The 57,671-nt window shown below is 42.5% G+C and carries 51 protein-coding genes, 1 tRNA gene, 1 other RNA gene and 2 pseudogenes; 48 read left to right on the top strand and 7 right to left on the bottom strand.

The genetic code is table 11. From position 1 onward, the window contains the following. Nucleotides 1–81: 81 nt before the first annotated feature. Genes BFU02S_RS02485 through BFU02S_RS02470 form a run of 4 tightly spaced genes read left to right on the top strand, consistent with a single transcriptional unit; the run spans nt 82 to nt 3,905 of the window. A complete protein-coding gene (locus BFU02S_RS02485; RefSeq protein WP_066366143.1) occupies nt 82–1,113 on the top strand; it encodes a sulfate ABC transporter substrate-binding protein in 1,032 nt (343 codons plus the stop codon). Between the two features lie 15 nt (nt 1,114–1,128). Then, on the top strand, nt 1,129–1,965 hold the full coding sequence (gene cysT / locus BFU02S_RS02480) for a sulfate ABC transporter permease subunit CysT (RefSeq protein ID WP_066366117.1): 837 nt from the start codon (nt 1,129–1,131) through the stop codon (nt 1,963–1,965). Nucleotides 1,966–1,972: 7 nt separating this feature from the next. Continuing rightward, nucleotides 1,973–2,818: a sulfate ABC transporter permease subunit CysW gene (cysW, locus tag BFU02S_RS02475; RefSeq protein WP_066366115.1), complete on the top strand. Its 846-nt coding sequence runs from the start codon at nt 1,973–1,975 to the stop codon at nt 2,816–2,818. A 4-nt stretch (nt 2,819–2,822) separates the two neighbouring features. Then, nucleotides 2,823–3,905: a sulfate/molybdate ABC transporter ATP-binding protein gene (locus tag BFU02S_RS02470; RefSeq protein WP_066366113.1), complete on the top strand. Its 1,083-nt coding sequence runs from the start codon at nt 2,823–2,825 to the stop codon at nt 3,903–3,905. Nucleotides 3,906–4,112: 207 nt separating this feature from the next. Here the strand turns inward: BFU02S_RS02470 and BFU02S_RS02465 are convergent. Then, nucleotides 4,113–4,775: pseudogene (locus BFU02S_RS02465) on the bottom strand (HAD family hydrolase). A gap of 182 nt (nt 4,776–4,957) precedes the next feature. On the opposite strand from BFU02S_RS02465, the gene BFU02S_RS02460 reads away from it, so the two are divergent. Beyond that, nucleotides 4,958–5,725, top strand: coding sequence for a cytochrome c oxidase assembly protein (locus BFU02S_RS02460; protein WP_066366111.1), 768 nt, complete (start codon nt 4,958–4,960; stop codon nt 5,723–5,725). 200 nt (nt 5,726–5,925) lie between these two features. Here BFU02S_RS02460 and BFU02S_RS02455 read toward each other — a convergent pair. Together BFU02S_RS02455 and BFU02S_RS02450 are read right to left on the bottom strand one after the other, a co-directional pair. Beyond that, a pseudogene (locus tag BFU02S_RS02455) lies at nt 5,926–6,319 on the bottom strand (SRPBCC family protein). Between the two features lie 299 nt (nt 6,320–6,618). Then, nucleotides 6,619–7,317: a YqjF family protein gene (locus tag BFU02S_RS02450; protein WP_066366110.1), complete on the bottom strand. Its 699-nt coding sequence runs from the start codon at nt 7,315–7,317 to the stop codon at nt 6,619–6,621. Between the two features lie 102 nt (nt 7,318–7,419). Between BFU02S_RS02450 and BFU02S_RS02445 the strand changes: the two genes are divergently transcribed. The 3 genes from BFU02S_RS02445 (at nt 7,420) to BFU02S_RS02435 (ending at nt 10,878) form a co-directional block, all read left to right on the top strand. Further along, the gene (locus BFU02S_RS02445) at nt 7,420–7,791 is read left to right on the top strand and encodes an ArsR/SmtB family transcription factor (protein ID WP_066366108.1); all 372 of its coding nucleotides are present in this window, start codon (nt 7,420–7,422) and stop codon (nt 7,789–7,791) included. Beyond that, nucleotides 7,784–9,844 carry a heavy metal translocating P-type ATPase gene (locus BFU02S_RS02440; protein ID WP_235841968.1) on the top strand — a complete coding sequence of 687 codons (2,061 nt, stop codon included), beginning with the start codon at nt 7,784–7,786 and terminating at the stop codon, nt 9,842–9,844. The genes BFU02S_RS02445 and BFU02S_RS02440 overlap by 8 nt, the downstream gene beginning before the upstream one ends. A 110-nt stretch (nt 9,845–9,954) precedes the next feature. Beyond that, nucleotides 9,955–10,878, top strand: a complete 924-nt coding sequence (locus BFU02S_RS02435) for a cation diffusion facilitator family transporter (RefSeq protein WP_066366103.1) — start codon at nt 9,955–9,957, stop codon at nt 10,876–10,878. 41 nt (nt 10,879–10,919) lie between these two features. Here BFU02S_RS02435 and BFU02S_RS02430 read toward each other — a convergent pair whose 3' ends face one another. After that, a complete protein-coding gene (locus BFU02S_RS02430; protein ID WP_066366101.1) occupies nt 10,920–12,158 on the bottom strand; it encodes a C40 family peptidase in 1,239 nt (412 codons plus the stop codon). A 783-nt stretch (nt 12,159–12,941) separates the two neighbouring features. On the opposite strand from BFU02S_RS02430, the gene uvrB reads away from it, so the two are divergent. The 4 genes from uvrB to BFU02S_RS02410 all read left to right on the top strand — a co-directional run bounded on the left by uvrB (nt 12,942) and on the right by BFU02S_RS02410 (nt 19,479). Further along, on the top strand, nt 12,942–14,921 hold the full coding sequence (gene uvrB / locus BFU02S_RS02425; protein ID WP_066366099.1) for an excinuclease ABC subunit UvrB: 1,980 nt from the start codon (nt 12,942–12,944) through the stop codon (nt 14,919–14,921). 7 nt (nt 14,922–14,928) lie between these two features. Further along, a complete protein-coding gene (gene uvrA / locus BFU02S_RS02420; RefSeq protein ID WP_066366098.1) occupies nt 14,929–17,805 on the top strand; it encodes an excinuclease ABC subunit UvrA in 2,877 nt (958 codons plus the stop codon). 180 nt (nt 17,806–17,985) lie between these two features. Beyond that, nucleotides 17,986–19,089 (top strand): DUF4097 family beta strand repeat-containing protein, encoded by a 1,104-nt coding sequence (locus tag BFU02S_RS02415; protein ID WP_066366096.1) that lies wholly within the window; start codon nt 17,986–17,988, stop codon nt 19,087–19,089. Between the two features lie 24 nt (nt 19,090–19,113). Then, entirely contained in the window at nt 19,114–19,479 is a 366-nt protein-coding gene (locus tag BFU02S_RS02410; protein ID WP_066366093.1) for a phage holin family protein, read from the top strand. A 58-nt stretch (nt 19,480–19,537) separates the two neighbouring features. Here BFU02S_RS02410 and BFU02S_RS02405 read toward each other — a convergent pair whose 3' ends face one another. After that, nucleotides 19,538–20,431: an N-acetylmuramoyl-L-alanine amidase family protein gene (locus BFU02S_RS02405; RefSeq protein ID WP_066366090.1), complete on the bottom strand. Its 894-nt coding sequence runs from the start codon at nt 20,429–20,431 to the stop codon at nt 19,538–19,540. A gap of 558 nt (nt 20,432–20,989) precedes the next feature. Between BFU02S_RS02405 and hprK the strand changes: the two genes are divergently transcribed. From hprK to BFU02S_RS02310, 19 genes are all read left to right on the top strand, one after another. Beyond that, nucleotides 20,990–21,919, top strand: coding sequence for an HPr(Ser) kinase/phosphatase (gene hprK, locus BFU02S_RS02400; protein WP_066366088.1), 930 nt, complete (start codon nt 20,990–20,992; stop codon nt 21,917–21,919). A 12-nt stretch (nt 21,920–21,931) separates the two neighbouring features. Further along, nucleotides 21,932–22,750, top strand: a complete 819-nt coding sequence (lgt, locus tag BFU02S_RS02395) for a prolipoprotein diacylglyceryl transferase (protein ID WP_066366086.1) — start codon at nt 21,932–21,934, stop codon at nt 22,748–22,750. Between the two features lie 27 nt (nt 22,751–22,777). Then, nucleotides 22,778–23,422, top strand: a complete 645-nt coding sequence (ppaX, locus tag BFU02S_RS02390; protein ID WP_066366083.1) for a pyrophosphatase PpaX — start codon at nt 22,778–22,780, stop codon at nt 23,420–23,422. A 5-nt stretch (nt 23,423–23,427) separates the two neighbouring features. Beyond that, nucleotides 23,428–23,967 carry an acyltransferase gene (locus tag BFU02S_RS02385; protein ID WP_066366081.1) on the top strand — a complete coding sequence of 180 codons (540 nt, stop codon included), beginning with the start codon at nt 23,428–23,430 and terminating at the stop codon, nt 23,965–23,967. Between the two features lie 172 nt (nt 23,968–24,139). Further along, a complete protein-coding gene (locus BFU02S_RS02380; RefSeq protein WP_066366079.1) occupies nt 24,140–25,312 on the top strand; it encodes an ATP phosphoribosyltransferase regulatory subunit in 1,173 nt (390 codons plus the stop codon). Further along, nucleotides 25,305–25,943, top strand: a complete 639-nt coding sequence (hisG, locus tag BFU02S_RS02375; RefSeq protein ID WP_169797567.1) for an ATP phosphoribosyltransferase — start codon at nt 25,305–25,307, stop codon at nt 25,941–25,943. The genes BFU02S_RS02380 and hisG overlap by 8 nt, the downstream gene beginning before the upstream one ends. Next, nucleotides 25,943–27,220, top strand: a complete 1,278-nt coding sequence (gene hisD, locus BFU02S_RS02370) for a histidinol dehydrogenase (protein ID WP_066366139.1) — start codon at nt 25,943–25,945, stop codon at nt 27,218–27,220. Before hisG ends, hisD begins: the two co-directional genes overlap by 1 nt. Nucleotides 27,221–27,356: 136 nt before the next feature. Then, complete coding sequence (gene hisB, locus BFU02S_RS02365) at nt 27,357–27,944, top strand: imidazoleglycerol-phosphate dehydratase HisB (RefSeq protein WP_066366077.1); 588 nt, start codon at nt 27,357–27,359, stop codon at nt 27,942–27,944. Between the two features lie 19 nt (nt 27,945–27,963). After that, nucleotides 27,964–28,590 (top strand): imidazole glycerol phosphate synthase subunit HisH, encoded by a 627-nt coding sequence (gene hisH / locus BFU02S_RS02360; protein WP_066366073.1) that lies wholly within the window; start codon nt 27,964–27,966, stop codon nt 28,588–28,590. Then, nucleotides 28,587–29,321, top strand: coding sequence for a 1-(5-phosphoribosyl)-5-[(5-phosphoribosylamino)methylideneamino]imidazole-4-carboxamide isomerase (gene hisA, locus BFU02S_RS02355; RefSeq protein WP_066366071.1), 735 nt, complete (start codon nt 28,587–28,589; stop codon nt 29,319–29,321). The genes hisH and hisA overlap by 4 nt, the downstream gene beginning before the upstream one ends. Beyond that, nucleotides 29,318–30,079 (top strand): imidazole glycerol phosphate synthase subunit HisF, encoded by a 762-nt coding sequence (hisF, locus tag BFU02S_RS02350; RefSeq protein WP_066366068.1) that lies wholly within the window; start codon nt 29,318–29,320, stop codon nt 30,077–30,079. Before hisA ends, hisF begins: the two co-directional genes overlap by 4 nt. Continuing rightward, entirely contained in the window at nt 30,076–30,702 is a 627-nt protein-coding gene (gene hisIE / locus BFU02S_RS02345; RefSeq protein WP_066366066.1) for a bifunctional phosphoribosyl-AMP cyclohydrolase/phosphoribosyl-ATP diphosphatase HisIE, read from the top strand. Before hisF ends, hisIE begins: the two co-directional genes overlap by 4 nt. Before the next feature lie 207 nt (nt 30,703–30,909). Next, on the top strand, nt 30,910–32,397 hold the full coding sequence (locus BFU02S_RS02340) for a tetratricopeptide repeat protein (protein ID WP_066366062.1): 1,488 nt from the start codon (nt 30,910–30,912) through the stop codon (nt 32,395–32,397). A 111-nt stretch (nt 32,398–32,508) separates the two neighbouring features. Next, nucleotides 32,509–33,459, top strand: coding sequence for a thioredoxin-disulfide reductase (gene trxB, locus BFU02S_RS02335; protein ID WP_066366060.1), 951 nt, complete (start codon nt 32,509–32,511; stop codon nt 33,457–33,459). Between the two features lie 311 nt (nt 33,460–33,770). Next, complete coding sequence (locus BFU02S_RS02330; RefSeq protein ID WP_066366057.1) at nt 33,771–34,229, top strand: 8-oxo-dGTP diphosphatase; 459 nt, start codon at nt 33,771–33,773, stop codon at nt 34,227–34,229. A gap of 39 nt (nt 34,230–34,268) precedes the next feature. Beyond that, entirely contained in the window at nt 34,269–35,162 is an 894-nt protein-coding gene (gene rapZ / locus BFU02S_RS02325; RefSeq protein ID WP_066366055.1) for an RNase adapter RapZ, read from the top strand. Beyond that, nucleotides 35,159–36,142, top strand: a complete 984-nt coding sequence (gene mgfK, locus BFU02S_RS02320) for a gluconeogenesis morphogenetic factor MgfK (protein ID WP_066366052.1) — start codon at nt 35,159–35,161, stop codon at nt 36,140–36,142. The genes rapZ and mgfK overlap by 4 nt, the downstream gene beginning before the upstream one ends. A gap of 79 nt (nt 36,143–36,221) precedes the next feature. Next, nucleotides 36,222–37,172 carry a DNA-binding protein WhiA gene (gene whiA / locus BFU02S_RS02315; RefSeq protein ID WP_066366049.1) on the top strand — a complete coding sequence of 317 codons (951 nt, stop codon included), beginning with the start codon at nt 36,222–36,224 and terminating at the stop codon, nt 37,170–37,172. A gap of 27 nt (nt 37,173–37,199) precedes the next feature. Next, nucleotides 37,200–37,457, top strand: coding sequence for an HPr family phosphocarrier protein (locus BFU02S_RS02310; RefSeq protein WP_066366048.1), 258 nt, complete (start codon nt 37,200–37,202; stop codon nt 37,455–37,457). A 1,281-nt stretch (nt 37,458–38,738) separates the two neighbouring features. Here the strand turns inward: BFU02S_RS02310 and clpP are convergent. Further along, nucleotides 38,739–39,344, bottom strand: coding sequence for an ATP-dependent Clp endopeptidase proteolytic subunit ClpP (gene clpP, locus BFU02S_RS02300; protein WP_066366042.1), 606 nt, complete (start codon nt 39,342–39,344; stop codon nt 38,739–38,741). A gap of 202 nt (nt 39,345–39,546) precedes the next feature. Between clpP and BFU02S_RS02295 the strand changes: the two genes are divergently transcribed. Beyond that, nucleotides 39,547–39,618, top strand: a tRNA-Arg gene (locus BFU02S_RS02295). Nucleotides 39,619–40,148: 530 nt separating this feature from the next. Here the strand turns inward: BFU02S_RS02295 and BFU02S_RS17205 are convergent. Then, a complete protein-coding gene (locus BFU02S_RS17205; protein WP_501193338.1) occupies nt 40,149–40,328 on the bottom strand; it encodes a hypothetical protein in 180 nt (59 codons plus the stop codon). 1,196 nt (nt 40,329–41,524) lie between these two features. On the opposite strand from BFU02S_RS17205, the gene tatC reads away from it, so the two are divergent. From tatC to ssrA, 16 genes are all read left to right on the top strand, one after another. Further along, nucleotides 41,525–42,256, top strand: a complete 732-nt coding sequence (tatC, locus tag BFU02S_RS02285; RefSeq protein ID WP_066366035.1) for a twin-arginine translocase subunit TatC — start codon at nt 41,525–41,527, stop codon at nt 42,254–42,256. A 274-nt stretch (nt 42,257–42,530) separates the two neighbouring features. Beyond that, complete coding sequence (gene rpoN, locus BFU02S_RS02280; RefSeq protein ID WP_066366032.1) at nt 42,531–43,859, top strand: RNA polymerase factor sigma-54; 1,329 nt, start codon at nt 42,531–42,533, stop codon at nt 43,857–43,859. Nucleotides 43,860–43,878: 19 nt separating this feature from the next. Then, a complete protein-coding gene (locus BFU02S_RS02275) occupies nt 43,879–44,136 on the top strand; it encodes a glutaredoxin family protein (RefSeq protein ID WP_066366031.1) in 258 nt (85 codons plus the stop codon). A 134-nt stretch (nt 44,137–44,270) separates the two neighbouring features. Beyond that, the gene (locus BFU02S_RS02270) at nt 44,271–45,293 is read left to right on the top strand and encodes a sugar-binding transcriptional regulator (RefSeq protein WP_066366029.1); all 1,023 of its coding nucleotides are present in this window, start codon (nt 44,271–44,273) and stop codon (nt 45,291–45,293) included. A 48-nt stretch (nt 45,294–45,341) separates the two neighbouring features. Beyond that, a complete protein-coding gene (gap, locus tag BFU02S_RS02265; RefSeq protein WP_066366027.1) occupies nt 45,342–46,349 on the top strand; it encodes a type I glyceraldehyde-3-phosphate dehydrogenase in 1,008 nt (335 codons plus the stop codon). 134 nt (nt 46,350–46,483) lie between these two features. After that, on the top strand, nt 46,484–47,668 hold the full coding sequence (locus tag BFU02S_RS02260) for a phosphoglycerate kinase (protein WP_066366025.1): 1,185 nt from the start codon (nt 46,484–46,486) through the stop codon (nt 47,666–47,668). Nucleotides 47,669–47,765: 97 nt separating this feature from the next. Continuing rightward, nucleotides 47,766–48,527 (top strand): triose-phosphate isomerase, encoded by a 762-nt coding sequence (gene tpiA / locus BFU02S_RS02255; protein WP_066366023.1) that lies wholly within the window; start codon nt 47,766–47,768, stop codon nt 48,525–48,527. Next, a complete protein-coding gene (gpmI, locus tag BFU02S_RS02250; RefSeq protein ID WP_066366022.1) occupies nt 48,520–50,052 on the top strand; it encodes a 2,3-bisphosphoglycerate-independent phosphoglycerate mutase in 1,533 nt (510 codons plus the stop codon). The genes tpiA and gpmI overlap by 8 nt, the downstream gene beginning before the upstream one ends. 62 nt (nt 50,053–50,114) lie before the next feature. After that, nucleotides 50,115–51,413 carry a phosphopyruvate hydratase gene (gene eno, locus BFU02S_RS02245; protein ID WP_066366014.1) on the top strand — a complete coding sequence of 433 codons (1,299 nt, stop codon included), beginning with the start codon at nt 50,115–50,117 and terminating at the stop codon, nt 51,411–51,413. Nucleotides 51,414–51,570: 157 nt separating this feature from the next. Continuing rightward, on the top strand, nt 51,571–51,759 hold the full coding sequence (locus BFU02S_RS16600) for a DUF6241 domain-containing protein (RefSeq protein WP_268872885.1): 189 nt from the start codon (nt 51,571–51,573) through the stop codon (nt 51,757–51,759). A 108-nt stretch (nt 51,760–51,867) separates the two neighbouring features. Then, nucleotides 51,868–52,101: a preprotein translocase subunit SecG gene (gene secG / locus BFU02S_RS02240; protein WP_066366012.1), complete on the top strand. Its 234-nt coding sequence runs from the start codon at nt 51,868–51,870 to the stop codon at nt 52,099–52,101. A 71-nt stretch (nt 52,102–52,172) separates the two neighbouring features. After that, on the top strand, nt 52,173–53,144 hold the full coding sequence (locus BFU02S_RS02235) for a 2-hydroxyacid dehydrogenase (RefSeq protein ID WP_157075836.1): 972 nt from the start codon (nt 52,173–52,175) through the stop codon (nt 53,142–53,144). 267 nt (nt 53,145–53,411) lie between these two features. Further along, a complete protein-coding gene (locus tag BFU02S_RS02230; RefSeq protein ID WP_066366005.1) occupies nt 53,412–54,158 on the top strand; it encodes an alpha/beta hydrolase in 747 nt (248 codons plus the stop codon). A gap of 24 nt (nt 54,159–54,182) precedes the next feature. Beyond that, the gene (rnr, locus tag BFU02S_RS02225) at nt 54,183–56,504 is read left to right on the top strand and encodes a ribonuclease R (RefSeq protein WP_066366003.1); all 2,322 of its coding nucleotides are present in this window, start codon (nt 54,183–54,185) and stop codon (nt 56,502–56,504) included. Nucleotides 56,505–56,572: 68 nt separating this feature from the next. Further along, nucleotides 56,573–57,040, top strand: coding sequence for an SsrA-binding protein SmpB (gene smpB / locus BFU02S_RS02220; protein ID WP_066366137.1), 468 nt, complete (start codon nt 56,573–56,575; stop codon nt 57,038–57,040). Between the two features lie 127 nt (nt 57,041–57,167). After that, nucleotides 57,168–57,526, top strand: a transfer-messenger RNA (tmRNA) gene (gene ssrA / locus BFU02S_RS02215). The last annotated feature ends 145 nt before the right edge of the window (nt 57,527–57,671 follow it).

Below are 57,671 nucleotides of genomic sequence, written 5' to 3'. Positions count from 1 at the left end.
TATTTTCGTGCATGGACATGTACGTTTATGAACTATCGGGCTTTTTTTGTTGCAAAAAAGCCCAGAAAAAAGGAGAGAAAAATGATGCGAAAAATATGGATGATGATGGTATCTTTTACTTTGCTGTTAGGGGCAGCCGGGTGCTCGGCTCAAACGGCAGGAAGCAAGAATTCAACCAAACACACGGTCGAGTTATTAAATGTTTCGTATGATCCGACAAGAGAGCTTTATGAACAGTTTAATAAAAGTTTTGCCTCTTATTGGGAAGAAAAGACCGGTCAGAAAGTGACCATTAAGCAATCTCATGGAGGTTCAGGTGCTCAATCCCGCGCCGTCATTGATGGGCTTGAAGCTGATGTGGTCACATTGGCCCTGGCTTACGATATTGATGCCATTGCCAAGACAGGAAAAATATCTTCCGATTGGCAGAAGCGGCTAGCCAACAATAGTTCTCCCTATACATCGACGATTGTATTCCTTGTCCGCAAAGGCAACCCAAAAGGGATTAAAGATTGGGATGACCTTGTGAAGAAAGGTGTTTCGGTGATCACCCCAAATCCGAAAACATCTGGAGGAGCCAGATGGAATTTCCTGGCCGCATGGGGCTATGCATTAAAGAAAAACAATGGAGACGAACAGAAGGCAAAGGAATTCGTGACAAAGCTCTATCATAATGTTCCGGTTCTGGACTCCGGTGCGCGCGGGGCGACCACAACGTTTACAGAAAAAGGAATAGGCGATGTGTTAATAGCATGGGAAAATGAAGCCTACCTGGCAAAGAAACAACTTGGCAATCAGTTTGATATTGTATATCCATCTGTCAGCATTCTGGCGGAACCTCCTGTAACCTTTGTGGATCAGATAGCCAAAAAACATGGGACTGAAAAAGTAGCGAAAGCGTACCTTGATTATTTGTACTCACCGGAGGGGCAGGAAATTGCCGCCCAAAATTATTACCGGCCGCGTGACAAACAAATTATTGAAAAGTACCACAGCCAATTCCCGGACATTCATTTATTCACCATTGATGAACTGTTTGGCGGCTGGACAAAAGCACAAAAAACGTATTTCGCTGACGGGGGAATCTTCGATCAAATTTATAAACCGAAGTAAAGAGGAGATTTTTATATGTTAAAGAAATTGATCCGTCATCGGGCACTGCCGGGGTTCGGCCTTTCCATGGGATATACTGTCGTCTATTTAAGTCTTATTATTTTGATTCCATTAGCTGTTTTATTTTTAAAAGCTTCTACGCTCAGTTTTACTGAATTTTGGCGAACTGTAACAGATGAAAGAGTAGTAGCTTCCTATAAATTAACATTGTGGACTTCCTTTTTTGCGGCATTCATAAACCTTGTTTTTGGAACACTTATTGCCTGGGTGCTGGTACTCTATGATTTTTGGGGGAAACGCCTGGCAGATGCAATAGTAGACCTGCCATTTGCCCTTCCGACCGCGATCGCCGGAATTGCCCTAACGACCATTTATGCGCCAAACGGCTGGATTGGGAAGTATTTTGCCGCTATGGGAATAAAGATTGCCTATACGCCTTTAGGAATCATGATTGCTTTAACATTTATTGGACTCCCCTTTGTGGTCCGATCCGTCCAGCCTGTGTTACAGGATTTGGATACTCGTTATGAGGAAGCGGCCGCAACCCTTGGAGCCAATTCCATGCAGATTTTTTTCAAGATTATTTTCCCCGCAATTTTTCCTGCTATGATGACGGGATTTGCTCTTGCCTTTGCAAGGGCATTAGGGGAATACGGGTCAGTCGTGTTCATATCGGGAAATATGCCAATGAAAACAGAAATTATTCCTTTATTGATTATTACGAAACTTGAGCAATTTAACTATGGAGGGGCGGCAGCCATTGCCGTCGTCATGTTGCTGTTCTCGTTCATTCTGTTATTCCTAATTAATGTTTGGCAATGGAAAACGGCTAAAAAACAGCAAATGATCTAAAGGAGGAATGAATGTGAATGAACTAGTCCTTGAGGTAAAATTTGTTTCGATGAAAAAATGGCTGTTAATTGGAGTTGCTCTCGGCTTCTTGGGATTATTTATTGTCATTCCATTGCTCGCTGTATTTTCAGAAGCATTGAAAAAAGGAATCCAGTTATACTTTGCCGCCTTCAATGATGCGGATGCCCTCTCCGCGATCAAGTTAACTTTGGTAACTGCAGCGATTAGCGTCCCGATTAACACGGTCTTCGGTATTGTAGCAGCATGGGCGATTGCAAAGTTTGATTTCAGAGGGAAAAATATCTTAATTACTTTAATTGATATTCCGTTTGCTGTTTCACCTGTGATTGCCGGGTTAGTCTTCGTTCTATTGTTTGGGTCTCAAGGATTATTTGGCTCGTTTCTTGCCGCCCTTGATCTTAAAATTGTCTTTGCTGTTCCGGGAATTGTGCTGGCCACGATTTTCGTTACCTTTCCGTTTGTTGTTCGTGAACTTATTCCCATGATGCAGGAGCAAGGGACAGAGGAGGAGCAGGCTGCGATGACACTGGGGGCGAATGGCTGGCAAATGTTTTTCCGTGTGACATTGCCGAATATCAAGTGGGGATTATTATACGGTGTGATCCTCTGCATCGCTCGGGCCATGGGAGAATTCGGAGCTGTTTCCGTCGTTTCCGGACACATTCGCGGCCTAACGAACACGATTCCGCTTCATGTGGAAATCTTGTATAACGAATACAACTTTCAGGCAGCCTTTGCAATGGCATCACTTCTAACCATGCTGGCATTGGTCACCCTGGGTTTAAAAAGTTTGGTTGAGTGGAAAACGAAAAAATACGTTAATGGGGGATAAAGAAATGGGCATTTCGCTAAAAGAGGTCACAAAAGAGTTTGGTACTTTCCGGGCAGTGGACAACATCACGCTGGATATACCGACAGGGGATTTTACCGCCCTTTTAGGACCATCCGGCTCAGGGAAAACCACTCTTCTAAGATTAATTGCCGGACTGGAGAAAATTGATGCAGGAACCATCTTGTTGAATGGCAGTGATTTTTCCGCTAAAACGGTGAGAGAACGGAAGGTTGGCTTTGTTTTTCAACATTATGCTTTGTTTAAGCATATGAACATTTTTGATAATATTGCCTTTGGTCTTAAAGTACGGCCGCGAAAGCAGCGTCCATCTAAAAAAGAAATAACAGAAAAGGTAATGGAATTATTAAAGCTTGTTCAACTCGAGCACACTGCCAGCCGTTATCCTTCACAGTTATCTGGAGGACAGCGGCAAAGAATTGCGTTGGCGAGAGCTTTAGCAATCGAACCCGAGGTCTTGCTTCTTGATGAACCGTTCGGTGCGCTGGATGCCAAAGTTCGTCAGGAACTGCGGCACTGGCTCCGGGAAATTCATCAAAAGCTAAATATCACCACTCTCTTTGTTACTCATGATCAAGAGGAAGCGTTGGAAATGGCAGATACGATAGTGGTGATGAATCATGGAAGGGTGGAGCAAATCGGCCCGCCTGAAGAAGTCTATCAAAATCCGGCAAATGCCTTTGTTTACAGCTTTTTAGGCAGGGTCAATGAATTGCGGGGAGCTGCGCTTAGGGGGTATTTGGGAAACACCATTCCAAATGGGGATGAAGTAGGCTACATTCGGCCGCATGAAATTGGCTTAAACAGAACGTTGAAGGGAAGCTCCGTCCCTGCGGAGGTTTCTCATGTCACGAAGGTCGGTTCGACTGTTCGAATTGATCTCAAAAGATTGGATCTAGGGCATATCTTCGAAGCGGAAATGAGTACAGAAAAATACCGGGAACTCGGCCCGGTTCAAAAAGGTGACATTCTTTATGCCGATCTTAATCATATTGTTATTTTTAACGGCAAAAACAACACCACCCAGCCAGTTTTGGAAAACAAAACATTAAGGGCCGCTTACCTGTAGCGGCCTTTTTAATAATATAAGAATTTATAAAAAAATTGTCCAGCGCAAGCAGCCTAGCCCCTCGGGGTCAAAAAACAGTGGCACAAAAAGTCGAAATGCAGACTTAAGCAAGAACAATTTTTTATCGGCGAATGTTCCGAAGTGATCGGCGATTTGGCATCATTTTTTGGAGAATCCTTAAATAAAAGCTCCTTATTTATCGTTCTATCAAACTACATTTTGATGTAGATCCCCTAAAATATGCGACAAGCTTTTTTCTGCCATCGATGAAAGAAGTAAATGATAATGTTCAAATGGAAGGTGCTCCGTGACAGGATTTGGAACGATCACGCACCTGATTCCTGCAGCAATTGCGGCCATTGAACCGTTTAAGGAATCCTCAAATGCGATTGACTCTTCAGGTGTTACGGAAAGTGCTTCAAGTGCTTTGATATAAAGACTTGGGTCCGGTTTTACTTTTTTCACATTTTCCTTTGTTTTTATCACATGAAAATAATCATAGATTTCGAACTTTTTAAGGTAAGATTCTACCCAGTCCCGGCTGGAGCTTGAAGCAAGCCCGATTTTCAAACCTTGTTTTTCAGCTTCTTCAAGATAAGATCTCACACCGTCCCTTAGTTTGAGATTTCCAGCTTTTTGGTGGTATAAGGCTAACTGCTTTTCCTCCAATTTGGCTTCCTTTATCGATACACCCGTCTCATCTTAAAAATACTTCCATAACGACTCGTCCGATGTCCCAATCACCTTTGAGAATTTTTCAATCGTTAAGCCCACGTTATATTCCTGGAATGTTTCTTTATATACTTCGAACCATACTGACTCTGTATCCACAATTAATCCATCAAAATCAAAAATAATTGCTTTCGTCATTCGATTCCCCTCCCGAATCTCCCTCTGCAAAACATCAGTTTTACCGAAATTATAATGAATATAGTCGTGGAGTACAACAAAACGGTGGTGTTGTCATAATTCTGCAATGCCGTCATAAACTCTAGAAGTTACACTGGATCGTTTTCTTTAGTCAGTCACCGGAGAAAAAGGGGGAGGATCCAATGTTATTTGAAATTTGGCTCCTAGGGCGGCCGATGTGGAATATCCCGTTGTTAACAGCTGTTTTGTGCCTTGCTTTCTTTTACGTGATCCTCATCAAATATGTATTAAGATTAACACTCTATCACAAACAACTCCTGATTTTTTTCTGCAGTCTTCTTCTTTTTTATCTCACCATTGGCAGTCCTTTTGTCTCTATTAGCCATTTATCCTTTAGTTTGCACATGATCCATATGAGCTTTTTATTTTTCATTATCCCGCCATTATTTTTATTGGGAATCCCTGATTTGTTATGGCAGAGAATACGGTTGTTACAGGGGATGTCTTTTGCTGCTTTATATATGTTTGCTTTTCTTTTCCTTTTGTACCATATACCAGTTATATTGAGTTTCCTAGCTCAAAATCCCCTTATGCAAAATGGGTATCTCATCCTTTTATTTCTGCTTGCTTTCGGAATGTGGATGCCAATTGTTGTGCCTAGGCACCCTTTGGAAAAGAATCGCTATGCTTATATAAGCGGGGCAGTCCTGATCCCAGCATGTTTATTATTCATTTTTCGTGCAATTCTTGGAGAAACGAGCAATCCGCTTCTCGGTCAAATCACCGCCAATTTTTGTATGGATCCGTCCATGATGAATTCATTAAACCCCTTGCCGTTCAATTCAAGATGGGATCAAGTGTTGGCTGGAATTTTAATGCTTATCATTCACAAAAGCGGCTTATTTCTCACTGTCCGTCTTGGAAGTAAGGTGCAGAATCGGGGGTATTGAAATTATTTATCTTGAAGCTATACCGAAATACTAATTTTGAAGATGACGAAGTGAGTAAGCAATACAACATTTGAATAGTACTAAAATATAATCCCAACGGATACATATATTCGGACCATGGAGTTCACAGAGCATTTGAATAAGAAAACGGCAGCAAGTTCGCTGCCGTCTGATTACATGAGCATTACTGATTTGCATTTTTAAACGGTTGTTTGTTCTACATATTTTTTGAAATTATTTAGAATTGCCTGCCATCCTTGTTGTTGTGCCTCAATTGGATTCTCAGTTTCAGCGTCAAATGTTTCTATTACTTTGGTTTCGTTTTCTTGACCTTTAAAAATAATCGATCACCTCATGTAACTTTACTTCATCATAAATTCCACCAAAGTCAAAACCAAAACTGCCATCTTTGGCTTCCATTCTGGAAAGGAATTTCCCACCTACTCTAACATCATTCTCCGCAAATGGTGTGTGCCAGTCATCTGAAGCTGAGTTCCATTTTGTTATATGTTTTGGATCTGTCCAACATTTCCATACTGTTTCCACCGGTGCTTGAACTGTTGTTTCTACTGTTATTTTTTTAGATGTTTCCAATTTATATTTCCTCCTCTTTTAATCGAATAGTTTTAAGCCGTTTGTCCACAATAGATGTCTGACTGTATTGTATATCATTACCAAAAATTAAGCTACTTCTTTCCTTGTTCCTCGTAATAGTTAAACGAAATGGAGAACTTCTGGATCGAAAGAAAGTGTGTATAGGTGTATTTAAAAATGTAATTAAAAAATAAGCGAACTAATTTGGGAATGTGGCAGTGGACGAGAATTACGTGAAAAAGGATTTGAGAATGATGTAAGTCATTGCAACCGTTTTATCAAACAGATCTAATAGAATCCTAAAAGGCCCGCCCCATTGGCACTTTTCTAAAAGGAAAAATATATGCCGTTTTTCTGGCACAAAAGTGCATTTGCTCCGGCTCACTTATCACCTTAAAAGGTAAGATGGAATTTTCCATGATTCGTACCGATGCCCCGCTTACCTCCCAGTGTTCATGGCGAATATCCCCTTGTAACACCAATTTTCCCAATTTTACAAACAAACTATAGCGCTCCAGCAGCCAGTAATCGAGGCTGCCTGCTTCAACGGGAACAGGTTTCGAAATGGGTGCATACTCTGTTGAGAATGCGCCCTGTTTAAACATCCTACTGCTTGTAAAAGAGACCAGACTGCCATTCTGATGAAGATCTATTTTTGCCAAATGAAAAGGTAACCCAGCGGTTTTTCCTCCTATTACAGCAAGTGGGTGATCGACATCAAGAGAAAAGAAATACACCCCCGGTTTCCCTTTATATTTTACATACGTTCGAACGTTTAACTCGCGATACGCACGTAAAAGCGGGAGTTCCGGCAGCAAACGGATGCGCTGATGGCTCACCTGAAATGGCAGAACCGTCAGCCACGCACTTCCCTGATAGGTATCCAGTTCCAATTCCTTTGGTAGGAGAAGATCCATATATTGGGGAGTGATTTTCCAATGTAAAAATAACAGCTGTTCCCATGTTTGTGTCATGACCCAAGTTCCAGGATAGTCCATTTTAAAAAACTTCCCCTTCAAAAAGCATAATTTGTTTGACATTCAAATGTTCGTTTGAATATTATATATTCAAACGAACATTTGAATGAAGAAGGTGACAGAATGAAAGAGCAGGATATTTGCGAGGTTTCTTGTATGGAAAGTGAGAAAGCGATTACGCTTCAGCTGCAGCTTGGAACAAGCAGCCATCTGCTTGCCGTTGCCAAACTGTTTAAAGCACTATCAGATGAAACCCGCCTGAAAATTGCTTATGCCCTAACGCTTGAAGAAGAGCTCTGTGTACATGATGTCGCCTATATAGTGGGTGCAACAACGGCCACGGCTTCACATCATTTAAGACATCTAAAAAGCCTTGGTCTTGCCAAATACCGAAAAGAAGGCAAGCTTGTTTATTATTCCCTTGATGATGAGCATGTTAAACAATTAATTCATATTGCCTTCGCCCATCAGGAGGAGGTGGCGGGTCGTGAGTGAAACGCTGGAAAAACACGTTTACCGGGTTCAAGGTTTTTCCTGAATGAGCTGTGCCGCAAAGTTCGAAAAGAACGTCCAACACCTGGATGGTGTGGTTAATGCAAAAGTAAATTTTGGCGCTGCAAAACTAACAGTCTATGGAAATGCCAGTTTGGAAGAACTTCACGAAGCTGGTGCATTTGAGAAATTAACGATTATTCCGGAGAAGGAAAATATTGCAGCTTTACCGAAGCAATCGTTTTGGAAGCGGAATTGTCTCCTTGGTCTGTCTGTCTTGCTGCTATTGGCAGGTTATTTATTTAACCAAACCCTTTTCTATGCCGGATCAATTTTACTGGGAGGCTTTGGGCTGTTTCAAACCGGCGTGAAAAATATACTCCGGCTTGAATTTGATATGAAAACGCTGATGACGATTGCCATTATTGGAGCAGCTATTATTGGCCAGTGGCAAGAAGGGGCAGTTGTGGTGATCCTGTTTGCCGTCAGCGAAGTGCTTGAGGGGTATACCATGGACAAAGCACGCGCCTCGATTCGTTCACTGATGGAGCAGAAACCAAAGGAAGCGCTTGTCATTCGAAACGGGAAGGAGCGCCTCTTAAAAGCAGAGGATATTGAAATCGGCGATCTCCTGCTCGTAAAGCCCGGACAATTGATTGCTATGGATGGTGTGATTGTGGAAGGAACATCCTCAGTAAATCAGGCAGCCATTACCGGCGAGTCTGTTCCGGTTGACAAAGGCAGAGGAGATAAAGTGTTCGCCGGAACACTAAATGAAGAAGGATTTTTAAAAATTCAAGTGACCAGGCAGAGTGAAGATTCAACCATTGCCAAAATCATTCACTTAGTAGAGGAAGCTCAGGGGCAAAAAGCCCCTTCTCAACGGTTTATAGACCGTTTTGCCAAATACTATACGCCGGCAATTATGGTAATTGCCCTGCTTGTAGCACTATTTCCTCCGTTATGCTTCTCAGCAGATTGGTACGAGTGGATGTACGAAGGACTTGCCGTTTTAGTTGTAGCATGCCCGTGTGCCCTGGTTATTTCCACCCCGGTAGCTATTGTGACAGCGATTGGGACAGCTGCCCGCCGCGGCGTGTTGATCAAAGGAGGGAATATAATAGAGGAGGCGGCTTCATTAAAAGCAATTGCTTTTGATAAAACAGGGACACTGACTAAGGGGACCCCGGTTGTCACGGATTTTATCAATGTAAGTGATGACCAACTGCTTCTGCAAAAAGTAGCGGCACTGGAGAAGATGTCTGAGCACCCGCTTGCAGCAGCCATTGTCCGGAAAGCCGGCAATTCTGATGATCATGTTGAAAACTTTACATCCATTGCCGGCAAGGGGATTCAAGGTACAGTTGATGGAACAGTGTATAGGGTCGGGAATGCGAAGCTATTTGATGTGATCTCAGACGAAATCAAAAGTCAAATCGATTACCTGAAAAATGAAGGGAAAACGGTGATGCTGGTTGGCACGTCTTCTAAAATCGTGGCACTGATTGCTGCGGCAGATGAAATCAAAGAAAATAGTTCATCTGTTATCAGTCAGCTTCAGCAGGTAGGGATTGAGCACACGATTTTACTGACCGGCGATCATTATGCAGCCGCTAAGGCAATCGGTCGTAAGACAGGTGTATCCGAAATAAAAGCAGAGCTGCTCCCTAAAGATAAATTGGCATGCATCCACCAATTAACTTCAGCCTATGGGAAAGTTGCCATGGTCGGAGACGGGGTCAATGATGCCCCAGCACTTGCCGCAGCAGCCGTTGGCATCGCAATGGGCAGTGCAGGAACAGATGCCGCGCTTGAAACAGCAGATATTGCCCTCATGAATGATGACTTGAACAAATTGCCGTTTATCATCCGTTTAAGCCGCAAAACTGTCCGGATTATTAAACAAAATATTTCATTATCACTTGTAGTAAAGTTATTGGCTCTTTTACTTGTGATTCCCGGCTGGCTTACCTTATGGGTCGCGATCTTTGCTGATATGGGAGTGACTCTCCTTGTCACGCTTAACGGGCTCCGGCTTTTAAGGATAAAGGAATAGCGGGTATGTATTAGAGCATCAGATTAGGAAAAAACTAGCCGTAATTGGAACTTATTTGTTTTATATACAGAGAAAAAAGAGCCAATTATGGCTTTTAGGGGGAATATAATATGGGTCACCATCATGGGCATTCACATAGCCACTCGCATGGTCATTCACATACAAATAATAAAAAAGCATTATTTAGCTCGTTTCTTTTGATTTCAGTTCTTATGGTTGTTGAAGTAATTGGCGGTATTGTGACAAATAGCCTTACGCTTCTGTCTGACGCTGGTCATATGTTGAGTGATGCTGGGTCACTTGGATTAAGCTTTTTTGCCATCAAACTGGGGGAAAAGAAAGGGACCCAAATAAACACTTACGGATTCAAACGATTTGAAATTATTGCAGCAGCATTAAATGGACTTTTGTTAATCTTTGTTTCTCTCATGATTCTATATGAAGCATTGCACCGTTTCTTTGCTCCGCCGAAGGTGCAAAGTACAGGAATGCTGTTGATTTCCTGCATAGGGTTCCTAGTGAATATCATGGCGGCCTGGATATTGATGAAAGGTGATAAAGAAGAAAATCTCAATGTCAGAAGTGCATTTCTCCATGTAATCGGTGATTTGCTTGGGTCAATTGGCGCGATTGTGGCGGCACTTTTGATTCTGTTTTTTCGCTGGGGCATCGCCGATCCGATTGCCAGTGTCATTGTTTCCATTTTAATTATCATCAGTGGGATCAGGGTAACAAAGGATTCTTTCCATATTTTAATGGAAGGTGCTCCTGCACAGATCGATTCCGATAAAATAAAAAAAGCATTAGGAAAGATTCCGATGGTGAAGGAAGTTCACGATTTGCATATATGGACGATTACTTCTGGTTATCCGGTGTTAAGTTGTCATCTTACCATTACAAATGACGGCATTCACGATGATATTTTATTCCGGGCGCAAAAGGTGCTTCATGATGAGTTTGACATTGAACACAGCACCATTCAGGTGGAAAAAGAAGCAAATGGATGTCCGAGTCCGCATGGCACCTGCAATTAAAAAGGTCACAGAAGCGTTTCTGTGACCTTTCACTTTATGGTTTAGTTAACTGATCTTGCACCCAGGTATCGGGAGCTCCAATACGTTGCTGTTAAATCAGAGATGGTTACACCATTTGCTGCAGCGCTGATGAACTTGTTGTTGCCAATATAGATCCCTACATGTGACGGACCTAATTTATATGTTTGGAAGAAGACAAGATCACCTGTTCTTGGCGAACTTACCGGTGATGTTGCATTCCATTGTTCTGAAGTGGTCCGCGGTAAGGAAATTCCGAAATGATTAAAGACATATTTGGTAAATCCGCTGCAGTCAAATCCTGCTGGCGTGTTTCCTCCCCAGCTGTATGGTGTGCCCATGAATTTTTCAGCATATGCAATGATAGCTTGTCCATCTGCTGTTGAACTTGCAGGAGCTTGTTGGCTTACATTAGAATTAGACGACACTGCCGGTTTTGAAACAGAAGATGCTGTTTGATTTTGAACCGGTTTTGAAACAGAAGGTGCTGCTTGATTCTGAGCTGGTTTTGAAACAGTAGCCGCTGCTTGATTAGAAGCTGCCGGTTTTTGTGTTTCTTTTACATCAGGCTTCACAGCCGGTTTTACACTTGCTGTGTTCTGGTTTTGCGCAGTTGTTTGATTGGAATTTGAGTTGTCTTGTGCTGCTGGTTTTTCAACTGAATCAGACTTCACATGTGTTTGAGCAGTATTTGTTGTTGAAGCAGCTGAAACTTTAGGTGTGCCGTCAACTTTTAGAGTTTGCCCAGGATAAATGGTGTCGGTTGTCAGCTGATTCAAAGATTTAAGCTGAGCTATTGATAAATTAAAACGTTTCCCGATCTTATAAAGGGAATCACCGCGTTGTACAACATAAGGTGAACATACTGGAGTAACGGAAGCCGGCTTATGTGAAACCGGTGTAACTGATTTAACATTTGGTATTCTTAGTTGCTGCCCAATCTGAAGTAAATCAGATGATAATCCATTTAGGCTTTTAAGTTCACTTACTGTTGTACCATAAGATCTTGCAATTGCCCAAAGCGTATCACCTGGTTTTACCGTATAAGCCAGCGATAGTTTTTGATTTACATAGATTTGATCATCAGAAAGGTGATTCCAATCTTTTAAGTTATTTATTGAAACATTTTTTAAATGAGAGATTTTCCAAAGGCTGTCCCCTGGCTGAACGGTATATGTAGTTTCTTGTGCACTAGCAGAGGCACCAAAAGCAGTCATAAGAAGCCCTGCCGTTGCAGCTGCTGTCACGATATTTTTCTTCAATTAAAGCACTTCCTTATTTCAATTTTGTACATGGATTATAATAATAAAATTTCATATGAAGTGCATCCACGTAAAATGGATATTTAGTAAATAAATGCAAAATATGGTCATGTAAACAATTTCTATTACAAAAAGCAGAAATTGCGCCAAATAGTATGGATGCAGGCTTTATCTACATATTTAAACAATTTTTGCACCAGCCAACGTAACAAAAATGTAATATATTTTTAATGTTTGAGAATACTTTTCATGAATAGGATGCATAGTTTCAAAGACCTAAAATTCTTTAAAAACTAGCAAAAAAGCCTTATATAACTTGTGTTTCACAAGACTATGTTTATTTTGCGAAACATCCTTATTGGCTGGATATTTCTAAGTACTTTTTTGTCATTTTAGTGGATAATTATGTAATTTTTATTTCTCATCACATTTCTTGTTTTCCTGAAAATTAGACATTTATGTTATAATTCGATTTTTTATACAAATCACCTCCGAAGAACGACTAAATGCTAAACGTGACTTAATGCTTCCTATATTCATTAGTGGATAACCTAGTTTTATTTGCGAATATCCCGATTTTATTAGAGCAATCATCCATTTTTATTGGGAACCCGCCCCATAACTAAAAATAACGAATATTAGTTCGCATATTATTGGTTTGTTTTCAGTGGAATGTGGTAGAATGATAATATAAATTTGCAGGAACAACTTTTCAGCGCCATCCCGGTCCATATTAGGTTTTCATGCTGAAAAGCAATTTGTTTAACGGGAGGTCAGCTTTTTGTGAAGAATCAATTTGAATTAGTTTCGAAGTATTCACCGCAGGGTGACCAGCCTGAGGCCATCAGACAATTGGTTGAAGGGGTTAAAAGTAACAAACGCCATCAAACACTTCTTGGAGCAACGGGAACAGGGAAGACATTTACCATTTCCAATGTCATTAAAGAGGTCAACAAACCAACACTTGTGATTGCTCATAATAAAACGCTGGCGGGCCAGTTATACAGCGAGTTTAAAGAATTTTTCCCGAACAATGCGGTCGAATATTTCGTCAGTTACTACGATTACTATCAGCCGGAAGCATATGTTCCGCAGACAGATACATTTATTGAAAAAGACGCCAGCATTAATGATGAAATCGATAAACTTCGGCACTCGGCAACATCTGCGTTATTTGAACGTAATGACGTGATTATTATTGCCAGTGTGTCCTGTATCTACGGTCTCGGTTCGCCGGAAGAATACCGCGAGTTGGTTGTTTCTTTAAGAACCGGCATGGAAATTGAAAGAAATCAATTGCTTCACCGCCTTGTCGATATCCAATATGAACGGAACGATATTGATTTTAAGCGTGGGACGTTCCGGGTCCGCGGCGATGTCGTCGAAATCTTTCCGGCTTCCCGCGATGAGCACTGCATCCGAGTTGAATTTTTCGGGGATGAAATTGACCGTATACGCGAAGTCGATGCCCTTACCGGTGAAATCGTCGGCGAACGCGAACATGCGGCGATTTTTCCGGCATCCCACTTCGTCACCAGAGAAGAAAAAATGCGCCTGGCCATCCAAAATATTGAAAAAGAACTGGAAGAACGGCTTGCCGTGTTAAAGGCGGAAAATAAATTGCTGGAAGCTCAGCGGCTGGAACAACGTACCCGTTATGACCTAGAAATGATGCACGAGATGGGTTTTTGCTCCGGCATTGAGAATTACTCGCGTCATCTGACACTAAGACCTGCGGGTTCTACGCCATATACACTGCTCGATTATTTTCCAAAAGACTTTCTGATTGTGATTGATGAGTCTCATGTGACCCTGCCGCAAATCAGGGGAATGTACAACGGTGATAAGGCGAGGAAGGAAGTACTTGTTGAGCATGGCTTCCGTCTGCCATCAGCCCTTGATAACCGTCCGCTAAAGTTTGATGAGTTTGAGAAACATATTCATAATATTATTTATGTATCCGCTACACCCGGACCATATGAAATCGAGCATACACCGAAAATGGTTGAGCAAATCATCAGGCCGACGGGATTGTTGGATCCGAAGATTGATGTCCGGCCGATTGAGGGGCAGATTGATGACTTGATTGGCGAAATTCAGGAGCGGGTAAAGAAAAACGAACGGGTGCTTGTCACCACGCTGACGAAAAAAATGTCGGAGGACTTAACGGACTATTTAAAAGAAATTGGAATTAAGGTTCAGTATCTCCATTCGGAGATCAAGACATTAGAACGGATTGAGATTATCCGTGAACTTCGACTTGGTAAATATGATGTACTCGTCGGGATTAACCTGCTTCGGGAAGGTCTCGATATCCCGGAAGTATCGCTGGTAGCGATTCTTGATGCCGACAAGGAAGGTTTCCTCCGTTCGGAACGTTCCTTGATTCAGACGATCGGCCGGGCGGCCAGGAATGCCAACGGGCAGGTCATTATGTATGCTGACCGCATCACGGATTCGATGGAGAAGGCCATCAGCGAAACAAAACGACGCCGCACGATTCAAGAGGAATATAACCGCAAACACGGGATTACCCCGGAAACGATACAGAAAGATATACGCGATGTCATTCGCGCCACCTATGCTGCTGAGGAGCAAGAGGAATATAAACCATCAACTTCCTTCAGCAAGATGTCGAAAAAGGAAAAAGACCGCTTAATCGCCGATATGGAAAAAGAAATGAAAGAAGCGGCCAAAGCGCTTGATTTCGAGCGTGCAGCCGAATTGCGTGATCTATTATTTGAATTGAAAGCGGAAGGATAAAAGTACAATGGCAATGGAAAAATTGATTGTGAAAGGTGCAAGAGCCAATAATTTAAAAAATATTGATGTCACGATTCCGAGAGATCAGCTTGTGGTCATCACAGGGCTTTCCGGTTCGGGAAAGTCTTCGCTTGCGTTTGATACGATTTATGCCGAGGGACAGCGCAGATACGTCGAATCTTTATCGGCTTATGCCCGGCAGTTTCTCGGGCAGATGGACAAACCGGATGTTGATACTATCGAGGGCCTGTCTCCGGCCATTTCCATCGATCAAAAAACAACGAGCCGGAACCCGCGTTCAACCGTTGGAACAGTAACCGAAATTTACGATTATTTACGTCTTTTATTTGCCAGAATCGGCCATCCAACATGCCCGAATCACGGGATCGAAATCTCTTCGCAAACCATTGAGCAGATGGTCGACCGGATTCTTGAATACCCGGAACGAACGAAAATGCAAATTTTGGCTCCAGTAGTGTCCGGACGTAAAGGTGCCCATGTGAAAGTGTTGGAGGATATTAAAAAGCAAGGCTTTGTCCGTGTTCGTGTGGATGGCGAAATGATGGACCTGAGTGAAGAGATCGAGCTGGAAAAAAACAAAAAGCATACCATTGAAGTCGTGATCGACCGGATTGTCGTCAAAGAGGGCGTGTCCGCCCGGGTTGCTGATTCACTTGAAACTGCGTTGGGACTTGGCGATGGAAAAGTCATTGTGGATGTCATCGGTGAGGAAGAACTGATGTTTAGTGAAAACCACGCCTGCCCGCTATGCGGTTTTTCCATTGGGGAATTAGAACCGCGGATGTTTTCTTTTAACAGTCCATTCGGTGCCTGCCCGGAGTGTGACGGCCTCGGTTCCAAATTGGAAGTGGATGTCGATCTGGTGATTCCAAATAAGGAATTATCCCTAAAGGAGCATGCCATTGCCCCATGGGAGCCGACAAGTTCGCAGTATTATCCGCAGTTACTTGCTTCGGTTTGCAATCATTACGGAATTGATATGGATCTTCCGATTAAAGATATTCCCGAACACCAGCTTGATAAGATTCTCTATGGTTCGGGCGGAGAGAAAATTTATTTCCGCTATGAAAATGATTTTGGCCAACTTCGCGAGGGGTATATTGAATTTGAAGGGGTAATCCGCAATATAGAGCGCCGGTTTAAGGAAACAAGTTCTGATTATATCCGCGAGCAAATGGAAAAATACATGTCGCAGAAGCCGTGCCCAAGTTGTAAAGGGTACCGGCTGAAAAAAGAAAGTCTTGCCGTGCTCATCAACGGTCGCCATATCAGCCAGGTAACGGAACTTTCCATTGAAGAGGCGATGAAGTTTTTTAACAGCTTGACATTATCTGAAAAAGAAATGCAGATTGCCAGATTGATTTTGCGGGAAATTAATGAACGGCTCGGGTTCCTGGTGAATGTCGGGCTCGATTATTTGACGCTTAGCCGGACAGCCGGAACGCTTTCCGGCGGGGAGGCGCAAAGGATTCGCCTTGCGACACAAATCGGCTCGCGCCTGACCGGGGTGCTCTATATTTTGGACGAGCCGTCCATCGGGCTGCACCAGCGGGATAATGACCGCTTAATCGGGACATTGCAGAGTATGCGCGATATCGGCAACACATTGATTGTTGTTGAGCATGATGAAGATACGATGCTGGCAGCTGATTACTTGATCGACATCGGGCCGGGAGCAGGGGTGCACGGTGGTGAAGTGATTTCCGCCGGAACGCCTAAAGAGGTCATGGCTGACCCGAATTCATTGACAGGACAGTATTTATCAGGCAAGAAATTTATTCCGCTCCCACTTGAGCGCCGTAAGCCAGACGGCCGCTATGTCGAAATCAAGGGTGCTGCAGAGAATAATTTAAAACATGTCAATGTGAAGTTCCCTCTCGGACTGTTTATCGCCGTAACAGGTGTTTCCGGTTCCGGGAAAAGTACGCTTGTGAATGAAATTCTTCATAAAGCATTGGCACAAAAGTTAAACAATGCGAAGACAAAGCCTGGCGAGTTTAAGAGTATCAAAGGGCTTGACCATTTAGATAAAGTGATTGACATTGATCAGTCACCGATCGGCCGTACGCCGCGCTCCAATCCGGCTACCTATACAGGTGTATTCGATGACATCCGCGACTTGTTTGCGGCGACAAATGAAGCGAAGGTCCGCGGCTATAAAAAAGGCCGCTTCAGCTTTAATGTAAAAGGCGGGCGCTGTGAAGCCTGTCGAGGTGACGGGATTATCAAAATTGAAATGCACTTTTTGCCTGATGTTTATGTTCCTTGTGAAGTGTGCCACGGGAAACGCTACAACCGGGAAACGCTTGAAGTGAAATATAAGGGGAAAAATATTTCTGAAGTTCTCGATATGACCGTTGAAGATGCCTTAAAATTTTTCGAAAACATTCCGAAAATCAGCCGCAAGCTTCAGACGATTTATGATGTTGGTTTAGGCTATATTAAGCTTGGGCAGCCGGCAACCACACTGTCGGGCGGGGAAGCCCAGCGAGTAAAGCTTGCATCAGAACTGCATCGCCGTTCTACCGGCAGGTCTTTCTACATTTTGGATGAGCCAACAACTGGTCTTCATGTCGACGACATCTCCAGGTTGCTTGTTGTATTACAGCGCTTGGTTGAAAATGGTGATACCGTCCTGGTAATTGAACACAATCTCGATGTGATCAAGGCTGCAGACTACATCATCGACCTTGGGCCTGAGGGCGGCGACAGGGGCGGTACGATTATCGCAAGCGGAACACCTGAAAAGATAGCAGAAGTATCGGAATCATATACCGGTAAATACTTAAAACCGATTCTCGAACGCGACCGGTTAAGAATGAAACAACAAATCAAAGAACAAGAAATGAGTATGAAAAGCTAGAGCAGTGCTTTAGCTCTTTTTTTACACGATCTTAGATAGTGAGCCTCAGGAGGTCCCGTTGAAGGACTCTATGCCCTAAATACGAAACTATCCATCACGGATTTCCGTAATAGAAGGATAATGACCCAGAAGTCTGAATAAGATGAAAAAGGACAAATTTGAAATTTGAGGTGGAACCGAATGAAAGAGGAACGAAAGCGGATTTTGAAAATGGTGGAAGAAGGAAAGTTGACGGTAGACGAAGCCTTAACGCTTTTAGAGGAATTGGAAAACGCCCAGCAAACTATGAAGCAAAAGCAGGAGCAGATGATTCACGAACTTTCCTCTGGAGTACACTTTGAGGAAGCTAAAAAGGAAGACTCGAGATATGCCAAATATCAATCAACAAAAGAAAAGTTTTTTGAATTTGTAGATTCGGCCTTTAAAAAGATTAAAGACTTTGATTTTGACCTGAATTTTGTGCAATCTGTGGAAATTTCCCATATCTTTCATCATGGAAATGCCGATGTAAAAGATATCGATATTGATGTTGCCAATGGTTCGGTAAAAATCACAGCTTGGGATCAGCCCGATGTTCGTGTGGAATGCGAGGCAAAGGTTTATCGCGTTGACAGCCAGGATCACGCTAGGCAATCTTTTTTAAGTGATACCGATTTTTCAGTGGAAGGGGGGAAATTGCATTTTCTAACCCATCAAAAGTGGATGAAAGTAGATGCTGTTATGTTTGTGCCAAAAGCTCAATACGAAACTGCCCGAATTCGGGTATTTAATGGTCCGATTGTCGGCGAAGCAATGAATGTTCAGGATCTTCGTGTTAAAACCGCTAACGGAAAAATCATTCTTGATAAGATAGAAGGGGAAAAAGCGGTGGTCGAAGCTGCAAACGGAAAAGTTCATTTCAATGGAAACTTGGAGGAGGTCGAAGCGGAGACCATTAACGGAACCATCAGGCTTGAAGGGGATTTTAAAAAGGCAGAAGTCCAGTCGTTTAGCGGCAATATCTCCTTTGATCTTAAAGGAGCAGACTGCGAATGGCTCCATGCGAAAACAACAACCGGCGCGATTGATGTTCAGATTCCGGAAGAGACTCCGGTAAATGGAGAACTTAAAAGCAATCTCGGCGGCTTCCATCTTAAGCTGGTTGGCGTGCAAATTCTTGAGGAAAAGAGTGATGTAATGCAAAAATCACTTCGCTTCCAATCCATCCAGCATCCTGATAAAATGTTAAAAATATATGCCGAAACAAAAACGGGAACCATTACTGTTCAAAAGGCATATGAGTAATTTTTATGTTAGGAGTTTGAAAATATGAGATGGTTAATGGGATGTTTGATCAATGCAGTTTTGTTTATGGCACTTGCCGGCTATTTTAAAGACAGTTTTTACCTTGCAGGATTTTCAGCCGCATTGCAGGCAAGCATTTTATTATCCATACTCAATCTGCTGGTTCGACCGCTCTTAATCTTGTTGACCTTGCCGGTGACACTGTTGACGATAGGGCTGTTTTTGTTTGTCATCAATGCCATCACCCTAGAGATAACGGATTACCTGATGGGACCTTCCTTTGAAATCCACGGCTTTGGCATGGCCTTGCTATTTTCGGTACTAATGTCGCTTGTGAACCTTATTATTCAAAAGGCCTTATTTGAACCTGCGTCAAGAACAAAACGATAACTAAAAAGGTGCCTGCGGGTGCTTTTTTTTATGATTAGAAAAATCAAAGACATGAGATTTATGATTCGTGTCTTTGATTTTCTGTGGCAACTTGTTTTTTTGTCGAAAAATAATCGAGTAATCCTAGATAAACCCCTTGAGCAACTTTATCGGGGTAAGAAGAATTTTCAACAATTGAATCATCTCGATGATTTGAAAGGAAACCAAGTTCGATCAGTGTACTTGGTTGCGTATTATTGCGTAATACTTCTAAATTATCAAATCGTGTACCATCATTATTTAAGCCCGTTGTTTTAACAACCTCGTTTAAAATATCGGTGGCTAAATCATAATCTTTTGACTTTTGATAGTAAAAATCAGTCAAACCATTTTTCGATGGATCATTAAAGCAATTATAATGAAAACTTATAAAAGCATCTGCATGATTTTGGTTTGAGATTTCCGCTCGTTTCATTAAGGGAATATAAGTATCGTCTGTCCGGGTCATAATGACAGTGGCACCGGCATCTTCAAGTTTTTTTTCAACGACATTGGCTGTCGCCAAAGTTAATGTTTTTTCAAATGTTCCAACAATGCTTGTTGTCCCATCATCAATCCCTCCGTGACCCGGATCAATCACAATGATTTTTCCTTTAAGAGATTGCTGTCCATTTTCCATATTTTGTGTTGATAGGGTAGAATTATTAACAGGCTGTAAGTCTTTAGAAATGTAATTGATGTATACCCACCCTTGGATTCCGGAAGAAGATTCAATTTTGGCCCACCCAGATTGTTCATCTCTAATGGTTATTTTAGTTCCCAAATTTAATTTTCCTACAACCGAGCTGGACAAACTAGGTTGTTTTCTAATGTTTAAACTATTAACTCCTACTGTTGCTTCTATATTTTCAGCTGGGGAAACTTTTTCATGAATTTTAGTTTTAAATTTCACCTGTGTCTGTTTAATGTTCATATTGATCCTCCATCCAGTTTTGTTGCTTGATAGTTTAATTTGATACCGATGGGAAAGAACGACGATGAAGGATAGTGCGATAACAATAAAACTAAGAACTGCCAGTACCTTAATCAATCTTATGTTCTTCATTTGGATTGCTGCTACAGCCTCCTTGATTTTTTTATTGTAAAATCATTTTTGACAAATATTTATGAATATAATCTATCCCTGAAAATCCAAAAAATGGAATTATTGCTTTTTATTATGTTTGTCGCTGTCGTATGGATGGTTTGCTTGCTAGTTTTAACCGTGTTGTCAGGGATAAAGCCGTCAAGCCCTGTTTGGGAAATGGCCAAACTGTATTAGTATGGTTCTTGTTGAAAAAATGCTAAAATAAGAGGAAATGAATATGATTAAGCATAATGATCGTGCATGGCTAGCTTTGAGTAGCAGAATTTCTGTCGCAAGTCTTGCCTGGCTGCAGAAGTGACACGAACGTTTGAAGTTGTATTCCCACCAGATAATAGGGACTAATGGGGGAGCTTTTAGCTTTATAGAATAAAGGAGGAACATTTTTTGCCAAAAGTTCGTACGAAAGATATATTGGACAAGTTTAATCTGGAGTTAATCAGCGGTGAGGAAGGAATTAACCGTCCGATCACCACCAGTGATATTTCTCGGCCGGGAATTGAAATGGCGGGGTATTTTAAATTTTATCCGGCAGAGCGGATTCAGCTTTTAGGAAAAACGGAGCTGAGCTTCTATCATGAGCTAACAGATCGGGAAAAATCATCAAGAATGGAGAAATTATGCACCGACATTACGCCGGCGATTATTGTTACCAGAGGTTTGGAAGTTCCACCTGAGTTATTGGAGGCATCTGAACGGGAGTCTGTTCCGGTGCTGAGAACCACGATGAAAACGACCCGCTTTTCCAGCCGGCTGACGAACTTTTTAGAAAGTAAGCTAGCTCCGACTACGGCAGTTCATGGTGTCCTTGTAGATGTTTATGGAATCGGCGTATTAATCATTGGGAAAAGCGGAGTTGGGAAAAGTGAAACAGCTTTGGAATTGGTCAAGCGGGGCCACAGGCTTGTTGCAGATGATTGTGTGGAAATCCGTCAGGAAGATCAGGATACATTGGTTGGTAACTCCCCTGAATTAATCGAGCATTTACTGGAAATTCGCGGCTTGGGGATTATCAATGTGATGACGCTGTTTGGTGCTGGTGCTGTTCGTAGTAATAAGCGTATTACGATGGTAGTGAATTTAGAGACATGGGATTCCAAAAAGCAGTATGACCGACTAGGTTTAGATGAAGAAAAAATGAAAATCATTGATACGGAAATAACCAAGCTAACCATCCCGGTCCGTCCTGGACGAAATCTAGCCGTCATTATTGAGGTAGCGGCAATGAATTATCGCCTGAAACGAATGGGTGTCAATGCGGCACAGCAATTTACCGAACGTTTAACAGACGTAATTGAAGATGCAGATCATGAGTAAGGGGAGAGGAACATGAACCAAACCATTCATCCGTTAAATCCCATTGCCTTTTCACTTGGACCGATTCAAGTACACTGGTATGGTATTATTATTGGCTGCGGGCTTGCTTTGGCGCTGTTTCTTGCGATCCGTGAAGGAAAGCGCCGCGGTCTGCCGAAGGATATCTTTGCTGATTTAATGCTTTGGGCGATTCCGATTGCCATTATCTCGGCTCGGATTTATTATGTTATTTTTGAATGGGAATATTATAGAAATCACCCGGCAGACATTCCAAAAATTTGGAATGGTGGTATTGCCATTCATGGGGCGCTGATTGGCTCCGTTCTTACAGCGATTGTTTTTTCTCGGAAACGCGGGTGGTCTTTTTGGAAAATCGCCGACATTGCGGCTCCGAGCATTATTCTCGGGCAGGCGATCGGCCGCTGGGGGAATTTCATGAATCAGGAGGCACATGGCGGCCCGACAACCCGGGCATTTTTGGAAAGCCTGCATTTACCGGATTTTATAGTCAACCAAATGTATATTCGAGGGACCTATTACCAGCCTACTTTTTTATATGAATCGGCTTGGGATTTTCTCGGCTTTCTTCTGTTAATCTTGCTGCGTCGGGTGAATTTGCCCCGCGGTGAGATGTTTTTATCCTATGTTATTTGGTATTCTACCGGCCGTTTCTTTGTAGAAGGATTGAGAACGGACAGCTTGATGCTGACTTCCAATCTCCGCATGGCACAGGTCATTTCCATCGTCCTGATCGTAGCCGCACTTGCCTTGATCCTTTATCGGCGGAAAAAGAATCTTGCAAATGTTCGTTATTTAGCTCAGGATGAGTAAGAGCTATTGTTTAGAAAGGAAGCAACCATGACACACAATATAAACACGATCTTATTTGATTTAGACGGAACCTTAATTGATACGAATGAACTCATTATTACTACTTATTTGCATACACTTGATAAATATTACCCTGGTAAATACAGTCGTGAGGATGTTCTGCCGTTTATGGGACCAACGCTTCATGAAGCATTCAGTACGGTTGACCCGGATAGGGTTGAGGAATTGGTACTGGAATATCGTACATTTAACCTTGCTAACCATGACGCTTTAGTAAAAGAATTTCCCGGTGTTCTAGAGACGATTAAGAAATTAAGTGAATCAGGCTATAAGCTTGGTGTGGTAACAACCAAAAGGGGAGACACTGCAATGAAGGGCCTCCGCTTATTGGGGTTAGATCCGTTTTTTAAAGTAGTGGTCGCCATGGAGCATGTAACAAATGTGAAACCTGATCCTGAGCCGATTTTTAAAGCGTTGGAGCAGCTGGACTCAACTTCAGATCAAGCGCTAATGGTTGGTGATAATTACCATGATATATTGGCAGGAAAAAATGCCGGAACGAAAACAGCCGGAGTTGCCTGGTCGATCAAAGGAAGGGATTATATTGCCAAATATGAACCGGATTACATTTTGGAGCATATGACCGATTTGCTGACAATTCTCGGAGAGTGAGATCGATGAGGAAGACTACCCGTTACCCTGTCGAAGGGGCGAACTCCTTATGGCATGTCTACAAAACAGTGCCGTTTTGGAAGGTTGTGAAAAATTTTATCGTCATTCAACTGGCGCGTTATACGCCATTTTTGGGTGTGAAAAATTGGCTGTACCGCACCTTTTTGGGCGTGAAAGTGGGCCCTGAGACATCCTTCGCATTAATGGTGATGCTAGATGTCATGTTTCCGGAAAAAATCAGTGTCGGCCGTAACACAGTAATTGGCTACAACACAACGATTCTCGCTCACGAATATTTAATTAAAGAATATCGGCTCGGCCCGGTTGAAATCGGCAATGAAGTGATGATTGGTGCCAATTCCACGATCCTTCCCGGTGTTACCATCGGCGATGGAGCGATTATATCAGCCGGAACATTGGTCCATAAAGATGTGCCTGCCGGGGCGTTTGTCGGCGGCAACCCGATGCGCGTTATTTATACGAAAGAACAGCTTGCGGAGCGCTGGGCCGATGACCCGATCTATGGAAAAAAAGATAGCAAATGAAGTCTGGTTACGATAGCCAGGCTTTTTATAGTATGAGATTGGGTAATTTAAAAAATTATTCAAAGTACTTTTTCATTGACGAAAAGTGTTGGAAGGGGTACAATACAAACAATTACTTTAATTCTCTAATATATTAGCAAACTAAAGTATTTGGTGGTAAAGGGGTAGTAGTATGAGCCGGTTATTTATGTTTGAAAAGCCATTAGGGATGCGTGACACATTGCCGGAATTATATGAAAAAAAGCATCTCGTCCGTTCACGAGTGGCTGAGACGTTAAAACTGTGGGGCTATCAATTTATGGAAACCCCAACATTAGAATACTATGAAACAGTTGGAGCAGCGTCCGCCATTGATGATGCCCAACTGTTTAAATTGCTGGATAAAGAGGGACATACCCTTGTATTAAGACCTGATATGACATCTCCCATTGCCAGGGTGGCGGCTTCAAAGCTGCTAGATGAGGACTTTCCTGTCAGATTAGCCTATTCCGCCAATGTGTTTCGTGCCCAGCAGCGGGAAGGCGGCAGGCCGGCAGAATTTGAGCAAATTGGAGTGGAATGCCTGAACGAAGATACGGTTTCGTGTGATGGAGAAATTGTGGCACTGTTGATTTCTTCCTTAAAAAAAGCGGGGCTGACGAACTTTCAAGTGTCAGTAGGCCATGTTGGCTTTGCCCAGGAGTTGTTCCTTCAGATCCTTGGAACAAACGAACGGGCAACAGCGCTGAGAAAATTTTTAGTTGAAAAAAATTACGTAGGATACCGCGAGCACGTAAATTCCCTTCAGCTGTCTTCCATCGACAAGCAAAGACTGATTAAACTTCTTCAATTAAGAGGCGGCGAAGAAGTGCTTGAGGGCGCTTTTGAAATCATTGAAAACGGCAAAGGCAAGAAAGCGATTATTGAGCTCGAGGAGCTTTGGAATGTCATTCAAGATTATGGTGTGGAAGAGTATGTGAAATTTGATTTTTCCATTGTCAGCCATATGAGCTATTATTCCGGGATTGTATTCGAGGCATATGCCGGAAATGTCGGTTTTCCGCTTGGAAATGGCGGGCGTTATAGTTTAATTGAAAAGTTTGGAAAAAAGGCAAGTGCTACAGGGTTTGCCATTCGGGTAGATATGCTGCTTGAGGCACTGGGAGATCTTTCGCTTGAAAATGACACCCACTGCATTTTTTTCAGTCAGGAGCGGCGGAAAGAAGCGTTTCAGTTAGGACAGAAAATGCATAAGCAGGGAAAAAAGGCCGTGCTTCAAGAAATATCCGGAGTGAAAAATCTTGATGCATTTACGAAGAGATTTGCCGGGACGACCTTTTTAATTGGGGGGCACGGTGATGAATAATATGCTGACAATTGCAATGCCGAAGGGTCGGATTTTCGAAGAGGCTGTTGAATTGCTGCGGAAAGCGGGTTACCAGCTGCCTCCCGAGTTTGAGGATTCTCGAAAATTAATTATTGATGTTCCAGAGGAAGGCATCCGGTTTATTTTGGCAAAGCCGATGGATGTGGCTACCTATGTGGAGCATGGGGTTGCTGATGTCGGTATAGCGGGGAAAGACGTACTGTTGGAGGAAGAACGGGATGTTTATGAACTTCTGGATCTAAAAATCAGCTATTGCTATTTGGCCGTCGCCGGTCTTCCAAATACAAAAATGAATGAAGTTGCCCCAAGGGTGGCCACGAAATATCCGAATATAGCGGAGGCCTATTTCCGCGAGCAGGGTGAACAGGTAGAGATTATTAAATTAAACGGCTCCATCGAACTTGCTCCCATTATTGGTCTGTCAGACCGGATTGTTGATATTGTTTCAACCGGCCGGACGTTAAAAGAAAACGGACTGGTTGAGTATAAGAGAATTGCCAACGTTACATCAAGGCTGATCGTTAATCCTGCCAGCTACCGGCTCAAAGATGCCATGATTGATCAATTGGTGAATCGCCTCAATGATGTTTTGCGTGGAGGTATTAAATGATGAAGATTGTCAGAGTAGATCAACAGATTTCGTTAAAACGTTCAATTGAAACAGGGACCTCTGAGCAACAGGCGGTTGTAAAAAAGATTATCGCTGATGTCCGCGCTCGCGGTGACGAGGCGTTAAAAGCTTATACGGAAAAATTCGATCAGGTTCAGCTGGATTCTTTTTTAGTGAATGAACAAGAAATAGAAGAAGCTTACGGTCAGGTAGACGAGCAATTCATTGCGATTGTTCGTGAAGCAGCCGAAAATATCCGCACCTACCATGCAAAGCAGCTCCGTCCGTCGTGGATGACGACAGAAGAGAACGGCACCATCCTTGGACAGAAAATAACCCCTCTTGATTCGGTTGGTGTGTATGTGCCCGGTGGAACGGCGGCCTACCCATCATCTGTATTAATGAACGTTATTCCGGCGCGTGTTGCCGGAGTCAAACGAATTGTGATGGTTTCCCCGCCTGATGAACAGGGGAAACTGCCGGCTGCTGTGCTGGTCGCAGCGAAAGAGGCGGGTGTGAAAGAAATGTATAAGGTTGGCGGAGCCCAGGCGATTGCCGCGCTGGCCTATGGAACGGAATCAATCGCCTCAGTCGATAAAATTACTGGTCCGGGGAATATTTTTGTGGCATTGGCTAAACGTGAAGTATTTGGCGATGTTGATATTGATATGATCGCCGGACCAAGTGAGATTGCCATTTTAGCAGATGAAACGGCAAAGGCTAATGAAGTGGCAGCTGACCTCTTATCACAGGCCGAACATGACCCGAGAGCCTGCAGTATTTTAGTTACCCCTTCTATAAGGCTTGCTGAAGAGGTGGCGCTCGAAGTAGAAAACCAGTTAAGAGTATTGCCGCGGCGGGACATTGCCTCCCGTTCGATTGCCGATTACGGAGCGATCTATGTTGCAGCAGATATGGAAGAAGCCGTTGAAACGGTGAATCAGCTGGCCCCTGAACATTTAGAGGTCATGACCGAAAATTCAATGGCACTGCTCGGAAAAATTCGCCACGCAGGCGCGATTTTCCTCGGCCGCTACAGCTCAGAGCCTGTGGGTGATTATTTCGCCGGCCCAAACCATGTACTGCCGACTAACGGCACCGCCCGCTTTTCTAGCCCGCTAAATGTGGATGACTTTCAAAAAAAATCGAGCGTGATTATCTATAGCGAAACAGCTTTACAGGAACATGGTGCAAAAATTGCCGCCTTTGCAAGAATAGAAGGACTTGAAGCGCATGCCCGTGCTGTGGAAACGCGGCTAAACGGCAGTAAACAGTAGTTTATTTGCGGAAATTAGAGTTATATTTGCGGATTTTAATACTTTATTTGCGCAAATCCCAGTTTTATTTGCACATTCAACAATTTTATTTGCGAATCTGAAAAATCTAGTATCCATCTGTTAAGGAGGTACCCACATGGAAAGGGCAGCAACCATCGAACGGAAAACAAATGAAACAAATATCCGGCTATCATTTGAGATTGACGGGGAAGGCCGAACCAATTTGGAAACGGGTGTGCCGTTTCTCGGTCATATGCTGGATTTGTTTACAAAACACGGGCATTTTAATTTGAAAGTCGATGCGCAAGGGGATATTGAAGTCGATGATCACCATACAACAGAAGATATCGGCATCTGCTTGGGACAGGCGCTGCGCGAAGCATTAGGAGATAAACGGGGGATTAAGCGCTATGGGAATGCCTTTGTCCCAATGGATGAAGCGTTGGCCCAAGTAGTCGTTGATCTCAGCAACCGCCCGCATCTTGAAATGAGAGCGGAGTTCCCGCAGCAGAAGGTAGGAACGTTTGATACTGAACTTGTTCATGAATTTCTTTGGAAACTGGCTTTGGAAGCTAGAATGAACCTTCATGTAATCGTTCATTACGGAAAAAATACACATCACATGATCGAAGCCGTCTTTAAAGCATTGGGACGGGCCCTTGACGAAGCGACTACCATTGATCCAAGAATCAAAGGTGTGCCTTCAACAAAAGGGATGTTATAGGCAGGAGGTGTCAGGCACCATGATTGGAATTGTAGATTATGGGATGGGGAATCTGTTCAGCGTCAGCAAGGCTTTGGAGCGTTTGGGTGCCGATTATGATATATCTGCTGATGAGGACCGCCTCCTCCATGCAGATGCGCTGATTCTTCCCGGGGTTGGTTCATTCCGCGATGCGATGGAGTTGCTGCCGGAAAAGACCATTAAAGCATTTGCCGCCACGGGAAAGCCGCTTCTTGGGATCTGTCTTGGGATGCAGCTGCTGTTTGAAAGCAGTGAAGAGAACGGACTTACAAAAGGGCTGGGGCTTTTGCCGGGAAAGGTACACCGCTTTTCAGGACAAACGAATGAAGGTGTGCCCTACAAAGTGCCTCATATGGGCTGGAATCGTCTGAAGTTTGTGAAAGAATCCCCTTTATTACAAAATCTTGAAGAAGATTATGTGTATTTCGTCCATTCTTATTTTGTTGATGCAAATCACTCCGACGTCCTCCTTGCAAAAGCTGATTACCATGAGCAGGTGGCAGCTGTTGTGGGCCGGGGGAATATTTTCGGCATGCAATTCCATCCGGAAAAAAGCAGCAGACTGGGAATGGCGCTTCTTGATAATTTTTTAAAATTAGCGGCTGAAAGGAAGACAGTTCGATGAGTTTCACCATTTATCCGGCAATTGACATGCGCGGCGGAAAATGTGTCCGCCTTCTCCAGGGAGATTACGACAAAGAAACGATCTACGGGGATTCCCCTTTTGATATGGCACAAACCTTTGCGGCTGACGGTGCTGAATGGATTCATATGGTTGACCTGGACGGCGCCAAGGATGGAAAGAGGGTTAATGACCGCTTTGTTATCGAGGCCGCTGCCAAGCTGACTGGCACAAACATTCAAATCGGCGGCGGGATCCGCACAGAACACGATATTCTTCATTATCTTGAAAATGGAGTGGATCGCGTCATTATCGGCAGTATCGCGGTTTCCAATCCCGAATTTGCGATCGAAATGATTCAAAAATACGGCAAGCAAATTGCAATCGGAATCGACGCAAAAAATGGCTATGTTGCTACACATGGTTGGCTAGACACTTCGGAAATAAAGGCTATTGAACTTGCCAAACGCTTCGCTGAAGCCGGAGCTCAAAACTTTATTTTTACCGATATTGCCACCGACGGTACGCTTAGTGGGCCTAATATGACCGCTGTTTGTGAATTGGCGGAAGTAACGGGCAAAAACATAATTGCTTCAGGAGGGGTCAGCAGCATTCAAGATTTAGAGGCGCTGGCCGCAGCCAAAGGAATTAGCGGAGCGATTGTTGGCAAGGCGCTTTACGAACAGCGGTTTACCTTGAAGGAAGCTTTGCTGGCGGGAGGAAAAGCAACATGACATTAACAAAACGGATCATTCCCTGTCTTGATGTAAAGGATGGCCGGGTGGTAAAAGGAATTCAATTTGTTGAATTGCGCGATGCTGGCGACCCGGTGGAATTGGCCCGAGTGTATGATGAACAAGGGGCGGATGAGCTTGTCTTTCTTGATATTTCAGCTTCAGTGGAAGGTAGAAAAACAATGGTAGACGTTGTCAAAGCTGTTGCCTCAGAACTGGCTATTCCGTTTACGGTTGGCGGCGGCATCAATTCACTTGAAGATATGAAAAAAATCCTTCGTGCTGGTGCTGATAAAGTGTCACTGAATACGGCGGCAGTCAATCATCCCGAACTAATCAGAGAAGGTGCAGGCTATTTCGGGTCGCAATGCATTGTGGTGGCTATCGATGCAAAATTTGATGAAGAGCTGGGGACATGGCGAGTTTATACGCACGGCGGCCGGAAACCGACGGATAAAAAAGTGCTTGATTGGGCGCGGGAGGCAGCAGAGCTAGGTGCTGGGGAAATTTTACTCACCAGCATGGACTGCGATGGGGAGAAGGACGGTTTTGATCTTGCCCTGACGAAGGCTGTCAGCGAGACGGTTTCCATTCCGGTCATTGCTTCGGGCGGTGCTGGATGCGCGGAACACTTTGCTGAAGCTTTTTCAGAAGGAAAAGCAGATGCCGCGCTGGCTGCTTCGATTTTTCATTATCGGGAAACCTCGGTCTTTGAAGTGAAAAATTATTTACGCGGAAAAGGAGTGACAGTCAGATGAATACCGAAGAGATTCGCTTTGATGACAAGGGACTCGTGCCTGCCATCATCCAAGATGCCGATACATTGGAAGTTTTAACATTGGCTTATATGAATAAGGAGTCACTTAGTAAAACATTAGAGACCGGCGAAACATGGTTTTACAGCCGCTCGCGAAAAGAGCTTTGGCATAAAGGGGCCACAAGCGGAAACACGCAGAATGTCGTCAGCATCCAATATGATTGTGACAAAGATGCGCTTCTTGTGAAGGTGCAGCCTAATGGCCCGGCTTGCCACACAGGAGCTGTCAGTTGTTTTGTCGACGGAAAACAAGAGCATACCTCCCAACTTTCAGACTATCAAATTTTACAAACACTTGAGAAAGTCATTCTGGAGCGCGAGCGGGAACGTCCGGAAGGGGCTTATACCACTTATTTGTTTGAAAAAGGGGTAGACAAAATTTTGAAAAAAGTCGGCGAGGAAGCAGCCGAGGTTATTATTGCGGCCAAAAATCGTGAGCCGGAGGAATTAAAGTGGGAAGCAGCGGATTTGCTTTATCATTTGCAGGTATTGCTCGTAGAACAAGGACTATCCTTTAAAGAGATATTAAAAACCCTGGAGAAAAGACATAAACAGAAATCCTAATTTCACCCCCATAGGAAATCATTATCTGCTGATTTCCTGGCCTACATATTCCTTTCTTTGCCGATAGGAAACCATTCCTATCGGCAAAAGTGCATCTACGCCTCATGAACCGCCTATCAGCGAGTTTTCTAACAAATTCTTACCCTTTCAGTACAACTCCAAACTGTGTTATACTACATAAGTTATGAAAGGATGATGGAGGAATTCATGATTAAAAACGCAAAAAGAATACAAAAGGGGAAAATTGTCTCCTTTATTCCAACCGGGGAATATTATTTCAAAAAAGGAATAAAGGCCTATCATCGTCACGATCTTTTAAAAGCAAAAAAATATTTGAACCGAGCGCTTCAGCTGGAGCCAGGAGAACCGATGATTGCCTGCCAGTTGGCGATCGTTCTGGCAGAACTTGGCGAATTTGAAAATTCAAACCGAATTCTGCATCACATCCTTGAAGATTTGGATCCTGAATTAGTGGAATGCCATTACTTTTTAGCAAATAATTACGCCCATTTGGGTTTTTTTAAAGATGCTTATCATCATGCCAAGCTGTACCTAGAGCTGGATGAAAACGGCGACTTTGCAGAGGACGCGGAGGATTTGCTTGAGCTTCTCTCATTTGAATCCGATGAATCAGGAGAGGAGCTGTATCAGCAGGAAGACCTGATCATGAAACATGAACAGGCTCGGGAACTGCTTGATTCAGGTTACATTCCAAAGGCAATCGAGTTGCTTTCGGAAGTAGTCGGGGAATACCCCGAATATTGGTCAGCTCATAATAATTTGGCACTTGCCTATTTTTATTTGGGGCAAGTAGAAAAGGCAGAAGCCATTTTAGACCGTGTATTGGAACAAAATCCGGGCAATCTACATGCCATGTGCAATAAGATGATTTTTGCCCGCTATCAGGGGCATTTGACATATGCTGCAGAAATCCTAGAACAATTGAAGAAAATCAAGCCGCTATTAAGCGAACATCAATTTAAGCTGGGAATTTCCTTTGCTTTGGCCGGCGAGTATGAGCTTTCTTATTTTTGGCTGAAAAAATTGTATAAAAGCGATTTTTATCACGATGGTCTGTTTTATTATTGGCTTTCGTACTCTGCTTATTTCACCGGCAATGTATCTTTCTCCAAAAACATCTGGAAAAAGGTATTAGAATTAAATCCGGAGAAAGAAGGCTTTGAACCATGGAATGACGAGAATACGTTTCATGGATTTGAAAGCCAGGCAGGATCGATTTTTCAAAAGCTTGAAAGTGATTATGTAGAAGAACGGTTATTTGCTCTGTTCTTGACCTCTGTTTCCAGCAAAAAAGAGGAAATTCTTACTTCCAAACGTCTTTTTCAGAATCAGAAATTAACCACCCTGGAAAAGGAATATATCTCGCTGATCCGATCGGGGAAACCATCGCGGACAGCCGATGCCCAGGAAATAGCTGAGCTTTTTTACGAAAACTATCAGCCGATTGGCACTGTAGAAGCCGGTTTGTATTTGATGTGGTTTTCTGTATTTGTGGAATTGATGAACCAGGGAGTCAGCTTAAAAAATAAACGTGCCTGGGCCGGGGCGGTGGAATATGTGTGGCATAAACTGCGAAGCGAAAAAGTATCGCAGCAGGAAATAGCCGGCCGTTACGGATTATCTGCTGCCACTATCAGCAAATATGTGAAAATGGTCAGTGAACTGCTAGATTAAATGAGCATTTGTTTGGACTATATTTTGATTGTTTAATACGATTAAGTGGGGAAAGCTAAACTTAATCGTATTTTTTTATTTCTGGGATTTATCTAAAAGGGAGTGACTATGATGTCTGAAGAAAAAATTTATGACGTTATTATTGCCGGCGCCGGCCCTGCGGGGATGACTGCCGCTGTCTATACATCACGTGCCAACCTTTCTACCCTTATGATCGAGCGGGGGATGCCAGGAGGGCAAATGGCCAATACCGAGGAAGTGGAGAACTACCCGGGATATGAAAGTATCCTAGGACCGGAATTATCCACGAAAATGTTTGAACATGCGAAAAAATTCGGCGCTGAGTATGCGTATGGTGATATTAAGGAAATCATTGACGAAGGAGACTACAAAATCGTTGTCGCGGGTTCAAAGCAATATAAAGCATATGCTGTGATCATTACCACTGGTGCAGAATATAAAAAAATCGGTGTACCAGGGGAGAAAGAACTCGGAGGCCGTGGTGTTTCTTATTGTGCCGTATGTGACGGGGCCTTTTTCAAAGGGAAAGAGCTGTATGTCATCGGCGGAGGAGATTCAGCCGTTGAAGAGGGTGTCTATTTGACACGTTTTGCCTCAAAAGTAACCATCGTCCATCGCCGCGACAAATTGCGGGCACAAAAAATCCTGCAGGATCGGGCGTTTGCCAATGAAAAGGTAGACTTCATCTGGAATCATACTGTTAAATCCATCAATGAAAAGGATGGCAAAGTGGGCAGCATCACCCTTGTCTCAACGGAAAATGGTAAAGAGCAGACATTACCTGCTGATGGGGTCTTTATTTATATCGGGATGGTGCCGCTGTCAAAACCGTTTGAAAACTTAGGAATTACAAACGAAAATGGCTATATTGAAACAAATGAGAAAATGGAAACGAAGGTGCCGGGCATTTTTGCAGCCGGAGATATCCGTGAGAAAATGCTGCGCCAAATCGTCACGGCAACTGGCGACGGCAGTATTGCTGCCCAAAGTGCGCAAGCCTATGTAGAAGAACTGAAAGAAAAAATGAAATTAAAGAAGTAAGCAGGGTGAGAAAGCATTTCCATAAAAAGTAACTCTGTTTTAACTCTACTGTAACAGTAGTGAAATAAAGATAGGGTATGATAATAGAAATTGACCCCCTTTTAAAATATATACCTTTTCCCGCGCAGGTTGTAGGCAGCCTGTGCATTTTTTTGCTTGAAGTCGATATCAACATATTTTTGAAAGATATCACACAAAATTGATGATATGAGGACACAAAAATTTAACAGAAATCAGCCCCTAGTTTCATTGTGACAGGTTCTTAAAAATAGTATAATGAAAAGAATGAACAAGCTAAAAAGGGTGAGATCATGCAGCGGGTTACAAATTGTGTATTAATAAGGGATAATCAAGTCCTATTGCTGCAGAAACCGCGACGCGGCTGGTGGGTGGCTCCCGGTGGGAAAATGGAGCCGGGCGAGTCGGTTCGAGATTGCTGCATCAGAGAATACCGTGAAGAAACGGGAATATATTTAAAAAATCCGCAATTAAAAGGAATTTTTACAATGATTATGAAGGAAGGCGACCAGCTGCTCTCCGAATGGATGATGTTTACCTTTTTGGCAACAGAATCTGACGGTTTAGGCTTTCAGGAATCTGAGGAAGGAAAGCTTGAATGGCATCCGGTGGACCAGATCAAAGGTTTGCCAATGGCAGAAGGGGACCACCATATTATTGATTACATGATTCACGGAAAAGGGATTATTTACGGAACGTTTACGTATACAAAGGATTTTGAACTGATCAATTATCGGCTGGATCCGGGTTAATAATGAATATAGCGATCTTGTAAAATAGGGGGAATCAAATTGAGTACCGGTTCAACAAGTGAAACGCAAATGGTGATTATTACCGGAATGTCTGGTGCCGGAAAAACAGTTGCAATCCAAAGCTTCGAAGATTTAGGGTTTTTTTGTGTTGATAATTTGCCTCCTACACTACTTCCGAAATTTCTTGAACTAATGAAAGAATCCGGGAATAAAATGAATAAAGTGGCTTTGGTTATGGACTTAAGGGCAAGAGAATTTTTTGACTACCTTTTTAAGGCGCTTGATGAACTGGCGGAAACATCATGGGTGACACCAAAGATTTTATTTTTAGACGCAGATGATGCAGCCTTAGTGCGGAGATACAAAGAAACAAGACGCTCCCATCCGCTGGCGAAATCAGGCTCGCCGCTCGAAGGAATTACCTTGGAAAGAGAGCTTCTGGAAGAATTAAAGGGCAGGGCACAGCTGATTTATAATACTTCTCGGATGAATCCAAGGGAACTGCGTGAGAAAATCTTAACGGAGTTTACGGCAAATAAACAATCAATCTTTACTGTCAATGTCATGTCGTTTGGCTTTAAACATGGGCTTCCGATTGACGCAGACCTGGTTTTTGATGTGCGTTTTTTACCGAATCCTCATTATATCGAACATATGCGGCCGAAAACAGGACTGGATGAAGAAGTTTCAAACTATGTCATGAAATGGAATGATACACAGCGATTTTTGGAGAAAGTTACTGACCTTCTTGCCTTCATGCTTCCGCATTATAAAAGAGAAGGAAAGGCACAGTTGGTAATTGCAATTGGCTGTACCGGCGGACAGCATCGTTCCGTTGCATTGGCAGAATATATCGGACATTTTTTTGAAAAAGATTATCAAACAGTCGTATCTCACCGTGACATTGAGAGGAGAAAGGATCAAACAAAATGAAAGACATAGGACAGCCAAGAATCGTCGTCATCGGCGGGGGAACGGGGATGCCTGTTTTACTCAGAGGATTAAAACAGTATCCTGTTGACATTACTGCAATTGTGACCGTTGCCGATGACGGCGGAAGTTCTGGCAGACTGCGTGAGGACTTGCACATTCCGCCTCCTGGCGATATTCGCAATGTCCTGGCGGCGTTATCTGATGTAGAACCGCTTGTTGAGGAAATGTTTCAACATCGTTTTAAGACGTCTAACGAACTTTCCGGTCATTCTTTGGGAAATTTAATCTTGGCGGCGATGACCTCCATTACGGGAAATTTTGTTCATGCGATTCAAGAAATGAGCAAGGTGTTGAACGTTCGGGGGAAAGTTCTGCCTGCCGCGAATCAAAGCGTCATATTAAATGCCGAAATGGAAGACGGAACGATTCTTTCCGGAGAATCCAAAATACCTTTTTCAGGAAAAAGGATTAAAAAAGTATTTTTATTACCAAAGAATATCCGTCCATTGCCGGAAACGATTCAGGCCATCCGTCAGGCTGACTTAATCATTATTGGTCCGGGCAGTTTATATACGAGCATTTTGCCGAATCTTCTTGTACCGCGTTTAGGGGACGAGGTATGCCGTTCACAGGCAAAAAAGGTATATATCTGCAATTTAATGACGCAGGCTGGGGAAACGCACGGGTTTACGGCTAGTGATCATGTAAAGGCTATTTATGATCATATGGGCTTAGCGTGTATTAATACGATTTTGGTGAATAATAAAGAAATTCCGCACGATGTCCAGCTACGATATAAAGAAGAATTGGCCCAGCCGGTACAATACGATATGCCGCAGCTTTCAGAACTCGGCCTTGAAGTCGTGCATGCCGATATCGCCTATCTCGAAAAAGGCGCTTTAAGGCATGACCCGAAAAAAGTGGCACAAATCTTATACAATTTATTGGTCGCCGAAACGAAAAAAAGATTTGAAGCATAAAAGTTGTAAACATTTTAAATATTCTATTAAAATAATAATAAAATCCGTTAAAAAATAGTTGTATCCTGGGGGTGAGGGAATGTCTTTCGCTTCGGAAACGAAAAAAGAATTAACGAACCTGGAAGTGAAAGCCTGCTGTGTTCGTGCGGAACTGTCTGCCTTAATCCGCATGAATGGTTCCCTTTCCTTTTCCAATCGTGGATTAGTTGTCGATATACAAACTGAAAATGCAGCGATTGCTAGAAGAATTTATACATTAATCAAAATGAGCTATGACGTACAGGTTGAACTATTAGTCCGTAAAAAAATGCGCTTGAAGAAGAACAATGTATATATTGTCAGGCTCTCGCAAAAAGCCAAGGAAATTCTCGAAGACTTGAAGATTCTTGGGGAAGGATTTACCTTTATCCACGATATATCATCGGAATTGGTCAAAAAGAAATGTTGTAAGCGTTCTTATTTGCGCGGTGCGTTTTTGGCCGGCGGCTCGGTGAATAATCCGGAAACTTCCTCTTACCATTTGGAAATTTTTTCACTATATAAAGAACATAATGATTCTTTATGTGAATTAATGAATACATTCGGTCTTAACTGCAAGACGCTGGAACGCAAAAAAGGCTACATTACCTATTTAAAAGAAGCGGAAAAAATAACGGAGTTTCTTATTATTGTTGGTGCCAATAATGCGTTGCTCCGCTTTGAAGACGTCCGAATTGTCCGCGATATGCGTAATTCCGTTAACCGTCTGGTGAACTGTGAAACCGCCAATTTAAATAAAACGATTGGGGCTTCCATTCGGCAGGTAGAAAACATCCGTTATATTGAACAAACTGTAGGCTTGCAGGTTTTACCAGAAAAACTTCGCGAAATTGCAGAACTCCGATTGAATTATCCGGATGTGACGCTTAAAGAGCTGGGAGAGATGGTTTCCGGCGGTGCCATCAGCAAATCGGGGATTAATCATCGTCTGCGAAAAATTGATGAGATCGCTGACAAACTTCGAGCTGGTCACATGCCGCAAATGAAATAAAATATTTTTAATAGAGGGGGAATTTATATGTTAGTGAAACAGGTAGAGGTAAAATTAAAAACGGGTTTGCAGGCACGCCCCGCCGCCTTATTTGTACAAGAGGCAAACCGTTTTTCGTCTGATATCTTCCTGGAGAAGGACGGCAGGAAAGTAAATGCCAAAAGCATCATGGGCCTAATGAGCCTTGCAGTCGGATCGGGAGTTGTCGTCAATCTGATTGCTGATGGTGCAGACGAGGAAAGCGCCGTTCAAACACTTACTGAGTTTGTTGAAAAAGAACATTAAGCAAAAGGGTTTTGGCGGGGAAGGCCAGGCCCTTTTTTGTATGTTAAGGACACAATTCGGTCATACTGCGAGAAAAATGCCCTTCATCAGAGGAATGAAGGACATACCATGGTTGTGCCGCGAGGAAAGTGTCTTTCATCAAAAGGGAATGAAGGACAAACCATGATTGTGCCGCGAGGAAAATGTCTTTCATCAAAGGGATGAAGGACCTACCATGGTTGTGCCGTGAGAAAATTGTCCTTCATCAGAGGAATGAAGGACATACCATGATCATGCCGGGAGATAAATGTCTTTCATCAAAGGGATGAAGGACCTACCATGGTTGTGCCGCGAGGAAAGTGTCCTTCATCAAAGGAATGAAGGACATACCATAATTGTGCCGCGAGGAAAGTGTCCTTCATCAGTGAAATGAAGGTAATTTCATGATAATGCCGTGAGAAAAATGCCCTTCATCAGTGAAATGAAGGACATACCATGGTCATGCCGTGAGAAAAATGCCCTTCAACAGAGGAATGAAGGACATACTATGATCATGCCACGAGAAAAATGTCTTTCATCAAAGGGATGAAGGACATACCATGATCGTGCCGTGAGAAAATTGTCCTTCATCAGGGGTATGAAGACATACCATGGTTGTGTGAGGAGAAAAATGTCCTTCATCAGGGGAATGAAGGACAAAACATGGTTGTGTCGGGAGAAAAATGACCTTCATCAGTGGAATGAAGGACAAACCATGGTTGTGTCGTGAGAAAAGTGTCCTTCATCAGTGGAATGAAGGACAAAACATGGTTGTGTCGTGAGAAAAGTGTCCTTCATCAGTGGAATGAAGGACATACCATGATCGTGCCGCAAGGAAAGTGTCCTTCATCAATGAAATGAAGGACATGCCATGATCATTCCGTGAGAAAAGTGTCCTTCATCAGTGAAATGAAGGACATACCATGGTCATGCCGTGAGAAAAATGACCTTCATCAGTGGAATGAAGGACATATCATGGTTGTGTCGGGAGAAAAATGACCTTCATCAGTGGGATGAAAGACAAAACATGGTTGTGTCGGGAGAAAAATGACCTTCATCAGTGGAATGAAGGACATACCATGGTCATGCCGTGAGAAAAATGTCCTTCATCAATGGTATGAAGGACAAGACACGGTTTTGCCGGGAGAAAAAATATCCTTCATCCGTTTAATGAAGGACATATTCTAAAGTGATTTTTCATGTTGGCAAAAATGTGAGAATGAATTAAAAAACAGCCGGTCCAAAGACCAGCTGTACGCTTCATTATTTTTTTGTTTTGTCTGTTAAGGTATTACGGGTGATAATATGGTCAATCAATCCGTATTCTTTTGCCCTTTCAGCTGTCATGAAGTTATCGCGGTCTGTATCTCTTTGAATAACTTCAATTGGCTGACCAGTACGTTCGGCTAAAATGCCGTTTAGTTTTTCTCTAAGGAACAGAATGCGTTTTGCAGCAATTTCGATTTCTGTTGCCTGTCCTTGTGCTCCACCGAGCGGCTGGTGAATCATCACTTCGGCATTCGGCAGTGCATAACGCTTGCCTTTTTCCCCGGCTGCCAGCAGGAAGGCGCCCATGGATGCTGCCATTCCGATACAAACGGTAGAAACATCTGGCTTAATATATTGCATCGTATCAAAAATAGCCATACCCGCTGTAATGCTTCCGCCTGGGCTGTTAATATATAGAGTGATATCTTTTTCAGGGTTTTCGGCTTCCAGGAATAATAACTGTGCAACAATGCTGTTGGAGACATTGTCATCAATAGCGCTTCCAAGCATGATAATCCGGTCTTTTAAAAGACGAGAATAAATATCATAGGCTCTTTCACCACGATTTGTTTGTTCAATAACTGTAGGAATCAAATTCATTTTTCTTCCTCCTTTGGAAAGGGTAATAACGTATGTAATGTTATCATACACTGATGGTCAATAAAGGTCAAACGTTTTGGCTTTAAATTGTTCGACAATCTTCCCACATACATCATTTCCATTTCATCCATTTTTTAAAACTAAATTTCCTCTTGCAAAATGATTCAAAATAGCATATACTATAAAAGTCGCTGATATATTTGCCCTCGTGGTGCAACGGATAGCACGCAAGATTCCGGTTCTTGAAATTCGGGTTCGAGTCCTGACGAGGGCGTACGAAAGTCAATGTTGACGGTGCCTCTGCGCTTTAATACAAAGAGTGGGGGCACTTTTTATTTAGGGATCGTTATGCGTTGTTTGATTGGAGCTTACGTAAGAACAGGTAAAATAGCTGTTTCCATTTGCATTATTTAATATCTTATCATATAAGCGTAAAATAATCCCCTCCTGTTAAACCAGATGGGGATTATTTTACGCTTACCGTGATTTCAACAACAAACTCCTTTACTTGCGGTACGGTCTCAGTGTTGTTTGTAACTGCATGTCTTAAGTCTCTTCTTTACCGATGTCCCTTTTTTAGAATCAAGAATAAATATAGACGCATCTTGTCCCATGAATATTTTACTTCCTGTATAAACAGTTTTGAATTGAATATCCCTATACCCTATTTTAGTCATAATGTCTGTTAGCTCTTCTGGATTAAATCCGTTATGAACAATATCTGAAACTATTTTTTGTTTTTATTAAAATCTACGATCAGTAAATGACCTCCTTCATCAAGAACATCAAATAATCTTGATAAAACTAATTCAACATCATGAAGATGGAGTAGAACCTGTGCCATGAAAATATAGTCGGCAATGTAAATCCGATAGACTTTTTTTCAATATCAAAGCATAATGTATCTACATTCTGAATATTAAAATTAGTTATTTTTTGCTTTATTTGATTAATCATGTTTTGTAACGTATCCAAAAAAAGCATAGAATTAAACTCGTTTAATAAGTTCATTCCGACAAGACCAGTTCCACACCCAAAATCAATAGCATTCTTACTTTTAGCGTCAACTAAATAATTGCGGATGGCATCTGATGATACCTGTTCAATTTGGATTCTTTCAGGAGTGTTATTTCAAACTTATCAGTATTTCCCATTATTATCGCTCCAATCAGGCTTAATTAATAAACCTAACATTAAAAAGCTGTCATTATTTAGGATGCTATTCTGCGTATCACAATTCAACTAACCTCCAATTACTTTAAGTGTATTCCTTCACAAAATTACTTGGTTATTGGAAATACAGTACAACTTAAATTTGTCTTAATTGGACGCCTTGTCTATTGGGGAGTGACTATGTTGACGTTTGCCCACGTTGAATACTCAATTTATCCGCAGACACATTTGGGCAAGAAAAACAAGGAAAACTGGGTTAATGTCCTATAACCATTTAACCCGACAAACCATAATTTATTTATGTAAGTTAAAGGAATATTATGAGGAGGGCAAAAAATGAATTTTTATAATCCAAACTATGGATTCCCGTATTTTCAACCCCAATACCAAAACCCTTATCCAGTGAATCAAGATGAACTACAAGATTATAGGCAACACCATGTAACTACCCATCATCCACATGCACAACACCAGACACATCACCATACTCACCATCACACACACCATCACCATCATCACCATCACACAGGTACTACTGGACATACAGGCCATACAACACATACAGGACATATGGGTTAATAAAGAAAAAAAGAATCCACACAACGAAGGAGAAAATATCATTTTAATCAAAGGTTTTGTCAACCTGAGCTAAATAATCAGCTCAGGTTGTTTACGTTTTGTGCCCGGCACTACCGAGGTTAGAAAGGCCTAACCGGCAAGATATGAACAATAAGTCAAGCGCTAGTAAGCCGCTAGCGTTGTGGGAGTAATACCGCTTAAAAGGGAATGTTCAAATATCATATTTTTAGATGAGATAATTCTCAACCTATGAAGAATTATTTTAATATAAGAAGTAGCCCTAAAAAAAGAAAGTAGGTTAAAGATTGTTTCCGGACATCCGTTTGCAAACTGATCCGTAAAAAGTTCCATAGAAAATCCCCTGTGAATAAGATATAATTCAACCATATAGTAATTTGTCCATTTAAGTGTGGAAGGCGTGGGACCCATTGGAGGAAAAAGAATATAGTTTTGTTGAGCATTTGGAGGAATTACGAAAAAGGCTCATCATCACAGCTGCATTTTTCTTAATTTTCCTTATCGTCGGATTTTTCTATGTGAAAGAAATCTATAATTTTTTCATGGGGAATCAAGCGGGCAAACTGTTGGTGTTAGGGCCGAGTGATATCATGTGGCTGTACTTTCATATTGCTTCAATTGTAGCTATTGCAGGCACCATTCCTGTATTGGCATGGCAAATCTGGGCTTTTGTGAAACCAGCACTGACACCGGCAGAACGAAAAGCGGCATTAGCCTATATTCCTGGATTATTTATTCTATTTATTGCTGGTCTTTCTTTTGGTTACTTTTTAATTTTTCCAAACATCATGAGATTTCTACTGAAAATGGGCAGCGGGTTAGTGACTAATGCCTTTACGGCAGATAAATATTTTAGCTTTTTAATCGATATGACTCTGCCATTTGGAGTTGCTTTCGAATTGCCTCTTGTGGCTATGTTTTTGACAACACTTGGCATTATGAATCCTTATAAAATTGTAAAAATAAGAAAATATGCCTATCTGATTTTGGTGATCATTGCATCAATGATTTCACCCCCAGAATTTATATCACACATCTCTGTTGCTATTCCGTTAATTCTTATCTTTGAATTGAGTATATTCTTTGCAAAAATCACTTTTAAGCGGAAGCGAAAAAGAATGGAACTTATGGCACTAGAATAAACATAAAAGTAGTTAAAAAATCTCCCTCCTGTTCATGTGATAGGAGGTTTGTTTGTCCTTATTGGCACCGGAAACCAATAATTCGTGCACCAATCAAGGATATTGGCCCAGGAAACTGATAAAAAGGGATGCTTCACGTTTCAATTAACGGCAAGAACCATATAAAGAACTTGCATATTCTTTTTTTAGAATAATATGCTTTCGTAAATACCAACATTCTTCCATACACGAATTTCTTGAAATCATGTAAAATAGTAAATAAGGGGGGAGACGCATGAATTTAAAAGCTGGATTATGGCAGCAGCAAACATTAAAGTTAACCATGACTCAAGAACTGTCACAGGCAATTGCCTTATTACAATATTCGACACAGGAGTTAACTGAGTTTTTGGAAAATAAGGCACTTGAAAATCCTCTGATTCAAATTGAGTCCGGCACCATCCAGCCAATGAATCCCCTAATGGACCGTAAGCGCCGCAACCATCAGAAGGCTGAGAAGGACTGGATTGAACAAATTGGTGCGAAAACTGTTTCACTTGAGGAGCAATTAATCTCTCAGTTGAATTTAAAAAAGTTAACTGCGGAACAGTTAAAAGTGATTCGCCATCTTATTAATAACCTTGATGAAAACGGTTACTTCACCGGTGATCTGTCTGAAATAGCTGTGAAACTAAACGTTCCGCTAGAACTGGTGGAAGATGGGTTGGCTGTCATTCAAACGCTCGAACCCGCTGGGATAGGTGCCCGGAATTTACAAGAATGCCTACTGATTCAAATGGAGTATACAAAACCGAATAACGAGTTGGCCATCAAGATTTTATCGGACTATTTTATTCCGTTTGCGGAAAAGAAATGGAAGCAAATTGCTAAAGAGCTACAAGTAACATTAAAGGAGATTCAAGAGGTTTTTGATGAGGTTCAAGCTTTAAATCCAAAGCCGGGAGCGCGTCTCGTTCCGGAGTCATCCGCTTATGTCATTCCTGACGTTTTGGTGATCCAAACAGATGGAGGGCTGGCAGTTCAGATGGTGGATGACCCGATTCCCAAGGTCGTCTTTAATGAGCAATATTACCGTCAGTTTAAGGAACAGAAGCATGATCAGCAGGTCAAAAGGTTTTTACAAGATAAAATGCAAGATTATCAATGGATTTTAAAAAGCATTGAGCAGCGGAAAGAGACACTTATGAAAGTTGTAACGAAGATTGTCGAAAAGCAGCCAGCTTTCTTTCAAAAAGGACCGCATTTTTTAGTACCGATGACGATGAAGGAGATCGCTTCTGAACTTGAGATCCATGAATCGACGGTTAGCCGCGCTGTCCGGGAAAAATATGTTCAAACACCGGTTGGGACATATCCGCTAAAATCATTTTTTACCAGCACAATCCAAACTGTATCGGAGGATGAAAATACATCTTCTTCCCAAGTCAAAAATATAATTCGTAAATTAATCGAACAAGAAAATAAAGAAAAACCCCTGTCCGATCAAGAACTCGTCCAGCAATTGAAGACGTTGGAAGGAATTGTCGTTTCAAGACGCACCGTCGCCAAATACCGCGATCAAATGAACATTCCTTCATCCTCCAAAAGAAAAAGATATAATTAAGCCGAAAGGATTTGTAGAAATGACACAAACAGTGATCACATTCTATACGAGGATTGGCTGTCATTTATGTGAAAAGGCGAAGGGTGCGCTGCTTGAATTGCAAAAGGAATGGGAGTTTGTGCTTGAAGAGATTAATATTGATCAGAGCGATGGATTAACAGAACGTTACGGGCTAATGATTCCTGTGGTTCTGATTGACGGTGAAGAAGTGGCATTTGGGCAAATTGATAAAATAGACATAAGGAACCGTTTGCAAGAAAAAAAGGCTTGTTTTTAAGTTGAAATCAATTTTTACTCCTGTTACAATAAAAATGTACAAAGGGGTAATTTTTTTTTGGGAGATGGTGGGACATAATATGTCTATGATGGACACTTTTTGACCAACAGCATATAATAAAGGAGCATGAAGTCATGCAATCATTTATTGATATCACCAAAAGATTATTACCCGACTTCCTTCAAGTCCTGCAGAAGCGGCATTCCATTCTTCGGTATATAGGGATGATGCAGCCTGTCGGCAGAAGGAGTTTAGCTGCAAGTCTTGGACTTACCGAAAGAGTTCTCCGCAGTGAAGTAGACTTCCTCAAAGAACAAAATCTTATTGACATTAACACAATGGGAATGAGTTTGACTCCTGAAGGAAGGAATTTGTTGGAAGATCTTGAAGGTTTCGTGCGCGACTTAAAGGGATTTGATGTGATGGAGTTGGAATTAAAACACCAGCTCGGTATTCGTAAAGTTATGATCGTCCCCGGCGACTGCGATGAGTCGCCAATGGCCAAAGGAGAGCTCGGCAAGGCATGTGCGATCAGCATGAAAAAACTGCTTAAAGGGAACAATATCATCGCTGTTACTGGCGGTTCCACGATGGCCGCTGTCGCTGAACGATTAACCCCTGAACTTAGTGACGGGGAACTATTATTCGTACCGGCAAGAGGCGGTGTCGGAGAGGATGTTCATAATCAGGCAAATTCTATTTGCTCCAAGATGGCAGAAAGGACCCATTCAAAACATCGAGTCCTCTATGTTCCTGGGCAGGTGAGCGCTGAAATTTATGACTCTCTTGCCAAAGAGCCTGAAATCCATGAAGTGTTAACCCTTATTCAGTCGGCAAACATGGTTCTTCATGGAATTGGTGATGCGATTACAATGGCAGAGCGCAGGAAATCAAGTCCTGAAATTTTGCAAAAGCTCGAAAAGGAACAAGCTGTAGGGGAAGCATTTGGCTATTATTTCAATGAGGAAGGCAGGATTGTTCACAGGGTGCTGACAATCGGTCTGCAGCTGAATGACCTTGCTCATATTCCAAATGTTATTGCCGTCGCGGGCGGCGCTTCAAAGGCAAAAGCAATCAAGGCTTACATGAAGCAAGCACCAGAATCAACCATTTTAATTACAGATGAAGGTGCCGCAAACAAGTTATTGAAAGGTTAATCCCTTTTAAAAAATATATCCTTACCCAAACAAAGGAGGAAATTGATCATGACAGTGAAAGTTGGTATTAATGGATTTGGACGCATTGGCCGTAACGTATTTCGTGCAGCATTGAAAAACAGCAATGTAGAAATCGTGGCAATTAATGACTTAACAGATGCAAACATGCTTGCTCATCTTTTAAAATATGATTCCGTTCACGGCACGCTTGCAGAAGACGTAACAGTTGATGGTGAATACTTAGTAGTAGGCGGCCATAAAGTAAAAGTTCTTGCTGAGCGCGACCCTGCACAACTTGGCTGGGGTGACCTTGGAGTAGACGTAGTCGTTGAATCAACTGGCCGTTTTACCAAACGAGAAGATGCTGCAAAACACTTAGAAGCAGGTGCAAAGAAAGTAATTATCTCTGCTCCGGCAACGAATGAAGATATCACCATCGTTATGGGTGTAAACCAAGACAAATATGACCCAGCTAACCACCACGTTATTTCCAATGCTTCTTGTACCACAAACTGCTTGGCGCCATTTGCAAAAGTATTAAATGATAAGTTCGGCATCAAACGCGGTATGATGACAACTGTTCACTCTTATACAAATGACCAGCAAATCCTTGACTTACCACATAAGGATTACCGCCGTGCTCGTGCTGCAGCACAAAACATGATCCCAACTACGACTGGTGCAGCAAAAGCAGTTGCTCTTGTTTTACCGGAATTAAAAGGCAAATTAAATGGTATGGCAATGCGCGTGCCAACTCCAAACGTTTCCATTGTTGACCTAGTTGCTGAATTAGAGAAAGAGGTAACCGTTGAAGAAGTAAACGCTAGCCTTAAAGCAGCAGCTGAAGGTGAATTAAAAGGAATTTTAGCTTACAGCGAACTTCCATTAGTTTCTAGTGACTATAACGGCGTAACGGTTTCATCTACCATCGATGCCCTTTCTACAATGGTAATTGAAGGCAATATGGTGAAAGTATTATCTTGGTACGATAACGAAGTTGGCTACTCAAACCGCGTTGTAGACCTTGTTGATTATATCGCTTCAAAAGGACTTTAATGGATCCCGTAATTAAGAATGGAAATCCATTCTTTAAATGGGTATAATGTTAAATGTATTTCCAAAGGGGAGCGGGGAGGATTCCCCCCTCTTTTTTTCATGGTTTTTTCAAAAAAATTGAGGAGGCCTTGTCCATGAACAAGAAAACAGTAAAAGATATCGATGTAAAGGGCAAACGCGTTTTTTGCCGGGTTGATTTCAACGTGCCGATGCAAGATGGAAAAATCACGGACAAAACACGGATTCTTGCTGCATTGCCAACGATTCAATATTTAATGGATCAAGGGGCAAAAGTGATATTAGCCAGCCATCTAGGCAGACCTAAGGGCAAAGTTGTAGAAGAATTGCGCTTGACTCCAGTTGCGGTTAGACTATCCGAATTACTTGGAAAAGATGTGAAAAAAGCAGATGAAGCCTTTGGCGATTCCGTTAAAGCGATTATTGCCACTATGAAGGAAGGCGACGTTCTGCTTCTTGAAAATGTCCGCTTCTATTCGGGCGAAGAAAAGAATGACCCCGAGCTTGCCAAAGCATTTGCTGAGCTTGCAGATGTGTATGTGAATGACGCCTTTGGTGCTGCGCATCGTGCCCACGCTTCAACAGAAGGAATTGCTCATTATCTGCCAGCTGTTTCCGGCTTTCTTATGCAAAAAGAACTGGATGTTCTTGGCAAGGCGCTCTCGAACCCCGATCGTCCGTTTACTGCAATTATTGGTGGCGCCAAAGTAAAGGACAAGATTGGCGTGATAGAAAATCTGCTTGATCTGGTCGACAACTTAATCATTGGCGGCGGACTTGCTTATACTTTTGTCAAGGCAAAGGGCTTTGAGATTGGGAAATCTTTGCTTGAAGAGGATAAAATTGATTTAGCTAAATCTTTTATGGAAAAGGCAAAAGCAAAAGGTGTTAACTTCTACATGCCGGTGGATGCTGTTGTTGCGGATGACTTCTCTGAAAATGCTAATACAAAGGTTGTATCAATTGAAGAAATTCCTGCTGATTGGGAAGCACTTGATATTGGGCCGAAAACAAGTGAAATTTATCGTGATGTTATTCAAAAATCGAAGCTTGTAATTTGGAACGGACCTATGGGCGTATTTGAAATGGATAAGTTTGCCGGCGGAACAAAAGCCGTAGCACAGTCGCTTGCTGATGCAAAGGATACATACTCTATTATTGGTGGCGGAGACTCAGCAGCAGCAGTTGAAAAATTCCACTTGGCAGATCAAATGAGCCACATTTCCACCGGTGGCGGTGCTTCACTGGAATTTATGGAAGGAAAAGCATTGCCGGGCGTAGTGGCGTTGAACGATAAATAAATTAACTGAATATCAACACATTTTTCGAATATATCAACACAATTTAGCCAGATAGCGTCACAATTTTAAATATATCGACAGAAAGGATGTGCTTAGCATGCGTAAATCAATCATCGCGGGCAATTGGAAAATGCACAAAACCCTTTCCGAAGCAAAAAGCTTTGCGGAAGAAGTAAAGGGTCTTGTACCCGCTTCAGACAAAGTGGATTCAGTAATCTGTGCACCCGCTTTATTTTTACAAGCATTAGTTGAAGCTGTCGAAGGCAAGGATGTAAAAATCGGTGCCCAAAACATGCATTTTGAAGAAAGCGGCGCATATACCGGTGAAATTAGCCCGAAAGCACTTGCAGACCTCGGCGTCGAATACGTGATTATCGGACACTCTGAGCGCCGGGAAATGTTTAATGAAACAGACGATTCTGTTAATAAAAAAGTACTTTCTGCATTCAAATATAACCTAATACCAATCGTTTGCTGCGGTGAAACATTAGCACAACGAGAAAATGGCGAAACGATGAGTCTTGTCGGTCACCAAATTGAAAAAGCATTGACAGGTTTAACAGAGGAACAAGTGAAGCAAACGGTAATTGCTTATGAACCAATTTGGGCAATCGGCACAGGGAAATCTTCTACAGCGGAAGATGCAAACGAAGTATGTGCCCATATTCGCCAAGTGATTGCCAAGCAATTTTCAGAAGAGGCTGCTCAAGCCATTCGAATTCAATACGGCGGCAGTGTAAAACCGTCCAATATTAAGGAATACATGGCACAGCCAGATATTGACGGAGCATTAGTCGGCGGTGCGAGCCTTGAGGCACAATCATTCTTACAATTACTGGAGGCGGGCAAAAATGAGTAAAGCTCCGGTAGCCCTGATCATCTTAGACGGATTTGGCTGCAGAGATGAAGTAAAGGGTAATGCTGTAGCACAGGCGAAAAAGCCGAATTTTGATCGTTATTGGAAGGCGTTTCCGCATACCCATTTAACGGCATCCGGAGAAGCAGTCGGACTCCCTGAAGGTCAAATGGGAAACTCTGAAGTCGGACACTTAAATATTGGTGCCGGCCGAATCGTGTATCAAAGCTTAACCCGGGTAAACATTGCCATCCGTGAAGGTGAATTTGCCAAAAATGAAACCTTCCTCGGAGCAATGGAACATGTCAAGAAAAATGGTACAAGCCTGCATTTATTCGGGCTTTTGTCAGATGGCGGTGTTCACAGCCATATTGACCATATGTTTGCATTGCTGAAACTTGCGAAAGACGAAGGCATTGAAAAAGTTTATGTTCATGCCTTCCTTGATGGCCGTGATGTCGGTCCGCAAACAGCACCAACATATATTCAGGAAACACTGGACAAAATGAAGGAGTATGGTGTTGGGGAGTTCGCAACGATTTCCGGACGTTATTATTCTATGGATCGGGATAAGCGCTGGGAACGCGTGGAAAAATCTTATCGCGCCATGGTATATGGCGAAGGCCCGACATACACCAATCCGCTGGATGTGGTGAAGGATTCCTATGAACATGGGATTTTTGACGAATTCGTCATTCCTTCTGTGATGGTGAAAGAAGACGGCCAGCCTGTCGCAACAATCAAAGATAACGATGCGGTCATTTTTTACAATTTCCGTCCTGACCGTGCGATTCAAATTTCCAATACATTCACAAATGAAGACTTCCGTTCGTTTGACCGCGGACCAAAGCATCCGCAACATTTATATTTTGTCTGCTTGACTCATTTCAGTGAGACTGTCGATGGATATGTTGCTTTTAAACCGACAAACCTTGATAATACAATAGGGGAAGTTTTATCACAACATAATCTGAAACAGCTCCGAATTGCTGAAACGGAAAAATATCCGCATGTAACGTTCTTTATGAGCGGTGGCCGTGAAGAGAAATTCCCTGGTGAAGAACGGATTCTGATCAATTCACCGAAAGTTGCTACTTATGATCTGAAGCCGGAAATGAGCGCATATGAGGTAACAGATGCGTTGGTAAAAGAAATTGAAGCAGATAAATTTGACGCGATTATATTGAATTTTGCCAATCCGGATATGGTCGGCCATTCTGGTAAACTGGAGCCAACCATTAAAGCTGTAGAAGCAGTTGACGAATGTTTAGGGAGAGTCGTGGACCTTATCCTTGAAAAAGGCGGTGCTGCTATTATCACTGCTGACCATGGAAATGCCGATGAAGTCGTTACGTTGGAAGGCGAGCCAATGACGGCTCATACGACCAACCCGGTTCCGGTGATTGTCACCAAGAAGGGAATTGAGCTGCGCGATGGCGGCATCCTTGGCGACTTGGCTCCAACTATGTTGCAATTGTTAGGGGTACCCCAGCCGAAAGAAATGACGGGAAAATCACTGATAAAATAGTTTTTGCAAGGCGGTTTCCTACCGCCCATTCCATATAAAATATTTTTTAAGGAGAGATCATCATGCCATATATTACTGATGTTTATGCTCGTGAAGTGTTAGATTCCCGCGGAAATCCTACCGTAGAAGTCGAAGTTTTCACTGAATCAGGCGCATTTGGCCGCGCTTTAGTTCCAAGCGGTGCTTCAACAGGTGAATATGAAGCAGTTGAGCTTCGTGACGGCGATAAAGAACGCTACCTTGGCAAAGGCGTTTTAAAAGCTGTAAATAATGTTAACGAAATTATTGCTCCAATGTTAATTGGCGAAGGCTACAGCGTACTTGACCAAGTTTCTATTGATAAAGCAATGATTGAACTTGACGGAACTGAAAACAAAGGAAAATTAGGCGCCAACGCGATTCTTGGTGTATCCCTTGCCGTTGCTCACGCGGCTGCGAACTACTTGGACATGCCATTATATCAATACCTTGGCGGTTTCAATGCAAAACAGCTTCCAGTACCAATGATGAACATCTTAAATGGCGGCGCGCATGCGGACAATAACGTTGACATTCAGGAATTTATGATCATGCCTGTCGGCGCACCTAGCTTTAAAGAAGCATTAAGAATGGGTGCAGAAATTTTCCACCACTTAAAATCAGTATTAAAAGACAAAGGCTACAATACGGCTGTTGGTGACGAAGGTGGTTTTGCGCCAAACTTGAAATCAAATGAAGAAGCATTGCAAACAATTATCGAAGCAATTGAAAAAGCAGGATACAAACCTGGCGAAGAAGTGATGTTAGCAATGGACGTAGCTTCCTCTGAACTGTACAACAAACAAGACGGCAAATATCACTTAGAAGGCGAAGGCAAAGTGAAGACATCTGAAGAAATGGTTGCTTGGTATGAAGAGCTTGTTTCAAAATACCCAATCATCTCAATCGAAGATGGCTTAGATGAAAACGACTGGGAAGGCCACAAGCTATTAACAGAGCGCATTGGGCAAAAAGTTCAATTAGTAGGCGATGACTTATTCGTTACCAATACGAAAAAACTCGCTGAAGGCATCGAAAAAGGCATTGCTAATTCAATCCTAATTAAAGTAAACCAAATCGGTACACTTACAGAAACGTTTGAAGCCATCGAAATGGCAAAACGTGCAGGCTATACGGCTGTTATTTCTCACCGTTCCGGTGAAACAGAAGACAGCACAATCGCTGACATTGCTGTTGCAACCAACGCCGGCCAAATCAAAACAGGTGCTCCGTCCCGTACGGACCGCATTGCGAAATACAACCAATTGCTTCGCATCGAAGACCAATTGGCTGAAACAGCACAATACAATGGAATTAAATCTTTCTATAACTTGAAAAAATAATGTTTAACCGAAACCCTCTGCTAAGCAGAGGGTTTTTTGCTGTTATTCATATGGATTCGCAAATAAAACTTATTAATTCGCAAATAAAAGGAGCAAAATCGCAAATATAAGGTTGATATTCGCAAATAAACCCTGCTAATTCGCAAATATAATTAGATTGCTTTCCCATCTTACTTATAAGGACATTTTGGAACGGTGGGCAGCTGGGGATTTTTCGCAGATAGATAAAGATCATAATACAATTTGGGATCTGCAAGGCGGAACAATTGGAAAAGCAACTGGAATGGCCACGCCTAAGGAAGAAATGGCTTTTATCGAAAAGAATTTTAAGGTAGAACCTGAGTAAGAGAAGGCGCACAAAAACCAAAAGCTTGTCATATTAACTTCTATTGTGAAATGGAGGTTAGTATGGTAAATTAAAAATACTGGGAAAAGTACGTCAGGAGGTACCCTTATGCATACATTTGTCGTTATATTATTAGTCATCGTCAGTATCGCGCTAATTGCGGTTGTCTTACTTCAAGCAGGTAAAAGCGCTGGATTATCCGGTGCAATTTCCGGCGGCGCTGAACAGCTCTTCGGCAAGCAAAAAGCGCGGGGAATTGATTTAGTGTTACATCGTATTACAGTTGTATTATCTGTGCTCTTTTTCTTGCTTGCTCTTGCGGTTACTTACTTTAAAATTTAATTTCTTAAAACCCGGCCTGGGAGCCGGGTTTTAGTCGTTATGGGATGATAAACTTGAAAGGCGGGGATTTTTTGCCAAAAACAATTTACATAACCAGAAAACTACCGGAAGTAATCATTGAGAAACTGTCAAGCCATTTTCAGGTTCGAATGTGGGATCAGGAAGATGTCCCGGTTCCGAGAGAGGTTTTGTTAAAAGAAGTAGAGGATATTGACGGTCTTATCTGTCTCTTAACGGAACAAATAGACGAAGAGGTGATCTATAAGGCGCAAAATTTAAAGGTCATCAGCAATGTGGCAGTAGGGTATAACAATATCGATGTGCAAGCCGCAGCAAGGAAGGGAATCATTGTAACGAATACTCCCGGAGTCCTGACTGAAACAACAGCTGATTTAACGTTTGCGCTTTTAATGGCGGCAGCAAGAAGAATAGTGTACGCCTCTGATTACTTGCGAAGCGGGGAATGGGGAGCCTGGTCGTTAATGCAGCTGACTGGACAAGATATTTATGGTGCCACGTTGGGGATTATCGGTTTGGGAAGAATCGGAGAAGCACTCGTCAAACGGGCAAAAGGATTTGATATGAGGGTGCTTTACTATAGCCGGACACGGAAGCCAGATAAAGAACAAGAGTTGGGTATTCACTACATGGAGATGGAACCATTATTGCAGCATTCCGATTTTATCTGCATCATGATCCCATACAGTAAAGAAGTGCATCATCTGATTGGTAAAAAAGAATTGTCCCTTATGAAAAAGAATGCCATTCTCATTAACACAGCAAGGGGCGGAATAGTGGATGAGGATGCACTATATCAAGCATTAAAGAATGGAGAAATCTGGGGGGCTGGTCTGGATGTGTTTGAACAAGAGCCAATCAGGGTTGATCATCCGTTATTATCGCTACCCAATGTTGTGACCCTTCCACACATTGGAAGTGCAAGCGTAAAAACGAGAATGAACATGGCTCAATTAGCAGCGGATAATGTGATGAATGTATTAAATGGGAAACAGCCGATTACTCCGGTAAGAGCAGAATCATAGAAGAGGGATTCCTTTAAGGAGGCAGAAGTGTTCTTAGCGATTATCATATGCACTTCTAACTAAACAAAAATTTATCGTGTTTTAAAATAAGTGTACGGTTGTAAGGTAAGGCCGTACACTTTTTAAATCTATTTAATCTAGTGATTCGGTATATTGCTGGTATATAAAGATAAATGATAGAATCAAGCCTTTTTTCTGGAATGTTCCCATCTTCATTGCTTAAACTAAAGAATAGCGATATTAAAGGATTAAAAGGAGTTTTTCATCATGAGGATTTCACTTCCGAAACCATTTACTTTTGAAGGAGGGAAGAGAGCCGTTCTTTTGCTTCACGGATTTACCGGCAATTCATCTGACGTTCGGATGTTGGGCCGGTTTCTGGAGAAACGAGGCTATACATGTCATGCCCCACATTATAAGGGTCACGGGGTACCTCCTGAAGAACTGGTCTATACTGGACCGGAAGATTGGTGGCAGGATGTTGTAAATGGTTACGAGTTTTTGAAAAATAAAGGACACGAAGAAATTGCGGTCGCCGGACTTTCCCTTGGCGGCGTATTTTCCTTGAAATTAGGATATACTGTGCCTATAAAAGGAATTGTGACGATGTGTGCGCCCATGTATATCAAAAGCGAAGAAGTCATGTACGAAGGGGTTCTTGAGTATGCCCGGGAATTTAAAAAACGGGAAGGAAAAACCGACGAGCAAATCGAAATGGAAATGAACGAGTTTAAAAAAACACCGATGAGAACACTCAAGGCACTTCAAGGGTTAATCTCAGAAGTCCGGGAAAACATTGATATGATTTACGCCCCAACATTCGTTGTTCAGGCACGACACGACAACATGATTAACACAGAAAGCGCCAATATCATCTACAATGAAATCGAATCAACCGTGAAACAAATGAAATGGTATGAAGAATCAGGACATGTAATTACCCTTGATCGAGAGCGGGAACAGCTGCATGAAGATGTATATGCCTTCTTGGAAAAGCTCGATTGGCATGAATAGACATCTATAAAAGGAGGGATTAATTTGGAAGATAACATACAAAAGCATATTGAAAAGCTTTTGCATTATATGAAAGATGAGGCGTACAAGCCGCTGACAGTACAAGAGCTGGAAGCCGCATTTGGCATTGAGGACTCCAGTGATTTTAAAGAATTTGTCAAAGCTCTTGTTCAGATGGAGGAAAAGGGGATGGTCGTCCGTACGAGGGCAAACCGTTATGGGCTTCCGGAAAAAATGAATCTTGTACGCGGCAAGCTGACCGGGCATGCGAAAGGATTTGCCTTCGTTGTTCCTGATGAACCTGGAATGGACGATATTTTTATCCCCCCTACCGAAACAAGAAATGCCATGCATGGAGATACCGTGTTAGTCCGTGTTTCTTCGGAAAGTTCTGGTCAGCGCCGCGAAGGGACGATCATTCGGATTATTGAACGCGGCATTCAGCAAATTGTTGGAACCTATGTAGAGAGTAAAAATTTTGGTTTTGTCATTCCTGATGATAAGAAATTTACCAGTGATATTTTTATCCCAAAGGAAGCCTCTAAAGGCGCGGTCGAAGGGCATAAAGTGATTGTAAAGCTAACCTCGTACCCGGAAGGGAGAAAAAGTGCGGAAGGTGAAGTCATCAACATCCTTGGTCATAAAAATGATCCTGGAGTAGATATTCTTTCCATCATACATAAGCACGGACTGCCATTGGAATTTCCTGATGAAGTTCTCGAGCAGGCCATGGAGGTGCCTGACACCATTGATGAAAGTGAGATCGCCAATCGCCGTGACCTAAGGAATGAAACGATTGTCACGATAGACGGAGCTGATGCTAAAGATCTTGATGATGCGGTTACTGTAACGAAGCTTGAGAATGGCAACTACAAGCTTGGGGTACACATTGCCGATGTCAGTTATTATGTAGAAGAAGGTTCACCTATTGACAAGGAAGCAGCCGACAGGGCAACGAGTGTTTATTTGGTCGATCGTGTCATTCCGATGATTCCACATCGTTTATCCAATGGAATTTGTTCGTTGAATCCGAAAGTGGACCGTCTGACATTATCGTGTGAAATGGAAATCGATTCAGCCGGCCACGTTGTTTCCCATGGAATTTTTCAAAGCGTGATAAAAACAACGGAACGTATGACCTATCATGACGTAAACAGAATTCTCGTGGACAAGGATGAGGAGACAAGGGCCCGCTATGAATCGTTGGTACCGATGTTTGAATTAATGGAAGAACTGGCGGCTATTCTTAGAAATAAGCGGATGACTCGCGGTGCGATTGATTTTGATTTTAAAGAATCAAAAGTGCTGGTTGATGAAAATGGAAAGCCGACAGATGTTGTGCTTCGGGAGCGTTCAGTGGCAGAAAGACTCATTGAAGAATTTATGCTGGTTGCCAATGAAACGGTCGCTGAACATTTTCATTGGATGGATGTGCCGTTTATTTACCGGATTCACGAAGATCCGAAGGAAGACAAACTGCGTAAATTTTTCGAGTTTATTACTAACTTCGGGCTGATTGTTAAAGGGACGGCCAATCAAGTGCATCCAAGGGCTTTGCAGGAAATTATTGAAGCGGTCCAAGGCAGACCTGAAGAAATGGTCGTGTCAACCGTGATGCTTCGCTCGATGCAGCAGGCGAAATATGATCCGGAAAGCTTGGGGCATTTTGGTCTTTCAACACAATTCTATACACATTTCACATCGCCGATTCGCCGATATCCCGACACGATTGTCCATCGTCTGATTCGTACGTATTTAATAGAAGGAAAGTTGGATGAAACAACGCGGGAAAAATGGAATGCCCTGCTGCCTGATATCGCCGAACATTCTTCCAAAATGGAGCGCCGCGCCGTTGATGCAGAACGGGATACGGATGAACTGAAAAAAGCGGAATACATGGAGGACAAGATTGGGGAAGAGTATGACGGGATCATTAGCTCCGTTACCAATTTCGGGATGTTTGTCGAACTGCCGAATACAATCGAAGGCCTTGTCCATGTCAGCTACATGACGGATGATTATTATCGTTTCGATGAGCGTCATTATGCGATGATTGGCGAGCGAACTGGTAATGTGTTCCGGATTGGTGATCAAATTACCGTCCGTGTGGTGAAAGTCAATAAAGAAGAGCATTCGATAGATTTTGAAATCGTCGGCATGAAGGGCACCCCTCGCCGGGACCGAAGCCAGCCCGCAAAAGTATTTAAAACTGACAACGGAAAAGAAAAACCGACCCGAGCGAAACAGGACGGCAAAAAAACTCAAAATAGCAAACCGAAGAAAAAACGTAAATTTTACGAGAATGTGCCAGTTTCGAAAAGCAAAAAACATAAAAAGAAAAGATAATTCGAAGGAGGGCTTTTATAACGGCCCTTTTTTCTGTTAAAATGAAAACGATAAAAGAGGTGAAACAGATGCCAAAAGGTGAAGGAAAAATAGTCGCCCAAAATAAGAAGGCTTTTCACGACTATTTTATCGAGGAAACATATGAAGCCGGGATCGTCCTGCAGGGTACCGAAATTAAGTCGATTCGTGCAGGCCGTGTCAACCTAAAAGATTCCTATGTTCGTATTCACAACGGGGAAGCAGAAATCTTCGGGATGCATATCAGTCCATACGAACAAGGGAACCGGTATAATCATGATCCTCTTAGGACGCGCAAGCTATTGCTTCATAAAAAGGAAATCAATAAATTATATGGCGAGGCAAAAGAGGCAGGCTATTCAATTATTCCATTAAAGCTCTATTTGAAAAACGGTTTTTGTAAAGTGCAAATTGGCTTGGCCAAAGGGAAAAAGAATTACGACAAGCGCGAAGATTTAAAGAAGAAAGAAGCGAAGCGGGAAATCGAACGAGCCTTCCGCGAGCGGCAGAAGATGTAATGTATGAGTTACAAAAGTTTACAATTGAAAAATAAACAGAATGTGTTATAATAAGTTTGTCGCTAGGATGCGACGCAAACTTATGCGAGAACAACTTGCCAGTTTCCAAAACGTCTAATTTTCATATGGGGACGCTACGGATTCGACAGGGATAGTTCGAGCTTAAGTTGCGAGTCGAGGGGATCGGCCTCGTTAAAACGTCAAAGCCAATAACTGGCAAATCTAACAAATCTTTCGCTTTAGCTGCTTAATAGCGCTTAGCGGTTCCTCCCTCCATCGCCCATGTGGTAGGGTAAGGGACTCACTCTGAGTGGGCTACGCCGGATTCCACCGCCTGAGGATGAAGGAAGAGAACAACCAGGCTAGCTGACCGGACGCCCGTCGATAGGCAAAAGGATCAGCGAAACGCCAATATGTCGACTACACTCGTAGAAGCTTAAGTGCCGATATCTTTGGACGTGGGTTCGACTCCCACCGTCTCCACCATACATAGGTGGAATCTCAAGAATAATATAAATAAAAAATAAAGCATAATTTTTCTGTTGGAAAAATTATGCTTTATTTTTTTGAGTTGCATTTGCTGTCTGTTATTCTTTACTTTGTACAAAACAATAATTTTAATACTATATTT

It is taken from the genome of Neobacillus fumarioli NBRC 102428 (assembly GCF_001591485.1).
Lineage (GTDB): Bacteria > Bacillota > Bacilli > Bacillales > Cytobacillaceae > Neobacillus > Neobacillus fumarioli.
Note: the sequence above shows the minus strand (reverse complement) of the source record. Positions and strands in the feature narration are given on the sequence as shown.

What these genes read in the sequence shown, in the direction of transcription:
- hisG (WP_169797567.1), top strand. Translation starts at nt 25,305, where the DNA reads ATGAATAATATGCTGACAATTGCAATGCCGAAGGGTCGGATTTTCGAA.
- smpB (WP_066366137.1), top strand. Translation starts at nt 56,573, where the DNA reads ATGCCAAAAGGTGAAGGAAAAATAGTCGCCCAAAATAAGAAGGCTTTT.
- BFU02S_RS17205 (WP_501193338.1), bottom strand. Translation starts at nt 40,328, where the DNA reads ATGCTTTTTTTGGATACGTTACAAAACATGATTAATCAAATAAAGCAA.
- cysW (WP_066366115.1), top strand. Translation starts at nt 1,973, where the DNA reads ATGAATGTGAATGAACTAGTCCTTGAGGTAAAATTTGTTTCGATGAAA.
- whiA (WP_066366049.1), top strand. Translation starts at nt 36,222, where the DNA reads ATGTCTTTCGCTTCGGAAACGAAAAAAGAATTAACGAACCTGGAAGTG.
- hisH (WP_066366073.1), top strand. Translation starts at nt 27,964, where the DNA reads ATGATTGGAATTGTAGATTATGGGATGGGGAATCTGTTCAGCGTCAGC.
- BFU02S_RS02410 (WP_066366093.1), top strand. Translation starts at nt 19,114, where the DNA reads ATGAGATGGTTAATGGGATGTTTGATCAATGCAGTTTTGTTTATGGCA.
- lgt (WP_066366086.1), top strand. Translation starts at nt 21,932, where the DNA reads ATGAACCAAACCATTCATCCGTTAAATCCCATTGCCTTTTCACTTGGA.
- BFU02S_RS02260 (WP_066366025.1), top strand. Translation starts at nt 46,484, where the DNA reads ATGAACAAGAAAACAGTAAAAGATATCGATGTAAAGGGCAAACGCGTT.
- BFU02S_RS02310 (WP_066366048.1), top strand. Translation starts at nt 37,200, where the DNA reads ATGTTAGTGAAACAGGTAGAGGTAAAATTAAAAACGGGTTTGCAGGCA.
- BFU02S_RS02230 (WP_066366005.1), top strand. Translation starts at nt 53,412, where the DNA reads ATGAGGATTTCACTTCCGAAACCATTTACTTTTGAAGGAGGGAAGAGA.
- tpiA (WP_066366023.1), top strand. Translation starts at nt 47,766, where the DNA reads ATGCGTAAATCAATCATCGCGGGCAATTGGAAAATGCACAAAACCCTT.
- hisD (WP_066366139.1), top strand. Translation starts at nt 25,943, where the DNA reads ATGAAGATTGTCAGAGTAGATCAACAGATTTCGTTAAAACGTTCAATT.
- BFU02S_RS02485 (WP_066366143.1), top strand. Translation starts at nt 82, where the DNA reads ATGATGCGAAAAATATGGATGATGATGGTATCTTTTACTTTGCTGTTA.
- rpoN (WP_066366032.1), top strand. Translation starts at nt 42,531, where the DNA reads ATGAATTTAAAAGCTGGATTATGGCAGCAGCAAACATTAAAGTTAACC.
- hisB (WP_066366077.1), top strand. Translation starts at nt 27,357, where the DNA reads ATGGAAAGGGCAGCAACCATCGAACGGAAAACAAATGAAACAAATATC.
- trxB (WP_066366060.1), top strand. Translation starts at nt 32,509, where the DNA reads ATGTCTGAAGAAAAAATTTATGACGTTATTATTGCCGGCGCCGGCCCT.
- BFU02S_RS02270 (WP_066366029.1), top strand. Translation starts at nt 44,271, where the DNA reads ATGCAATCATTTATTGATATCACCAAAAGATTATTACCCGACTTCCTT.
- BFU02S_RS02275 (WP_066366031.1), top strand. Translation starts at nt 43,879, where the DNA reads ATGACACAAACAGTGATCACATTCTATACGAGGATTGGCTGTCATTTA.
- hisIE (WP_066366066.1), top strand. Translation starts at nt 30,076, where the DNA reads ATGAATACCGAAGAGATTCGCTTTGATGACAAGGGACTCGTGCCTGCC.
- BFU02S_RS02380 (WP_066366079.1), top strand. Translation starts at nt 24,140, where the DNA reads ATGAGCCGGTTATTTATGTTTGAAAAGCCATTAGGGATGCGTGACACA.
- BFU02S_RS02340 (WP_066366062.1), top strand. Translation starts at nt 30,910, where the DNA reads ATGATTAAAAACGCAAAAAGAATACAAAAGGGGAAAATTGTCTCCTTT.
- BFU02S_RS02435 (WP_066366103.1), top strand. Translation starts at nt 9,955, where the DNA reads ATGGGTCACCATCATGGGCATTCACATAGCCACTCGCATGGTCATTCA.
- mgfK (WP_066366052.1), top strand. Translation starts at nt 35,159, where the DNA reads ATGAAAGACATAGGACAGCCAAGAATCGTCGTCATCGGCGGGGGAACG.
- BFU02S_RS02405 (WP_066366090.1), bottom strand. Translation starts at nt 20,431, where the DNA reads ATGAACATTAAACAGACACAGGTGAAATTTAAAACTAAAATTCATGAA.
- uvrA (WP_066366098.1), top strand. Translation starts at nt 14,929, where the DNA reads ATGGCAATGGAAAAATTGATTGTGAAAGGTGCAAGAGCCAATAATTTA.
- cysT (WP_066366117.1), top strand. Translation starts at nt 1,129, where the DNA reads ATGTTAAAGAAATTGATCCGTCATCGGGCACTGCCGGGGTTCGGCCTT.
- BFU02S_RS02470 (WP_066366113.1), top strand. Translation starts at nt 2,823, where the DNA reads ATGGGCATTTCGCTAAAAGAGGTCACAAAAGAGTTTGGTACTTTCCGG.
- BFU02S_RS02330 (WP_066366057.1), top strand. Translation starts at nt 33,771, where the DNA reads ATGCAGCGGGTTACAAATTGTGTATTAATAAGGGATAATCAAGTCCTA.
- hisA (WP_066366071.1), top strand. Translation starts at nt 28,587, where the DNA reads ATGAGTTTCACCATTTATCCGGCAATTGACATGCGCGGCGGAAAATGT.
- hisF (WP_066366068.1), top strand. Translation starts at nt 29,318, where the DNA reads ATGACATTAACAAAACGGATCATTCCCTGTCTTGATGTAAAGGATGGC.
- BFU02S_RS02460 (WP_066366111.1), top strand. Translation starts at nt 4,958, where the DNA reads ATGTTATTTGAAATTTGGCTCCTAGGGCGGCCGATGTGGAATATCCCG.
- clpP (WP_066366042.1), bottom strand. Translation starts at nt 39,344, where the DNA reads ATGAATTTGATTCCTACAGTTATTGAACAAACAAATCGTGGTGAAAGA.
- gpmI (WP_066366022.1), top strand. Translation starts at nt 48,520, where the DNA reads ATGAGTAAAGCTCCGGTAGCCCTGATCATCTTAGACGGATTTGGCTGC.
- BFU02S_RS02385 (WP_066366081.1), top strand. Translation starts at nt 23,428, where the DNA reads ATGAGGAAGACTACCCGTTACCCTGTCGAAGGGGCGAACTCCTTATGG.
- BFU02S_RS02445 (WP_066366108.1), top strand. Translation starts at nt 7,420, where the DNA reads ATGAAAGAGCAGGATATTTGCGAGGTTTCTTGTATGGAAAGTGAGAAA.
- eno (WP_066366014.1), top strand. Translation starts at nt 50,115, where the DNA reads ATGCCATATATTACTGATGTTTATGCTCGTGAAGTGTTAGATTCCCGC.
- BFU02S_RS02450 (WP_066366110.1), bottom strand. Translation starts at nt 7,317, where the DNA reads ATGGACTATCCTGGAACTTGGGTCATGACACAAACATGGGAACAGCTG.
- gap (WP_066366027.1), top strand. Translation starts at nt 45,342, where the DNA reads ATGACAGTGAAAGTTGGTATTAATGGATTTGGACGCATTGGCCGTAAC.
- BFU02S_RS02415 (WP_066366096.1), top strand. Translation starts at nt 17,986, where the DNA reads ATGAAAGAGGAACGAAAGCGGATTTTGAAAATGGTGGAAGAAGGAAAG.
- ppaX (WP_066366083.1), top strand. Translation starts at nt 22,778, where the DNA reads ATGACACACAATATAAACACGATCTTATTTGATTTAGACGGAACCTTA.
- secG (WP_066366012.1), top strand. Translation starts at nt 51,868, where the DNA reads ATGCATACATTTGTCGTTATATTATTAGTCATCGTCAGTATCGCGCTA.